At 43.1% G+C, this 57,671-nt stretch carries 44 protein-coding genes and 1 pseudogene (1 of these 45 running past the window's edge); 23 read left to right on the forward strand and 22 right to left on the reverse strand.

Annotation, left to right across the window (positions count from 1 at the left end; all coding sequences use genetic code 11):
- Positions 1-719 precede the first annotated feature (719 nt).
- Both NH462_RS09680 and yeiP read left to right on the forward strand, forming a co-directional pair.
- The gene (locus NH462_RS09680; RefSeq protein WP_045962665.1) at positions 720-2,051 is read left to right on the forward strand and encodes a tetratricopeptide repeat protein; all 1,332 of its coding nucleotides are present in this window, start codon (positions 720-722) and stop codon (positions 2,049-2,051) included.
- 83 nt (positions 2,052-2,134) lie between these two features.
- On the forward strand, positions 2,135-2,704 hold the full coding sequence (gene yeiP / locus NH462_RS09685) for an elongation factor P-like protein YeiP (protein WP_010606026.1): 570 nt from the start codon (positions 2,135-2,137) through the stop codon (positions 2,702-2,704).
- A gap of 80 nt (positions 2,705-2,784) precedes the next feature.
- Here the strand turns inward: yeiP and NH462_RS09690 are convergent, their stop codons facing one another.
- From NH462_RS09690 to sixA, 5 genes are all read right to left on the reverse strand, one after another.
- A complete protein-coding gene (locus tag NH462_RS09690) occupies positions 2,785-3,624 on the reverse strand; it encodes a DNA ligase (RefSeq protein ID WP_010374752.1) in 840 nt (279 codons plus the stop codon).
- A gap of 167 nt (positions 3,625-3,791) precedes the next feature.
- Positions 3,792-4,445, reverse strand: coding sequence for an HAD family phosphatase (locus tag NH462_RS09695; RefSeq protein ID WP_253105554.1), 654 nt, complete (start codon positions 4,443-4,445; stop codon positions 3,792-3,794).
- Between the two features lie 27 nt (positions 4,446-4,472).
- Positions 4,473-4,772 carry a hypothetical protein gene (locus NH462_RS09700; RefSeq protein WP_010374748.1) on the reverse strand — a complete coding sequence of 100 codons (300 nt, stop codon included), beginning with the start codon at positions 4,770-4,772 and terminating at the stop codon, positions 4,473-4,475.
- An 83-nt stretch (positions 4,773-4,855) separates the two neighbouring features.
- On the reverse strand, positions 4,856-7,159 hold the full coding sequence (locus NH462_RS09705) for a TonB-dependent receptor (RefSeq protein WP_010374746.1): 2,304 nt from the start codon (positions 7,157-7,159) through the stop codon (positions 4,856-4,858).
- 556 nt (positions 7,160-7,715) lie between these two features.
- Positions 7,716-8,177, reverse strand: a complete 462-nt coding sequence (gene sixA / locus NH462_RS09710) for a phosphohistidine phosphatase SixA (RefSeq protein ID WP_010374744.1) — start codon at positions 8,175-8,177, stop codon at positions 7,716-7,718.
- A 286-nt stretch (positions 8,178-8,463) separates the two neighbouring features.
- On the opposite strand from sixA, the gene NH462_RS09715 reads away from it, so the two are divergent.
- On the forward strand, positions 8,464-11,133 hold the full coding sequence (locus tag NH462_RS09715; protein ID WP_253105555.1) for an insulinase family protein: 2,670 nt from the start codon (positions 8,464-8,466) through the stop codon (positions 11,131-11,133).
- A gap of 264 nt (positions 11,134-11,397) precedes the next feature.
- Positions 11,398-13,635, forward strand: coding sequence for a bifunctional diguanylate cyclase/phosphodiesterase (locus NH462_RS09720; RefSeq protein ID WP_017216467.1), 2,238 nt, complete (start codon positions 11,398-11,400; stop codon positions 13,633-13,635).
- Between the two features lie 25 nt (positions 13,636-13,660).
- Here NH462_RS09720 and NH462_RS09725 read toward each other — a convergent pair whose 3' ends face one another.
- Positions 13,661-13,852 (reverse strand): hypothetical protein, encoded by a 192-nt coding sequence (locus NH462_RS09725; protein WP_081629149.1) that lies wholly within the window; start codon positions 13,850-13,852, stop codon positions 13,661-13,663.
- A 605-nt stretch (positions 13,853-14,457) separates the two neighbouring features.
- On the opposite strand from NH462_RS09725, the gene NH462_RS09730 reads away from it, so the two are divergent.
- Together NH462_RS09730 and NH462_RS09735 are read left to right on the forward strand one after the other, a co-directional pair.
- On the forward strand, positions 14,458-14,853 hold the full coding sequence (locus NH462_RS09730) for an MmcQ/YjbR family DNA-binding protein (RefSeq protein ID WP_010374742.1): 396 nt from the start codon (positions 14,458-14,460) through the stop codon (positions 14,851-14,853).
- A gap of 145 nt (positions 14,854-14,998) precedes the next feature.
- Positions 14,999-16,009 (forward strand): ATP-dependent 6-phosphofructokinase, encoded by a 1,011-nt coding sequence (locus NH462_RS09735; protein WP_010374740.1) that lies wholly within the window; start codon positions 14,999-15,001, stop codon positions 16,007-16,009.
- 58 nt (positions 16,010-16,067) lie between these two features.
- Here the strand turns inward: NH462_RS09735 and nhaD are convergent, their stop codons facing one another.
- Complete coding sequence (gene nhaD / locus NH462_RS09740) at positions 16,068-17,516, reverse strand: sodium:proton antiporter NhaD (RefSeq protein WP_253105557.1); 1,449 nt, start codon at positions 17,514-17,516, stop codon at positions 16,068-16,070.
- 144 nt (positions 17,517-17,660) lie between these two features.
- Here nhaD and NH462_RS09745 point away from each other — a divergent pair, with 144 nt between their 5' ends.
- The gene (locus NH462_RS09745; RefSeq protein ID WP_069023569.1) at positions 17,661-18,350 is read left to right on the forward strand and encodes a 2OG-Fe(II) oxygenase family protein; all 690 of its coding nucleotides are present in this window, start codon (positions 17,661-17,663) and stop codon (positions 18,348-18,350) included.
- A gap of 37 nt (positions 18,351-18,387) precedes the next feature.
- Here NH462_RS09745 and NH462_RS09750 read toward each other — a convergent pair whose 3' ends face one another.
- The gene (locus NH462_RS09750) at positions 18,388-19,323 is read right to left on the reverse strand and encodes a DUF368 domain-containing protein (protein ID WP_253105559.1); all 936 of its coding nucleotides are present in this window, start codon (positions 19,321-19,323) and stop codon (positions 18,388-18,390) included.
- A gap of 120 nt (positions 19,324-19,443) precedes the next feature.
- On the opposite strand from NH462_RS09750, the gene NH462_RS09755 reads away from it, so the two are divergent.
- On the forward strand, positions 19,444-20,289 hold the full coding sequence (locus NH462_RS09755) for a DUF3530 family protein (RefSeq protein WP_253105561.1): 846 nt from the start codon (positions 19,444-19,446) through the stop codon (positions 20,287-20,289).
- A gap of 9 nt (positions 20,290-20,298) precedes the next feature.
- Here the strand turns inward: NH462_RS09755 and djlA are convergent, their stop codons facing one another.
- Genes djlA through NH462_RS09770 form a run of 3 tightly spaced genes read right to left on the reverse strand, consistent with a single transcriptional unit; the run spans position 20,299 to position 22,830 of the window.
- Complete coding sequence (gene djlA / locus NH462_RS09760) at positions 20,299-21,144, reverse strand: co-chaperone DjlA (RefSeq protein ID WP_010374731.1); 846 nt, start codon at positions 21,142-21,144, stop codon at positions 20,299-20,301.
- Positions 21,134-21,826, reverse strand: a complete 693-nt coding sequence (gene murU / locus NH462_RS09765) for an N-acetylmuramate alpha-1-phosphate uridylyltransferase MurU (protein WP_253105563.1) — start codon at positions 21,824-21,826, stop codon at positions 21,134-21,136. The genes djlA and murU overlap by 11 nt, the downstream gene beginning before the upstream one ends.
- Positions 21,827-21,834: 8 nt before the next feature.
- Entirely contained in the window at positions 21,835-22,830 is a 996-nt protein-coding gene (locus NH462_RS09770) for a phosphotransferase (protein ID WP_010374729.1), read from the reverse strand.
- A 112-nt stretch (positions 22,831-22,942) separates the two neighbouring features.
- On the opposite strand from NH462_RS09770, the gene lptD reads away from it, so the two are divergent.
- The 7 genes from lptD to NH462_RS09805 all read left to right on the forward strand — a co-directional run bounded on the left by lptD (position 22,943) and on the right by NH462_RS09805 (position 31,818).
- Positions 22,943-25,189, forward strand: coding sequence for an LPS assembly protein LptD (lptD, locus tag NH462_RS09775; RefSeq protein ID WP_253105565.1), 2,247 nt, complete (start codon positions 22,943-22,945; stop codon positions 25,187-25,189).
- A gap of 15 nt (positions 25,190-25,204) precedes the next feature.
- Positions 25,205-26,497, forward strand: coding sequence for a peptidylprolyl isomerase SurA (surA, locus tag NH462_RS09780; RefSeq protein ID WP_017216475.1), 1,293 nt, complete (start codon positions 25,205-25,207; stop codon positions 26,495-26,497).
- A gap of 5 nt (positions 26,498-26,502) precedes the next feature.
- Positions 26,503-27,495 carry a 4-hydroxythreonine-4-phosphate dehydrogenase PdxA gene (pdxA, locus tag NH462_RS09785; protein ID WP_010374725.1) on the forward strand — a complete coding sequence of 331 codons (993 nt, stop codon included), beginning with the start codon at positions 26,503-26,505 and terminating at the stop codon, positions 27,493-27,495.
- On the forward strand, positions 27,492-28,298 hold the full coding sequence (gene rsmA / locus NH462_RS09790; RefSeq protein WP_010606006.1) for a 16S rRNA (adenine(1518)-N(6)/adenine(1519)-N(6))-dimethyltransferase RsmA: 807 nt from the start codon (positions 27,492-27,494) through the stop codon (positions 28,296-28,298). Before pdxA ends, rsmA begins: the two co-directional genes overlap by 4 nt.
- Positions 28,282-28,671, forward strand: coding sequence for a Co2+/Mg2+ efflux protein ApaG (apaG, locus tag NH462_RS09795; protein WP_010374721.1), 390 nt, complete (start codon positions 28,282-28,284; stop codon positions 28,669-28,671). The genes rsmA and apaG overlap by 17 nt, the downstream gene beginning before the upstream one ends.
- A 99-nt stretch (positions 28,672-28,770) precedes the next feature.
- Positions 28,771-29,568 (forward strand): symmetrical bis(5'-nucleosyl)-tetraphosphatase, encoded by a 798-nt coding sequence (locus tag NH462_RS09800; protein WP_253105567.1) that lies wholly within the window; start codon positions 28,771-28,773, stop codon positions 29,566-29,568.
- A gap of 234 nt (positions 29,569-29,802) precedes the next feature.
- Positions 29,803-31,818, forward strand: coding sequence for a methyl-accepting chemotaxis protein (locus NH462_RS09805; RefSeq protein ID WP_253105569.1), 2,016 nt, complete (start codon positions 29,803-29,805; stop codon positions 31,816-31,818).
- A gap of 115 nt (positions 31,819-31,933) precedes the next feature.
- Here the strand turns inward: NH462_RS09805 and tkt are convergent, their stop codons facing one another.
- On the reverse strand, positions 31,934-33,928 hold the full coding sequence (tkt, locus tag NH462_RS09810) for a transketolase (protein WP_102057429.1): 1,995 nt from the start codon (positions 33,926-33,928) through the stop codon (positions 31,934-31,936).
- A 260-nt stretch (positions 33,929-34,188) separates the two neighbouring features.
- On the opposite strand from tkt, the gene metK reads away from it, so the two are divergent.
- Positions 34,189-35,340, forward strand: a complete 1,152-nt coding sequence (metK, locus tag NH462_RS09815) for a methionine adenosyltransferase (protein WP_010374713.1) — start codon at positions 34,189-34,191, stop codon at positions 35,338-35,340.
- A 65-nt stretch (positions 35,341-35,405) separates the two neighbouring features.
- On the opposite strand, the gene NH462_RS09820 is transcribed toward metK, so the two are convergent.
- Together NH462_RS09820 and NH462_RS09825 are read right to left on the reverse strand one after the other, a co-directional pair.
- Entirely contained in the window at positions 35,406-36,251 is an 846-nt protein-coding gene (locus tag NH462_RS09820) for an HDOD domain-containing protein (protein WP_010374711.1), read from the reverse strand.
- A 110-nt stretch (positions 36,252-36,361) separates the two neighbouring features.
- Entirely contained in the window at positions 36,362-37,882 is a 1,521-nt protein-coding gene (locus tag NH462_RS09825; RefSeq protein ID WP_010374710.1) for a CYTH domain-containing protein, read from the reverse strand.
- Positions 37,883-38,180: 298 nt separating this feature from the next.
- Here NH462_RS09825 and NH462_RS09830 point away from each other — a divergent pair, with 298 nt between their 5' ends.
- Positions 38,181-38,792 (forward strand): TIGR04211 family SH3 domain-containing protein, encoded by a 612-nt coding sequence (locus NH462_RS09830; protein WP_253105570.1) that lies wholly within the window; start codon positions 38,181-38,183, stop codon positions 38,790-38,792.
- Between the two features lie 149 nt (positions 38,793-38,941).
- Here the strand turns inward: NH462_RS09830 and NH462_RS09835 are convergent, their stop codons facing one another.
- From NH462_RS09835 to ctlX, 3 genes are all read right to left on the reverse strand, one after another.
- The gene (locus NH462_RS09835; protein ID WP_253105572.1) at positions 38,942-39,604 is read right to left on the reverse strand and encodes an outer membrane beta-barrel protein; all 663 of its coding nucleotides are present in this window, start codon (positions 39,602-39,604) and stop codon (positions 38,942-38,944) included.
- A gap of 205 nt (positions 39,605-39,809) precedes the next feature.
- Entirely contained in the window at positions 39,810-41,240 is a 1,431-nt protein-coding gene (locus NH462_RS09840; protein WP_253105574.1) for an alanine/glycine:cation symporter family protein, read from the reverse strand.
- Positions 41,241-41,322: 82 nt separating this feature from the next.
- Positions 41,323-42,234, reverse strand: coding sequence for a citrulline utilization hydrolase CtlX (gene ctlX, locus NH462_RS09845; protein WP_253105576.1), 912 nt, complete (start codon positions 42,232-42,234; stop codon positions 41,323-41,325).
- 153 nt (positions 42,235-42,387) lie between these two features.
- Between ctlX and NH462_RS09850 the strand changes: the two genes are divergently transcribed.
- Positions 42,388-42,819: an Lrp/AsnC family transcriptional regulator gene (locus tag NH462_RS09850; protein WP_010374703.1), complete on the forward strand. Its 432-nt coding sequence runs from the start codon at positions 42,388-42,390 to the stop codon at positions 42,817-42,819.
- 78 nt (positions 42,820-42,897) lie between these two features.
- On the opposite strand, the gene NH462_RS09855 is transcribed toward NH462_RS09850, so the two are convergent.
- Positions 42,898-44,007: a mechanosensitive ion channel family protein gene (locus tag NH462_RS09855; RefSeq protein WP_253105578.1), complete on the reverse strand. Its 1,110-nt coding sequence runs from the start codon at positions 44,005-44,007 to the stop codon at positions 42,898-42,900.
- Positions 44,008-44,141: 134 nt separating this feature from the next.
- Between NH462_RS09855 and NH462_RS09860 the strand changes: the two genes are divergently transcribed.
- The gene (locus NH462_RS09860; RefSeq protein ID WP_253105580.1) at positions 44,142-45,113 is read left to right on the forward strand and encodes a YihY/virulence factor BrkB family protein; all 972 of its coding nucleotides are present in this window, start codon (positions 44,142-44,144) and stop codon (positions 45,111-45,113) included.
- Between the two features lie 131 nt (positions 45,114-45,244).
- Here the strand turns inward: NH462_RS09860 and NH462_RS09865 are convergent, their stop codons facing one another.
- On the reverse strand, positions 45,245-46,651 hold the full coding sequence (locus tag NH462_RS09865) for an alkaline phosphatase PhoX (protein WP_174169773.1): 1,407 nt from the start codon (positions 46,649-46,651) through the stop codon (positions 45,245-45,247).
- Positions 46,652-46,791: 140 nt separating this feature from the next.
- Positions 46,792-49,174: pseudogene (locus tag NH462_RS09870) on the reverse strand (TonB-dependent receptor).
- Positions 49,175-49,188: 14 nt separating this feature from the next.
- Here NH462_RS09870 and NH462_RS09875 point away from each other — a divergent pair.
- The 4 genes from NH462_RS09875 to NH462_RS09890 all read left to right on the forward strand — a co-directional run bounded on the left by NH462_RS09875 (position 49,189) and on the right by NH462_RS09890 (position 54,256).
- Positions 49,189-49,704 (forward strand): Fur family transcriptional regulator, encoded by a 516-nt coding sequence (locus NH462_RS09875; protein WP_253105581.1) that lies wholly within the window; start codon positions 49,189-49,191, stop codon positions 49,702-49,704.
- A gap of 11 nt (positions 49,705-49,715) precedes the next feature.
- Positions 49,716-51,050, forward strand: coding sequence for a dihydroorotase (locus tag NH462_RS09880; RefSeq protein ID WP_253105582.1), 1,335 nt, complete (start codon positions 49,716-49,718; stop codon positions 51,048-51,050).
- A 20-nt stretch (positions 51,051-51,070) separates the two neighbouring features.
- Positions 51,071-51,988 carry a GTP cyclohydrolase FolE2 gene (folE2, locus tag NH462_RS09885; protein ID WP_253105583.1) on the forward strand — a complete coding sequence of 306 codons (918 nt, stop codon included), beginning with the start codon at positions 51,071-51,073 and terminating at the stop codon, positions 51,986-51,988.
- A gap of 117 nt (positions 51,989-52,105) precedes the next feature.
- Positions 52,106-54,256: a M3 family metallopeptidase gene (locus NH462_RS09890; RefSeq protein WP_253105584.1), complete on the forward strand. Its 2,151-nt coding sequence runs from the start codon at positions 52,106-52,108 to the stop codon at positions 54,254-54,256.
- Positions 54,257-54,478: 222 nt separating this feature from the next.
- Here NH462_RS09890 and NH462_RS09895 read toward each other — a convergent pair whose 3' ends face one another.
- Positions 54,479-56,011, reverse strand: coding sequence for a leucyl aminopeptidase family protein (locus NH462_RS09895; RefSeq protein ID WP_253105585.1), 1,533 nt, complete (start codon positions 56,009-56,011; stop codon positions 54,479-54,481).
- A gap of 69 nt (positions 56,012-56,080) precedes the next feature.
- Positions 56,081-57,671, reverse strand: the 3' portion of a protein-coding gene (locus NH462_RS09900) for a carbon starvation protein A (RefSeq protein ID WP_010374688.1). The gene runs 95 nt beyond the window's last position; only the last 1,591 of its 1,686 coding nucleotides appear in the window; its start codon lies off the right edge, out of view; the stop codon is at positions 56,081-56,083.

Raw genomic sequence — 57,671 nt, forward strand, 5'->3', positions numbered from 1 at the left:
TAAAAATTTCTCATTTAGAACAACTAAATAGCAAAATTTTTGCCTAGCTACTAAAGCTATTTCTCCGCTTCAAATTGCTCATTTACCTAATACAATTGGTATCGCAACCGTCTTGTAAGGCACGTCCTTGTGCCTGACAAGACTTGGCCGACATCCTGTCGGCACATTGCATATCAACTTATGCTTTTCGGGTGTGATGGAGGGGGAAATAAGTTGTCTGTTAGCTGTCCACAAAGCCATCAGAAACATAGTTGCTTGCAAGCACCACAAGAATTTATCAGCGCCTTGTGTCTCCCTCATCACACCCGAAAGTAAATTGCCAATGAGTCATTTCAACGCATGGATGCGTGAAAAGCGGTGACAGGGCCAAGGATGGCCCTTACACCGCGGTGACGTTCATATTGGCTATTTACTTGAGGAGTCAGTGTGATGTTGGGAGTGCCCTTTCTTTTGCATACTTGTTCTTTGGGCATCAAAGAAAAGTATGTCGTAGCCCATGGATGGGCGTCGAAACCAGTCAGGAGGACAACAAACCAACACAGCGAGATTCAATACCTCCCAAAACAAAATCTTAACAATTCAGTGATGTAGATTTCGCCAGAACCCTGTATTATAAGCCTGTTAAAAGCTTAGGAACGGGTGTGCCTGTACGTTAAGCGAATGGATACTAAAATCAATAACTGTGCTTATGGAACTTTTTGCGCGAATGGAATGATATTATGATCAAGAAAACCGCCATCATCATTGCAATATTGGCTGCTATTAGCGGCTGTAAATCGCTGGTTTATAAAGGTAATAAACTTTACGAAGCGGGAATGTACCGCCAAGCTGCTGAATATTATTCACAAGCACTCGCGGAAGACCCTGAGGATCTTGAAGCGAAACAAGGTTTAACACTGGCGCGAGATAAGCTTATAGATAAAGGACTTATCGATGTGCGTATGCTGCGCTTAGCAAATAACTACACCGCTGCTGCAACTAGGCTAGAAGAAATCGTAGAGAACCAAGCACAATGGCAAATGAAGCCGACTGGCGCGATGGCAAATACCCAAAGAGAAGAACTAGATTACGCGAGGCAATGGCTACTCGACGAAGCCCGTTCACTCTCAAATACGCCCTACCCCGATAAGTTTAAGCTGTTTGAACATAACTATCGCCATCTGATCAGTAATGCGCAATTAGCAAGCGCCATGAGCACCCACTATGACACGCTAAGAACGCAAGCGCAGAAAAAGTGTGATGAACTTGCAGGACAGGTCAGTGGGCAGCGTTTCTATTTAAAAAGTTTCACGGAAAAATACTGTTTAGCGTGGCAAACTCCAAAACGTTTACGTGTAGATAACCAAGATAAAAGTCGTTATTTTGCGATGAACATACGAGATCGTGTCGATATTGGCTTGCGCTTTGGCAACTCAATCAGAGGACAATATGGCGCATTTATCTCAAGTCTAAATACGGCATTTAATAATAGCCTGTGGTTTGATAGTGATGGCAGTCAACAACTTTCATTAGAGCTATATGCAGATGCAGACTATTACCGCACTAGCAATCAATATATCCAGCGTAAGCATTATCAACAGGAAGTTGAACGACCAGACCCAAATAACTCAGATAAGACGCACACCGTAGAAGTCACAAGAGAGTTCACTTACCCGGTGACCATCTACGATGAGAAATTTGATATCAACGTTAATTATGAGGCGAGTTTAGCCCATCGTTATATCAAAGGCAGTGCAAGCGATAGTAAGCATAATAAAACCCGTGCGCATCAGGCTGATTTTGAACAACTTGATATCACCCCACTGTCTCCAGACTTTCTTAATCTTTCACAGATAACTGAAAAGACCTTTGACGAACTACTCAAAAAATTCTCTCAAGATCTTACGCTAACTTGGAAGCAAAATTACTGTGGACAGGCACTTGGCAGCAATAAAGGCGAAAATATTCTACGCTGTGCCAAGCTTGAGCCCGAGCATGACTATATCAACCGTTGGTTTGACCAGCACTTTGGGATCAAGTACTCAGAAATGACGACTTTATACGGTATTTGAGGCTCAGAATGAGTTTTGAAACTCGCCAAAAAGCCGAAAAATGATTATATTGTGCCAACTTTATTTGTATTAGGAATTAAGCTATGCCAAAGGCAAGTGAAATAAAAAAACATGCCGCGATCGAGTATAACGGCCGCGTAATGATTGTTCGTGACATTGAGCGTTCAGTACCACAAGGTCGCGCTGGTGGTAGCCTATACCGTATGCGTATGTACGATGTAGTAGATAACTCTAAAGTAGATGAGACTTTTAAAGCGGAAGAAATGCTGACACTTGCAGATCTTAACCGCCGCCCTGCAATGCTTTCATATGTAGATGGTGATGAGTATGTGTTTATGGATGATGAAGACTACACGCCATACCATCTAAATAAAGAGTCTATTGCTGAGCAATTATTGTTTATCGATGAATCAACTAAAGGTTTATCTATCGTCGTGGTTCAGGGCATGCCTGTTTCTATCGACTTACCTTCAAGCGTAGAGCTTGTGATTGAAGATACCTCTCCTTCAATCAAGGGCGCATCTGCTAGTGCTAGAACAAAGCCTGCGACATTAACGACTGGCCTTGTTGTTCAAGTTCCTGAGCATATTTCAAGCGGTGACAAAATTAAGATCAACACTGCTGAATCTAAGTTCATGGGCCGTGCAGAATAAGTCCATTGCACTTTTGATAGCGAGCCGTTGTGCTCGCTAGCGTCTAAAGATCCCCAAACTTTCTTTGCAATAGTGCCATTCTATAATTTTGGCCTTACTCTTAAAAATCGCGCAAAACGCGGTTTACCAAACTTAGTATACCCTTGATATCGATAGGTAATTTGACTACCAATCGGTGGTGGTGATGCGCGCTCTTCGTCGCTAAACCCCGACCCAACTTTAAACTCCATACCTTGTTCATCTCTCACCAATAGCGATCCCATCATCCCTTGGTACTTTCCCTTACCGGGTAAATGCTTAATCACGATAGCTTCGTCATCAAGGTACGGCTTGTATTTTAATACGTTGGTTGTTCTTCCATCTTCGTGTTTGGCATTTTTAGCATGCAAAATAACACCTTCACCGCCTCGCTTTAAGACACCATGATAATAGTCGTTTAACTCATCAACTGAGCCAAATGATAGCTGCTTGACGGGTCTAATGTGTGATAACTCAATATGGCTTAGTAGGCTTAAGTAACGCTCATGGCGCTGAGAGAATATTTCTGTAGAATTTGGTGCGTCAAATACATAATAAGTCACTTGACGCCAGTGTTCGTTATTAGGGGCGTGGCGCCTTGCAATCGCACTCACAAAAGCGAAGTTATTGTACCCAGCCCACAACTCGCCATCTAACCAAGTATCAGGTAATCCTTGCGTGAACCAGTCTGGTGCTTTAATTAAGTGACCGCCACGCGTACGCAGTTGAGAGCCATCCCAAATGGCCCTCACACCATCGAACTTTTCACTAACAAGATAATTAGAAATATCTTTGTTGCCTTGATATACCGAAGCAAGCTGGATTTTTGTGTCGGTTTCATTTCCATAAAGGAGATTGGAAAAACCTAATAATAGACAGAATAAGAATGGTAAATATCGCATAGCATAATCCTTTGCAGTGGATATTTAATACCAGCGACTAGGTGCATTGTTTACGTTCACTGATATTAAAAATTAATAAATTTCATGCTTAAAGATTACACAACAATCGAAGTTTGTAAAATCAAACAAGCTTTGACTAAAAGGCCCCCTCTTTATAGCAATCCGTATTAGCTTTCAGGGCAAAGCCAGTCAAAAACCGCTTCGAGATCGGTAAATGAATGATCAGCAAGACTTAAATCTTGTTTATTAGAGTGCGCATTTGGCACGACAACCGCGGTTAACCCAGCTTCCTTGGCTGAAGTTAATCCTGTGCAGGTGTCTTCTATAGCCACGGCTTCGTGTGGTGCAATGTTTAGCGCAGCAAGCGCCTTGCGATAAGGTTCTGGATGAGGCTTCGGCTGTTCGACATCGTCTTTACACACAATGACAGAGAATAACTCTAATAGCCGATAGTGTCGTAAAACAGGGAGCGCTTCTGCTTTGCTACTTCCTGTCACGAGTGCGATTGGACAACGCGTTGAGGTTAATTCAACCACTTGCTTTGCAAAATGCATCAATCTAGGGAGTACTTCCGCAGCAGTTGCCACAAAGACGACATTTTTTTCATCACATAAATCGCCGGCAGAAGGCGCAAGTTGGTGTCTTTCTTTAAGAATATGCGCGGCTTTAAGCGTTGGTACACCCGAAAACTCATCACAAAAATCATGCTCCGTATAAGTAACCTGATACGGGGCTAACACCTTCATCCAACTTTGGTAATGGAGTGCTTCTGAATCAACTAATGTACCGTCAAAATCAAATAAAACTGCCTGAAAACGCATTTACACTCCTTAATTTGGTTGTATTAATTAACCGTTGATCCCTGCTGGTGGCTCAGCAGTGGCTTCTTCACCGCTATCAACTTCAACTAATGTATAGCCTCGTGGCTGTCTTATTACTTTTAGAATTGGTTTATCGAAAGCTGACTTCAGTCTATCTGCATCCGCTTGCAACTCTTCCATCGAACGACCAAAAGGTGCAGCACCCGTTTCAGACCAATTCGTTACCTTCCCATTTAAGTTATATTCCACTTCATGGATTTGATATAAAGCCGCTTCGTCTTTTGTTGCTTCACAATATATCACTCGATAATTCCAAAAACCTGACATATCCACTCCTAACATAAAAATTTCATTAAAAAGCCCGCTTAATGCGGGCTTTAGTTACTCTATTATAATCACTGTAGCGTGAATTAGAAGAATTTCACTTTGAATTCAGCACCAATGAAGCGCGCTTCATTTAGCATACCGGTGTTGTTATTGAAATCTACACCACCGATAACCACTTGCTCGTCAAATAGGTTACGAACAAAGGCTGACACTTCATATTCGTTATCGCCTTCAGACCACATATAACCAGTACGAAGACCTGTTTCAAACAACGCTTCACCTTCAAATTCTACTGATTTGTATAGGAAGAAGTCTACTTCACTACGGTAAGACATATCACCATAGACGAAGAACTCGCCGCCTTCTAACTCTTTCGTGTAGCGAAGTGTTGCGTTTGCGATCCACTCAGGTGCGTGAGGTAAGCTGTTACCGTCCAAAATTGCTCGAGCTTCTGGACCGTTAGCACCCTCAACCATATAGGTTGGATCCGTCACGGTACACTGCGCACAAACCGCTACTGCTAAGTTTTTATCTTCAAGCTCAGTTTTGTTGTAACTTAGGTTAAAGGTTGCATTTAGCTCATCCGTTAACACCCATTCGGTATCAAGTTCGAAACCATAACCGGTTGTTTTATCAGCATTCACTAAGCGGTTGAAGTTTGAGCCGCCACCTACAGCCGTTAGCTGTTGGTCGTCCATCTGATAGTAGAATACCGTCGCGTTTACGCGACCTTGGCCATCAAGTACGTCTGACTTAATACCAGCTTCAATCGAGTTAGTAGTTTCTGACTTAGCAACAGTCACTTCATCACCGAACAAAATACGGCCTTGAACACTTGGAGCACGGAAGCCGTTAGCTACGCGACCAAACAAGTTTACGTCATCAGTTAGCTTGTAAGTGGCACTTAAATCCCAACTTACGTGGCTATCGCTTGGGTTAGCAGTACCATCAAGTACGTCTGGAGAGCCGTTCCAAGGTGTTGGATTTTTAGTACGCTTGGCGTAAAACTCTTTCTCATCGTCAGAATAACGCAGACCAGCAGTTACTTTTAAATCATCAGATACGGTGTAATCAAAAGAACCGAATACAGCCCATGCTGATGTATCTTGATCTTGGTAAGCATAACCATTTTGTGCACCGTACTGACCAAGGCCAGCATCAAATGCAAATGTATCGAAGCTGTAGCTTTCAATCATAAGATCTTCTTCAAATAAGAAGATACCTACCTGATAGTTGTAATCGCCTGAGAAGTTGCTAGATAAACGAAGCTCTTGCGTGTACTGATTATGTTCAGGAATAACATCTGCTGTTTCAGAAGCAAATGGAATGATACCTGGGCCTTGGAAACCAAGGAAGTCAGCACCGTAACCACCGTCAACGTCTGCACGAGAATAGATTTCAGCACTTTCCCAAGCAGTAATTGACGTTACAGTATGCTCAGGTAAATCCCACTCAAGTTTTAGACTCAAACCTTGAGTTTCAACCTGTTGCGTCGAACGAGAGGCCGCATCGTGGTATACCACATCGTTGTCATACAATGGGTTAATGTTATTTGTGCCAGCTTCAATTAAATTTGCGCGAAATGCAATTGGGCGACCATCTAAATCACGATAGTGGTAGTTAAGTAGGCCGTTAAAATCATCGCCTTCATATAGGAATTGAACACGAACGGCTTGCTCGCTGTAACCACCTAGAGAATCTTCTTTCTCGAAGCCTGGCGCTTTTACATCGATATAGTCTTCTTGTTCCTGCCACAATGCAGAAATACGCGTTGATACACGGTCAGTTACTGAGCCGCCTACTGCGCCTTCAAAGTCTACCGCGCCGCGGCTACCATAAGAAACAGCAGCATAGCCATCAAACTCTTGGCTTGGTCTAACCGTGTCAAATTTAACAAGACCTGCTGGCGTGTTACGACCGAATAGCGTGCCCTGAGGACCACGTAATACTTCAATACGTGCAATATCGAATACAGGGAAGCCTTTTAGAATAGGGTTTTCTTGAACCACTTCATCAACAACCAAAGATACAGGTTGAGAAGCATTTAGATCGAAGTCTGTATTACCTAATCCACGTACGTAAAAACGTGGGAAGGTACGACCAAACGAAGATTCTACCGATAAACTTGGGATCTTCGCATTCATAAAGCGAATGTCCATACCCGCTGAGCTGTAAGCATTCAAGTTATCACCTTGAAGCGCTGAAACAGACACAGGTACTTCCTGCGCGTTTTCAACACGTTTACGTGCGGTGATTTGAATAACTTCTAGTTGATTTTTTTTGGCTTGCTCTTCTTCAGCAAGTGCAGAAAATGAAGTACCTGCCACAGCAGAGAACAACGTAGCATTAATAAGGGTAGCTAACGTAGATCTTTTCATTGCTTTCATGTTGGTTTTCGACCTTTTAGTGCACTCTTTGTTCAACGGTTTAAAATTTGGGCGCCGTTTCACTTGGCGTGAACGTTCAATTTTTCGCGATTTGAATATAATAACGCGGACCTTACAGTCGAGAGTGCGATACAACTTTGTAAGGCTGAACGAGACGGCGGTAATTATAGCAGGTAATTTCTACTTTGCTTTATAAACCGAACTAAAAAATCAAATTTTTTGCAACTTTCAGCGACGTTAGCTGACAGTTTACAACATTTAGCAACAAAAAACACAAAAAAGCGGACAATTGTCCTTTAAACTTAATGGTATATAAGTTCCAAAAAACCATCTTTACCGATAACAGAACCATAACACAGTGGTCGAAACTGTGCCGGTTACCTAAACAATACAAATTTGCGCCCAAACAAACGTATTGGCCATATCGGAAACCATGATTGCAATGCCAATGATATGACACCGGTGTAATGATAAAGTTCAAACAAAATTAAAAAGAGGACATTAGACCGATTAAAGGGAAGTTTTAGCCTTTCTATGCCACTTATAAATAAAAGGCTTAAGGTAACTGCATCGATGTGAATTCAGCACGGCCAGTCTGTTCATTGTATTCAATTATAGCTACCGCGGCAGTTGAGAAGATAGGCATTGTATCCGGACACAAACGGTCTACCAAATAACTAACTATTGGCATATGTGCGACTAAAATCCAGGTTTGGTGTGCTGGATACATAGAGATAAGTGTTTCTAAATAATCGATAGCTGTGTGTGCTGATCCACTCGGTACTATGTCTGAACAGGTTTCAACAAATTTAGGCGTTTGAAGTGCAAGCACTTGCTCCGCGGTTTGTTGTGCTCTGACGAAGGGACTCACAAGTGCAGCGTCTATCTCAAAATATTGTTTCAACCATTCACCTACATCCTTGGCTTGTTGTAATCCTTGTTCGGTTAAATTTCTGCTTGCATCGTCGGCTTGCATGGGTTCAGCTTCACCATGACGCATAATCAAGATAGTCTTCATACTGTTCAGCACCTTCTGTTTATATCACCCTACATATATGCGGACTTATGCATGATGAGATCCACGTTTAACCTATTGTCGTTAATGGCCTTTCCCTTCTGCGCCACTCACACCCGGGATCTTATGCTTGCTGACTACTCATATATGCAGCTTGGCATTATTTTCTTCTAAACCGGTAGCTATCTCACTGGTTTGTTCGCTATATTAAAACAAATGAAGGATTAACATGAAATGAAATTCTAATTACCTTCAGTTATCTTTTAACTAATTTATCGGCAGCAGCATATTGAAACTGAGTAATAATGATAGTCGGCAGTACCAATTACTAACACTGGACAATGGTCTTAGAGTCTTGTTGATCAATGACGATTCAACTGCTAAGTGCGCCGTATCATTAACAGTTAATGTCGGCCACTTTGACGACCCCGAAGCGCGTCAAGGGATGGCGCACTTTTTGGAGCATATGCTATTCCTTGGTACTGCAGAGCACCCTGACTCAGGTGGCTTTTCGCAATTTATTAGTCAGTATGGTGGCCAGAGCAATGCGTGGACTGGTACCGAGCACTCGAGCTATTATTTTGACTGCGACGCCGAACAACTAGACGAAGCGTTAGAACGCTTTAGCCAATTTTTTGTGTCTCCACTGCTGAGCGAGAGCGATACTGAAAAAGAGCGTGAAGCCATCGATGCCGAGTTTAAGATGAAAATCAAAGATGATGGCCGTCGCATCTATCAAGTTCATAAAGAAACCATCAATCCTCAGCATCCTTTTGCCAAGTTTTCTGTTGGTACCCGAGACACTCTCGCAGATCGTAATGGTAATATTACCAGTGAATTACGGGCATTTTTCAATCAATACTATCAGGCCCAATGGATGACTTTGGTGATAGCTGCACCACAACCGCTGGCTACACTTGCGACCTTTTGCTCACCTTTTACAAAAATTGTTGGCAGCAAAGCGCAAAAACCAGCGATCCAAGCGCCTATGTACCGAGAGCAAGACCTGCAGCTAGAACTGCAAATAAAGCCTAGAAAACATATGCAAAAACTTATTGTCAGTTTTGCTATGCCCAACCCTACCGATTTATACCGCCATAAAAGCGTGAGCTTTTTAGCCCATTTGTTAGGGTATGAAGGTAAAGGCTCACTGTATTCTATCCTCAAGTCACAAGGTTGGATTAATGCACTATCGGCTGGTGGTGGGATCACGGGTAGTAATTTCAGAGATTTTAATATCAGCTTTGCACTTACCGATGAAGGGATTGAATACTATGAAGACATAGTGGAAATGCTGTTCGAGTACATAGCATTAATTAAGCAAAATACCGCTGCACTACCACGCCTTTATCAAGATAAAAGCACTTTACTAGATATCGCGTTCGATAACCAAGAAGTCGGCCGTATGTTAGACTGGGTAAATTCAATCAGCGTTAATATGCACCACTATGAAGAAGAAGATTTTCTCTATGGTGATTATCGCATGGATGGCTTTTCTCAAGAGCAGCACGAAAAACTACTGATGCATTTGTGCCCTACTAATATGCGCCTTGTGCTTATCCACCCTCATGTGGAGGTAAATAAAAAAGCTAAATGGTACAACACGCCATACAGTGTCTCGCCAATAGCCAAAGATTGGATTGAGTCGCTCTATAATGTGCATATGCCTTTGCCACAAATGTCGCTACCACTAATTAATCCATACCTCAGCGCGAAAAACCCACTTCATGATGTAGAGAGTGAACAGGATACGCCTATTCGTCTAGCTGATCAGCCTGGATTTGAATTTTGGTTTAAGCAGGATTTGACTTTTAGAGTCACCAAAGGACATTTTTATCTCGAAATAGATTCCGCCCCGTCCGTCACTTGTCACAAGCATATGGCACTCTCTCGCCTGTTTGCCGATCTCTTTATGGATGCGGTCGCTGAGCGTTTTTATAGCGCAGAATTAGCCGGCCTTAGTTATCATATTAATTCCCATCAAGGTGGCTTAACACTTCACACCGCAGGGCTTACTGGTAATCAAATCACCTTGGTTTTAGAGCTAGTCGAGGCGCTACTGAATCAACCAATCCATGCAGCTCGCTTTGCGGAATATAAAAAGCAACTTATCCGCCATTGGAAGAATCACAATAAGAATAAGCCTGTTAGCGAACTGTTTAGCCGACTTGGTGCCCATTTGATGCCCTGGAACCCAAGTCCTGAAGACTTAGCCTGCGCACTTAAAAGTGCCAGTTTTAACGAATTTCAACTATTTCGAAAGCAGTTTTTTTCAGCCATTCATGTCAAAGCTTTCATGCATGGCAACTGGCAACTAAAACATGCTGAAAAATTAAAAACATCAGTGCACGGGCTATTTTCAAGTAGCGAAATTTTAGAAGATTTGAAACGTCCCTTAAACGAGTTGACGAAATTAACGGAACAACATATCGAACGCGAAGGCAGTGATTATGCCTTCATTGAATATTTTCAATCACGTACCGATTCCGTTAAAGAAAAAGTCACCATGATGGCGATTAATAATCTCGTTAATCAAGATTATTTTGAGCAATTAAGAACGAAGGAACAACTTGGTTATTTAGTTGGCGCTGGGTATGCACCATTCAATACACGTGCAGGTATCGCTTTTTATATTCAATCTCCCAACTTTGATAGTGGACACCTACTTGCACGACACAACCAATTTCTTAAGCACTTTGCCAAACAATTGCATCAGCTCGATGAAGTGAGTTGGCAACGTTCGAAAGAAAGCTTGTTGCTACATATATCGGAGCAAGACAAAAATCTAAGGCTAAGGGCGCAGCGTTTGTGGATTTCAATTACCAATGACTTCCACCAGTTTGATATGCAGCAAAGATTAATCCAAGCTTTGGCCGACTTGGAATTAGAAGACATCCTTACTTATATAGATAAAATGTTAGAGCCAAATGCTCCGCGACTGATTTTAAAGTGTAATTAGCGTTTTAGTGTAAGCAAGGAGTGCTTATCAAACTTTTGAATGACTAATAAGACTTTTCTCACCTAGTCCATTCATTTGAAACCTAATCAAAGTTCAAAAAATACGCAATCACACTCTTTAGCATAATGAATTTCATCTGAAACTTTGTTTCGCTGTTGTGAAAAACCGCAATTAACCTGAATTTCCCCTTAATCAACGTTTTCCTTTTGACTACTACAATGGCTTGATTTAGATTAGAGATTGCAGTTATGAATTACGCATTATATGAGCCTAAAAATAAAAACAATAACAATCAATGCACTACTTTTATCACTGACTCCGCATGTAATTTACGCCAGTGACGCAAGTGTATTAACAGGTGCACAGTTAGCTTGGCTCGTACCATGCGTGATTGCTCTGCTCAGCATTCCTTACTTAGTTTGGTCAAATCACCAACTCAAAAAATCCACTCTTCAACTTAAGCACTCAGAACAACGATTTAAAAGTACCATTGAAGGCAGTGGCGATACGCTGTGGGACTGGAATATTCAGTCAGGTGAAATTGTTCGGATCAACGACAAATACGGCATGAACTCTGCGAAGCCTGGCAGCGTCATCCCCAACCAGCATAGGATCCATCCACAAGACCTATTAATCGTAGAAAAGCTGATGAAACAGCACTTCGCAGAAAAGACACCATTCTTCGAAGCAAGCTATCGTATTAAAGATGAACTAGGCCAGTATCACTGGGTGTTAGACCGAGGCAAAATTATCGAGAAAGATGCCAATCTTAACCCGCTAAGAATGACAGGTACGGTTCGCGATATCAGCCACTTTAAAAGCACCGAGGAAAGGCTAAACCTGTTTGCAAAATGCGTAGAGTCGCTGACTGACGCAATCGCAATTTACGACAAGCACTATAATCTAGTCGACCTAAATCCAAGCTACCTTAAATTATTTGGTGGTCAACGGGAACACTATCTGAATAAACATTTTAGCTTACCAGGCTATGACAATAAGTTTGTTGCTCAAGTAAAGGCTCAGCTTAAACAAACAGAGCATTGGCAAGAAGAGCTCAAACTGCGTAATGCGGCAGATGTACTCTTACCTATCGAAATTACGATTGATGAAATTAAAAATAACCACGGTCAGATCAGTAACTATGTGGTTGTGTACTCTGATTTAACCGAGCGTAAAAAAGCAGAGTCTCAACTCCACAATTTATCTAATCGCGATCGTACGACAGGTCTTCCCAATCGCAACTTGTTCTTTACCAATTTACAAAAGTTGTCATTACAAGGGACGCACCATGCCCTACTTGTCTTTGACTTAGATAACTTTAAAAAGATCAACGATTCGCTAGGTCACCAGTTAGGTGATACGCTACTTGCGAAACTGGCAATGCGGCTAAATAAACTTGCTCGCCAACAAGATACCTTCTACCGACTAGGTGGTGACGAATTTGCACTGGTGATTTCAGGCACCAATGATATTCACACGATTACACGTACAGCAAAACAATTTCTAGCAGCGATTGCGACACCTTTTAAAATTGCTAATCACGAGTTAGTGATCACCTCTTCTGTTGGAATTGTACTGTGCCCTGAAGATGGTAAGTCTCCTGAAAGTCTGCTGAAAAATGCAGATACCGCTATGTATCATGCCAAACAAAAGGGTAACCATTATTTATTCTTTAATGATTCCATGAACGAGCAAGCGGTTAAGCGTCTGCAAATTGAAAACCTGATGCGCTATGGCCTCAAAGAAGATCACTTCGTTGTCTACTATCAGCCGAAAATGAATATTAAAACTGGCGAGCTGGTTGGCATGGAAGCGCTTGTCCGTTTCATTACCCCAAAAAAGGGGGTGATAAGTCCTGGTGTATTCATCCCTATCGCAGAAGAAACCGGACAGATCATCGAAATTGGTGAAGTCGTTTTAGACAAAGCATGCCGTGATGTAAAGCGCTGGATTGATAAAGGACTGTTCAATGGTAGAGTTGCGGTTAATTTATCAGCAAAACAGTTTAGTTTGCCGGATCTCACCACTCGTATCGACATTATCTTGCAAAAAAATCAACTTCCTTCTTATTTTCTTGAGTTAGAAATCACAGAAGGAACGGTGATGGACGATCCAAAAGAAGCAATTTCGATAATGCGCTCACTTAGTGCTAGAGGGATACACTTAGCCATGGATGACTTTGGTACTGGTTATTCGTCACTGGCTTATCTCAAGCAATTTCCGCTAAATACACTCAAGGTCGATAAGGCATTTATCGATGATATGGGTAACGAGCGCGGTAGAAACATGGTTGACTCTATTGTCACGATCGCGCATAACTTGGATCTTCACGTTGTTGCGGAAGGGGTTGAAAATGAAGAACAACTCAATATTTTAGAACAGCTAAATTGCCAAACAGTTCAGGGCTATTACTATTCAAAGCCGCTTTCAAGCAGTGAATTTGAACAATTTTTAAAGCAACATATCCCAAGTGAAAAGCCAAACCTACAACTCGTGCAATAGCCTAGCTTAATTTGACCTAACCACTTTACGCTTTCCAACTAACTAAATTTGCGCAGCGACGCATCCACGCTCTGCGATAGTGCACTCGAAACAGAATTAACGCCGCGGGACCTGTTACTACAGCCAAACTTAACCAGCGTTTTCTTGGCATTCCAGTCCATAGAGTTTGAAGATACATTACCATCGCACATAAAGCTGAAATTATTCCAAAAGCCACTGATACTCCTCGGTTTTTTAATTCACTAAGAAAACTAAAACATTCTTTATTAGGAAAGAAACATCACATTTCGATACTATTTACTAATGCGGCCGATGAGTCTACACAACGTTTAATATTTAATCAATGAAGAAATTATTGTTGCATATTTTTGTATTATTTAATTTAATAGCGGACTGTTTAGAGGTATAGCATTGCACAAGGGATGTTATGCCGTAACTTTTCCTAATTTGGGAAACAGAGACAAGTGGGAAATTTTTTACGGTCAACTGGCAATGATTTCCTAGCTTAGTCCACTTAGGTTATGAGTGTATTTTTAGCATAATTTGTGAAGCCAACTTAGTCCTTAACTGGAAATTAAAAGTTAGCTTTTCTAATATTGTAGACGACTGAAATTTTAGTGCTTTTACACACTGTACTTATTTTAATCGTCAACTGTGAGTTAAACCGATATAAAACGGTCAGTTATTCAATAATTGTCTGCGTTATAACGCCATAGTATAGACTTTCTGATAGTTTTTACTGATAGACGATTACAGTATTATCACAAGAGCTGCTAAACTTACTCTCATGTAGTATTAACTGTTACTTCAAGGACACGGGCTATGGATCAGAAAAGCGTACATGAATATTTGCAGGCCAAGCCTGCAACCTTTATCACTAAGCCTTTTGCGCAAGACGTAGATGTGTACAAAGTTCAGCATAAAATGTTTGCAACTCTAACTGAGGGGAAAGAGGGGCAAGTAGATGAAAATGGTGAACCTGTTTGGTGGTTAAATGTAAAATGCGACCCTGACGAAGCATTATTGCTTAGAGACAAGTATTCGTCTGTTGTGCCTGGTTATCACATGAATAAGCGTCTTTGGAACACAGTCATCTTAGATGGCACTATTCCAGAAGACGAAATAAAGAAAATGATCGATGATTCTTATCAAATCGTCGTAGATAACCTACCGACCGCACAACGTGAAGAACTTGCTAGCAAAGTCACGCAACGTTAATTAAAACGGCATTTAGGTAGACCTAAATGCCGTTTTACCTTTCTATATCCTCGTATTAATCTCTATCTTTAATGTCGATCAACTTGTCTTCAAATCACTCTGGTAGTATACAAAAAGAATAACCTAGCAATAATAGAGTGACGACATGACGAAAAGGATAGCAGTACTGACAAGTGGCGGCGATGCGCCGGGTATGAACTCAGCGATTAGGGCTATCACGTTAAGTGCCTTGAGATCTGGATTTCAGTGCTTTGGCTTTTTTCATGGTTACAATGGTCTAATTAATCAAGAGTACACCGAGCTAAGTGCGATTTCCGTCACCGATATCACCCAACTTGGTGGCACAATTCTAAAAAGCGCCCGCTGCCCTGCGATGCTAGAACCTTCAGGCGTACTTCAAGCCGCAAACGCCCTGAGAAAGCTTCATATCGACGTACTTATTGTGATTGGTGGTGATGGTTCGTTTAGAGGAATGCAGGCGCTGGCAGCTCACTGGCAAGGTCAGCTAATTGGTATTCCCGGTACTATAGATAACGACCTTTCAGGGTGTGACAACACCATTGGTTTCTCCACAGCCATCAATACTGCCACCTCCGCAATAGATAAAATCCGCGATACCGCAAATGCCTTTGAGCGAGTTTTTATCACCGAGGTGATGGGTCGTCATAACGGGCATATTGCTTACCATGTGGGCATTGCGACAGGTGCTGAGGCTATCATTTCATTTGAAAACTGCACGGTAGAGAATACCTCTCAGGTCTTAGCTCATCTCAAAAATGCCATAGAGCAGCAACATCAACACGGTAGCTTTTTGATTATACTGGCCGAAAATTTATGGCCAGGCGGCGCTCAAGCGCTTAAAACAGAGTTAAATAGCAATGCCGATATCAATTGTGCACTTTGCGTGTTAGGCCATATTCAACGAGGTGGGGCACCATCTGTTGAAGATAGAATGCTCGCCACGGAATTAGGAGTAGCGGCAGTGGAAGTGATTAATGGTAGCATCAAACCAAACACTGATATTACGACGCCCATTATGGTAGGAAAAATACATGGTGTAATTGTAATTACTAAAGTCGAGAAGGTGCTGAATATGGATAAACCAGTATCACAGGAGTGGGTACAACGATATCAGCACTACCTCGCCGAGCAATAAACGTAGTGAGAGTGAAGCGCATATTAATTATTCACTCTCACTACGTCTTGCGTAAGCGCTAGCCAAACACGCTAAAAGCAGATTCGTTAAGCCACAGGTGACATAAAATACTCGCGATATAACCAAGCAAAATCACGGGTGCCCATTTTAAGTGCCCCATAAAAGTATAATAGCCTCTAGCTTGTCCCATGAGCGCAACACCTGCCGCAGAGCCAATAGAAAGTAAACTCCCCCCTACCCCAGCCGTGAGCGTGATCAACAACCAATGACCGTGTGACATTTCAGGTTGCATTGACAGCACAGCAAACATCACAGGAATGTTATCGATGACCGCGGAAATAATCCCTAAGAATACGTTGGCATAGGTTGCAGACCACTCACCATATAATATCTCTGACATTAAACTTAAATAACCGAGAAACCCAAGACCTCCTACACACATAACGATACCGTAGAAGAATAATAAGGTATCCCACTCAGCGCGTGAAACTTTGCTAAAGACATCGAATGGCACAACACTTCCTAACTTCTCGAGACGCTCTTGATCCCCTTCTCTTTCCGCCATCGCTCGCTTTCTTGCTAATGACCCCGGTAATGTCATTCTTAGGAAGTAACCAAAAAACTGTAGGTAACCGAGGCCCATCATCATGCCAAGGACCGGTGGTAAATGCAGCAAACTATGTGAGAGCACAGCGGTTGCGACAGTCAGAAGGAATAAAGTTAAAATTCTTAAAGCGCCGCGTTTAAGCTCTACTCTTTCGTAAACTGCACTCGGCTTTCTATCCGCCACAAAATAACTCATTACGAGTGCTGGTACGATGTAATTGACCAGTGAAGGAACAAATAGCGCTAAGAACTCACTGAAATGTACCATACCGGCTTGCCATACCATCAAAGTGGTAATGTCACCGAAGGGACTGAATGCACCGCCAGCATTGGCTGCTATCACGATATTGATACAGCTCAGATTGATAAACTCTTTGTCACCATCAGCTACCTTCATCACCACGGCACACATGAGTAAGGCTGTTGTTAGATTGTCTGCAATTGGAGAGATAAAAAAGGATAAGAATCCAGTGATCCAAAATAGATTCTTATAGCTAAAGCCTTTTTGGATCATCCACGCTCGTAGTGAATCAAAAAGGCGGCGCTCCTCTAGCGCGTTGATATAAGTCATCGCAACGAGCAAGAACAACATCAACTCCGCAAATTCTAACAAATTATGCCGAAATGCGTGCTCGGTAACATCGGGTTGTCCCTGATTAACGTAATACGCCCCAATCATGAGCCAAATGATGCCTGCCGCCACAAGCACTGGTTTTGATTTTCGCATATGAAGTTTTTCTTCGAGCATTACAAGTGCGTATGCTAAAACGAAGACAATAATACAAACCAAGCCGAGTGTCGAGCTGGTAAGATCTAAGGTGCCTTGAGCCGCCAAGGCTGGTGATGGGATCACGGATATGACCCATGCGCAACAGAATAGCAGTAGTCCATTGATTTTCATTTTTTTGCCTATCGATGAGTGCAGAGGGATGGCATTTCAGCCAAACTCACTTTAGCATAGATAAAAAGTAATCAGCATTGGACTGAAGTCTAAGGCATCCTGTTTACACTAGTACAAACAGGCCATAATCAGCAGTAGGTATTTATGCTTCAACTTTCGCAGCAACAACAAACAGAATTACAGCAAAAATTGAGCAACGATGGGTTTGCACGGATTGAAAATATTCTAGACGATACAAACGCTCAACAACTACATGAGTGCCTCTGTAACTTAGACTACCAGTTAGCACTGTTTCATAACGGGGCAGCAAAATCAGTCAAAGACAGTGATATTCTTGCCTTAACACCGCAAGAGCAGCAAGCCTTGCTTGAAGATATACATAGCTATGCATCACGTGGTGTTGGTTTTATGTATGGCCGCCACTCCATAGAATCGACGAGCCCTGAGGCTCTGAAAAAGCTCTACAATAACCTCAATAGTAGCGCTGTACAGTCCTGCTTTTCCGCTATCTCTGGACAGAACATTATCCGTACCTCTGCCCAAGCAACACGATTTATTGGTGGTCAGTATTTAACTCGACATAATGACATTGTTGAAGCTGAGGGCCGGGTTTATGCTTATGTACTCAGCCTAAGCAAAAGTTGGCACCCTGACTGGGGCGGGCTACTGCAATTTTTTGAACGCGATGGCACACCCACTAAAAGTTATGCACCTAAGTTCAATTCACTGGTGGTTTTTGATGTAAGTAAAATTCATTCTGTGACTTACGTCGCGCCATTTGCAAAAGCGCCGCGACTTTCTGTAACGGGGTGGTTTAGAACAATAGACACATAAGCTCAACCCATGCCTATTGTTCTAGGTGTCTATTTTATTAATATTTTTCGCTTATCTTTTCAATGGTTAAGATTAGCGTAAGGCCTGCGATGGCAAGCGCAATACATGCCAGCGTATTTGGGTCTTGACCGTACAGCGTACTGTATTGCGCTGGCAAAATATTGGCCTGGCTCAATGGCTTTTCGATGCCACTGGAATTCACGTAAGTCGTAAGCACTTGTTTCCAAGGCCACAATAAATTAAGCGAGCCAAGTAAAAAACCAGCGAGTAGCGAGAACGTTACTTGCTGATAGTGCGCCAATAACCAGCTGAGTAGACGCGAAAACGACATTAACCCCACAATACAACCTAGTAAGAATAGACTCACTAAGCCAAATTCAAGCTGGTTCACCGCACTAAGTACATGGCCATACATACCCAATAACAGTAGGATAAAGCTCCCTGAGATCCCAGGTAAGATCATCGCGCAAATGGCGATAGCACCTGAGATAAAAAACATCCAATGAGATGCTTGCGCTTCAGCTGGTGAAAGGGAAGTAATAGCAAAGGCTACGATAGCGCCAACTGCGCAGGCAATAATATTTTGGCCACTCCAATGAGAGACCTGTTTTGCAACATAAATAAAAGAAGCGACAATAAGACCAAAGAAAAATGACCATACCAGTGTTTGGTGTGCTTCCAATAAATAAGTGATCACCTTCGCCAAAGACGCTGCACTGATGAGCAAACCAGAAAATACCGCCAGTAAAAAGCTACCATCAATGTACTGCCAAGTTGCTTTTAGGCCATCACGGCGCAATGTACTCAAAGCCTGTAAGTTCACACTTTTGATGGCATTTAAAAAACGTGCATAGATGCCAGTAATAAAAGCAATGGTGCCGCCAGAAACACCCGGGACAACATCCGCAGCCCCCATTCCGGCCCCTTTTAAAAACATAAAGAGATAGTCTCGTTTGCTATCTTTATACTGCACAAATTTCTCCTTTCATTTCCACTGCCGAGCAGTTTAACTTAAAACGCTAAAAAATAGCGACAGCTAAAGCTTTCGCTTAACTGGTCGATAACCAATTATGATATTTTACGCGCTTGTACCATGATCATCAGAACGCTTTTATTACTTATTGCCGCTTTACCCGCGACGACTTTTGCAGCTGAACATATTGATGCAGCACCGCTTGGTTCTCTTTATCAGCAAGACGCTAATCGTTTCTACGAGCCATCGCAATTGATAAAACTGGAAAGCGAAAACGAAAGCTTTTATGTATTTCATCAAGAATATATGGCAGCTGCTCGTGAAGGCATCGTGATCTTATTACCAGACATGCAAACTCCGCCGCTCAATAACAGCGGCATAAGCTTTCTTGCAAAACGCTTAAGCGATGATGGCTACGACACGTATACCCTTACTCCGCCGGACCTGTCTTATGCACCGAGTCTACTGGAGCAAGACATCGCGCTCCCCGATACTGAAAAACCGGCTCAGCAAACGCTTGCACCTATTTCAGAATCTAATCTCGACGAATATAAAATGGCCTTGATCAGCCGCTTTGAGGTGCTTTACAACACGCTGTCCATGACTCAAACAGAAAAGTTGGTGGTTGTCGCATTTGGTAATAGCGCAGGCTTGTTTGGAGAGCACTTAGCAACCCTGCCCAATCTACGTATCGATGCCTTTGCCGTTGTTAGCCCACAACTGCCTAATGCAACGCGGCAAAAGCACTTGGCATCCAACCTTTCTCTGATAAGCCCTGCTCTACTGGATGTTTACTACAGTTTTGACAATCCGATTGTGGTCGACAATACGCCAGACAGAGCGCGCTGGGCGAGAAAAAACAGTAAATTTGATTATCGCCAACGAGAGCTTTTTGGAGAAAAAACCGATCCGCTCCAACATCAAAGACTCAGAAAAGAGTTACTCGGTTTTTTGCGCGTTTTATAGTTTTTCAGGTTAGCTCTTTTTTAAATATTCATAGGCAGACTGAATGTCTTGGCTTTTGCGCTTTGCCACTTCCATCATATGCTTAGGTAATCCCTGAGACACCAATTTGTCAGGGTGATGCTGCGACATCAGTTTGCGGTATGCTTTTTTGATTTCACGTTCATTCGCCCCTTCACTCAATCCCAGTACAGCCAACGCTTTAGCACGGTTTAAGCCGTTATCTTGTGATGTTGGTTGACGGCCGCCCTGTTGCTGGTGTTGATGTTGCGATCTCCCAGACGCCTGAGAGCGACGAAACTCAAATTCTGCTTGATAGCGCTTAAGCAAGAACAAAAAGTGGGTTTCTGCGAAGCCTAAATACTTACTCACCTGTTTAAGTAAGGCCTTCTCCGCATCAGACACATGCCCATCACAAAATGCCATTTGAATTTGAATCTCTAAAAACAGCTGCCTCAAGTCATAGCGTCTAGCAAAGGCTTCTTTAAAATCGGTAACTGCTTCTTTTATCGAAAAATCGCTGCTTTTGCCCGCTGTAAACGCATGTTGTGCTTCTTTTCGCTCTTCACCCTGCAAGCCCATTTCGCTCATAAACGCAGACGCGGCTTGAATGTGGATTTCGCTGACTCGACCATTAGACTTGGCAATATGTCCCATCACAGAAAAACAGCTGGAAAAGAACAAGGCTTGGCGCTCATGCAGATCTTCACCTTTCATGAAACCTTGAAAGCCACCGACTTTATCAAAATCCTGACGCAAACTTTTATCAAATAAGTGGCCGAGATAAAAACCTAAAATAGCGCCTAACCAACGACCAAATAAAAAGCCGAAAATTGTGCCTAATAATTTACCCCACATCGCTATACCCTAACTTGTCATTGATCATTTTTAGTCGCTCTGGCGTGCCGATGTCGTCCCATGCACCCAAATACAGTTCAGTAGAAACTTTATGCTGCTCAAGCCCACTACGCAGCAGTGGCCCTAGTTTTATAAAGCCAGCCCCAAGCTCGGCAAAAAAACTTTGGTGATATTTACCAATACCGGACAAGGTATACTTTTGCTGATAGAGCGGCTGATGGGCAAGGCAAAAATCGCCTTCAGGATTATGTTCGGGGTTTTCTACCAACACAATGTGCGCTTCGCAATGACCCTCAACTGTACTGCCGAGCTGTAACTGCATTAAGCTGCTGACATCATAGTCCGTAAAAATATCGCCATTGAGTACAATAAAGCTGTCATCCTGTTCACATAACATCGGCAGTGCTTGAATGATGCCACCTGCGGTTTCTAATCCACCTTCAGGTTCATCACTGTACTCAATATTGACACCGAAATGACTACCATTGCCGAAATAGTCTTTTATCACCTGACCTTGCCATGCAAGATTTATCACGATATCGCAGATCCCAGCCGCTTTTAAGCGCTCGATATGATGCTCAAGTAGTGGCTTTCCTGCGACGTTAAGCATAGGTTTTGGTTGGTTCGCGGTCAGTGGCATCATGCGTTTACCACGACCAGCAGATAAAATTATCGCTTTCATTGTTACTTCTATTTTGTGCCTAATTTAGCCTGCGCTTGAGGCATTATGTCATTCTCCAGCCAGCTTGCAAGCCACTGAAATTCTTTATACTTATTCGCTACTTCAACGAGGTAGCGTAACGTTGGCAAAATATTTTCTAAGTACCCGCCTTTGCCGTCTCGCTGCAATAGGCGAGTAAAAATCCCGGCAGCTTTAAGGTGCCTTTGCATCCCTGTTAAGTCAAAGTAATGTTGATAGGTGCTAAAATCCATACCGTCTAATAAATTAGCCGCTTTTAAACAATCAAAGCTATATTGCTTAAGCTCAGTAAACTCATGAGCATCAAGGCGAGTATAACAATCCCGCAATAGAGAAACCGCATCATAAGTGACAGGTCCTTGTACCGCATCCTGATAATCAATGAGATACCACTGAGACTGATGACATATCAGGTTGCGACTATGAAAATCTCGATGCATCGTAACCTGCGGCTGGCGAATCATCGCATCAACGAGTTTCAACTTCACATTATGCCATTGCACTTGTTGATATTCGGTGGGCGTTAAACCAAGCCATTTTGTTACAAGCCACTCGTAAAAAATATGAAGTTCCATATCAACGAACTCAGCATCATAGGGCTTCATCCATTCACTCTTTGGTGTTTTGGCGATTTCTGGAATAAGCGCTATCAGCGCACGATAATCCTCTAGCCGAGAAGGCAATGCCAACCTATCGGCCAAATGCTCAGAGCCTAAATCTTGTAACAGTAACAGCCCTAGCTCTTCATTACTCGCAAGGATTTGTGGAACATTAAGCCCCTGCTCTGCAAACACCGTATTTAAACCAATAAAAGGGGCATTATCGAGTTTATCGACTGGTGTTTCCATTAAGATCCACGACATCGTTTGTCGTTTAACGCGATAATAACGCCGGAAGCTGGCATCCGAGGTGATAGCCTCACACGTAAAATCGTCGCTATGTATTGCCTGCTGTATAAACTCGACGCGCTGGTTTTGACTATTCATGGATTTACTATTACACCTTCTACTTGTAAATATTTAAATGCTACTGTATTTCCGACAGTTTTCATTTATCATGATGAGCTTATTATTAAATGCTCAGCTAATAGGTTATTAAATGCGCAAAATTTGGGGCTTGGCTGTATTATCCGCGATTCATTCTACAGCTTTTGCTAATACGAACATTGTCGCCGCACAATGTAAAGACTATATGCAGCCAGAAAACTGGAAGCCGTTAGCCTCGCTGCCCAAACATGCCATTGATATCGTTGCCGATGACTTAGAACTACAAGGTACTGATAGTGCTGAGTTTTCGGGTAATGTGGTGATTAACACTGAAACCATGAGCTTAGAAGCTAGACGTGCGCTAATCGATAAAAAAGAAGGCCTGCTCAGCGCTTCTGGACCACTACTCTATCGTGACCAATTTACCAAAGTTCACAGTAATGGGCTATTCGCGGATTTAAATGCTAACACCGTGAGCTTGCTTGGTGCTGAATATGAATTAACGGACCAGCAGGGCCGCGGTGGTGCTGAGAAGTTGCATGCCTCTGGCAGCAAAATTTCACTCGACAACTCCAGCTTTACCACGTGTCCTGCTGATGACCCATTTTGGAGTATCGAGGCAAGCAGCATTGTACTTTCTCGAGAAGACGGTTGGGGTGAGACCTATAATACGGTGTTCAAAATTATGGACACGCCAATTATCTATTTACCCTATTTTACGTTTCCAATCGATGATAGACGAAAATCAGGCCTGCTGACGCCGACAATTTCCAGCTCAAATAAGTTTGGTTTGGAGCTAATCACTCCTTATTATCTCAACCTAGCCCCCAACTACGACGCGACCTTAACGCCAAGATACATGGCCAATAAAGGATTTCAGCTTATTACCGAGTTCAGATATTTAACTGAACAACATCAAGGTAAAATTGGCGTAGAATATCTCAGTAAGGATGATTCTGAGCCGCAGCTAGACGATCGCTATTTAGTACATTGGCAACAAAAAAGTTATTTAAGTGATAAATGGCGCGCATTTGTTGATGTCACAAATGTCAGTGACGATAACTACCTCACTGACTTAACATCCGAATACGCCAACGAAACCGACACTCAATTGTACCGTACTGGCAGCTTGAGTTATCTAGGCGACGACTGGCTGGTTGACTTAAAGTTGCAAGATTTTGAAGTGTTGGGCGATCACAGAGAATCCTACACTGCACTACCGCAAATTAGCTTCCGTACACGTGACAGTTATGAACTTGTTGGCCTTGATTGGGACTTTGAAGGTGAGTTTGCCTATTTTCAAAATGATGCTTTGCCAATCTCAGAGGCGTCGCGATTACATCTAGAACCTCGCGTGTCTTTTTCTCGCAGCGACTACGCTTGGTCATTTACCTCCGAGGCACGCCTACTTCACACGCGCTATGAACAAAATATAGATGTGCCGGATACAGGGTATGAGGAGTCTGTCACGCGTACATTGCCAAGTTTACGGGTACATGGACAACTGAATTTTGAGCGCAGTACCGAGTTCTTTTTTGAACAAGGTACACAAACGCTTGAGCCACAAATTCAGTACCTTTACACACCACACAGAGAGCAAAGCCAAATTGGCTGGTACGATACGGCTAAGTTACAAGATGACTTTATTGGTCTGTTTAGAGCACGCCGTTACTCAGGTTATGACCGTATTGCAGAAGCCAACCAATTCACCGTGGGTGCAACCACGCGTGTATTCGATAGCAGTAATGTCGAACGCTTTAACTTCAGTGCAGGTCAGATCATTTATCTTGAGTCATCTGTAAAGCCTTCTGAACAGCTATTTACTGATGATACCAACTATAATGCACTATTTGCCGCTGAATCCATGTTACATTGGCATAAGCGCTGGTACCTCTCAGGTGGGGTGCAATATGATGTGGATAGCAAAGAGTTAGTGCAGTCTCACTTTACTTTGGACTATAAAGGAGACGACAAGCAGTTAGTGCAATTGAACCATCGTTATGTTAATGATGTCTCAGACTATGAAATTGACCAAGTCGGTCTCTTTACAAGTTTACCAATTGACGATAACTGGCAATTTGTAGCAAGCTATCACCGAGATATGACGGCAAATAGAAGTGTTGAATCCTTTGTAGGTGTTCAATACCAGTCTTGTTGTTGGGCTATTCAGGTGACTGCGAATCGTCAAATTGAAACAAACTTAAACCAAACACTTACAAATGATGAAGCAGTGTTTGATTCTGGCTTCAGCCTGAAATTTGTCCTTACAGGGCTTGGAAGCCAAAGCAGTGGTGATGCGAGTAAACTCCTTCAACAGGGTATTTTTGGTTACCGTAGACCGTATTTTTTGAATAAATAGAATTTAGAAAGCCGTATGAATTTAAAAAAGTTGTTATTAGTGGCCTCATTAAGTGCAGGCCTGTTTACTCAAGCACATGCTGAGCGTGTAAAGCTAGATACTGTTGTTGCCACGGTTAATGATGGTGTAATTTTACAAAGCGAAGTCGATCAAATAATAAATCGTGTTAAAGAACAGGCTGAGCAGCAAGGCACAGAACTTCCTAGTGATAAAACACTACGCTTACAAGCCATCGATAAACTCATTGAGCAATCTTTAATGTTGCAACTGGGTGATCGCATGGGTATGCAAATTTCTGATGCTCAATTAGACCAGACCATTGCAAATATTGCCCAAGATCAAGGCGGTACTATCGCTGACTTACGTCGTTCAGTTGAAGCGAGTGGCGAAAGCTTTCAGGCATATCGAGAAGAGATCCGAAAAGAAATAACCACAAGCCAAGTGCGCCGTGCCAGTGTTGATCGCCGTATTTATATTAGCCCTCAAGAGGTGACTAACCTGCAAAAGATCTTGAGTGAGCAAACGGGTAACTCGGAAGAGTATGATATTGGCCATATCTTGATTAAGATCCCAAATAAAGCAACTCCAGAAGAAATTGAAGATGCTCGTGAGCGCGCTGATAACGTGATTAAGTTTTTGAACGAAGGTAAAGAGTTCAAGCGCATCGCAATTGCCTCTTCAAGCGGCTCAAAAGCGCTAGATGGTGGTCAATTAGGCTGGATGGGCATTAACGAAATGCCAACCTTGTTCGCTGAGGCCATTAAAGGTGCAAAAAAAGACGACATCGTTGGTCCACTGCGCTCAGGCGCGGGTTTCCACATTCTAAAAGTACAAGATATTCGTGGTCGTGAAGTTGTTGAAACTGTTGAGGTGCGTTCACGTCATATCTTAATCAAACCGTCTATTATCCTAAGTGAAGAAAAAGCACGCTCAATGCTAACAGGTTTTGTAAAAGACTTGCGCGCAGGTACCGCTGACTTTGCTGCGCTAGCTAAAGAATATTCTGAAGATCCGGGCTCTGCACTTAAAGGCGGTGAGTACGATTGGACAGATCCAACTACATACGTACCAGCATTTAGAGACACTCTGTTGTCGCTAGAAAAAGATCAGATCAGTGAACCATTTAGAAGTACATTTGGCTGGCACATCGTACAACTGCTAGATAAACGCGTGGCCGATAAAACAGAACAAGCCAAGTTAAATCGCGCACACCGTCTGCTGTTTAACCGTAAATTTAAAGAAGAAAGCTTTAAATGGATTAAAGAAATGCGTGACCAAGCGCATATTGAAATTATCGAAGCGGAATAACGGCTATGACACTCAGAATCGCAATTACACCGGGTGAGCCTGCAGGTATTGGCCCAGATCTTGTTATCAAACTGGCTCAGCATGCATGGCCTGCTCAGTTAGTTGCGGTGGCTGATAAAAGTATTCTAGAAAAACGCGCCAAAGAACTTGGTGAACAAATCAAGTTACTGCCATTTGACAGTGATGCTGCGCCTGAAGCGGCACCTGCTGGTGCCATTTACTACCTTCAAGTAGACAAAGGTGCTGAAGTGGTCGCTGGTCAATTAGATGAAGCCAATGGCCATTATGTGCTCGAAACCTTGCGTATTGCCTCTGAAAAGAATATGGACGGGACATTCGCAGCGGTTGTCACGGGCCCAGTTCATAAAGGCATTATTAATCAAGCAGGGATCTCGTTCAGCGGCCACACTGAGTACTTTGCACAGCAGTCTGATACCGCTGATGTTGTTATGCTACTCGCAACCGAAGGGCTGCGTGTAGCGCTAGTTACTACGCATATCCCACTGGCGTATGTATCAAAGGCGATTACACCTGAGCGTCTCAGCAAAGTCATTCATATTTTACATCACGACCTACAAACCAAGTTCGGTATTGAACAACCCAGAGTATTAGTTTGTGGATTAAATCCGCATGCTGGAGAAAGTGGTCACCTTGGTCGTGAAGAAATAGAAACCATTGAACCAACACTGGAAATGCTGAATAAACAAGGCATGAACTTGGTTGGACCGCTGCCAGCTGACACCCTTTTCCAAGCTAAATATTTAGATAATGCTGATGCTGTGCTCGCAATGTATCACGATCAGGGCTTACCTGTGTTAAAATATAAAGGTTTTGGAAACTCAGTAAACATCACCCTAGGATTACCCTTTGTTCGCACATCGGTTGATCACGGTACAGCGCTTGATTTAGCCGGCTCTGGTGATGTTGAAGTGGGTAGTTTTGAATTAGCGATCCGCGAAGCAATTAAGCTCGCAACCAAAAAAGCACAGAATGCATGACAGATAAAGTACATCTCGGACACAGAGCGCGTAAACGCTTTGGTCAAAACTTCTTAAATGACAACAATATTATCGACAAGATAGTAACCGCTATCGATCCTAAACCAGAAGATAATCTGGTTGAAATTGGTCCTGGTTTAGGTGCTATCACTGAGCCTGTTTGTGATTTAAGTGGTCACCTAACCGTTGTAGAACTCGATAAAGATCTTGCCGAGCGCTTGATCCATCATCCATTCTTGGGACCTAAATTAACGGTTCACCAAGGTGACGCGATGAAGTTTGACTTCTCTTCTTTAATCAAAGAAGGGGAAAAGCTGAAGATCTTTGGTAACTTACCTTACAACGTATCAACCCCTTTGCTATTTCACTTATTTGAATTTGCCGACCAGGTCGAGCATATGCACTTTATGCTGCAAAAAGAAGTGGTTAACCGTATGGTTGCAGGCCCTGGCAGTAAAGCCTTTGGTCGCTTAAGCGTAATGACGCAGTACTATTGTCACGCTATTCCCGTGATTGAAGTACCACCACATTGCTTTAAACCGGCACCAAAAGTTGACTCGGCAGTGGTTCGATTGATCCCAAAAGATCCGTCACAACGTACAGCCAAAAGCACTAAACTTTTGAATACTGTTTGCTTAGAAGCGTTCAACCAACGTCGTAAGACACTAAGAAATAGCTTATCGAACCTGTTAACCGAAGAGCAGTTGCGAAACTTGGGTATCGACCCTACGCTTCGCGCTGAAAACCTGTCGCTTAACCAGTTTATTGAAATTGCAAATTGGATATATGACAACTCAAACTAATATTGGCTCACCGATCAAAGTATCGGTAGAGACCTTTTACGTTGAAGCGCAATCACAGCCTGAAAAGGACAAATATGTGTTTGCCTACACCATTACCATCAAAAACCATAGCTTATGTAACGCTAAGCTACATAGTCGTTATTGGCTCATTACCGATGCTAATGGCAAAGAGACCGAAGTAGAAGGTGATGGTGTTGTCGGTGAGCAGCCCACTATTCGTCCTGGCGAGAGCTATCAGTACACCAGCGGCGCGGTGCTCGATACCCCAGTTGGTACAATGGAAGGGTATTATTTAATGCGTAATGAGTTTGGCACCGAGTTTAAAGCGCCAATCAATGTATTTAGACTCTCCTGTCCAAATATTTTGCATTGATACCGTTTTTATTTTGCGGAAGCGGGTTTACCCCGCGTTCCTCATACGTGCTAGACATCAGAATAAAAACATTGAGTTATAAAAAACCACAGGTAATAAATGGCAAAATACGCAATTGGAGACCTGCAAGGCTGCTTCACTCCACTCATCGGGCTGCTCGATCAAGTCAACTTTAACCCAAGCCAAGACCATTTATACTTTGTCGGTGACATCATCGCCAGAGGCCCAGATTCGCTTGCTTGCTTAGAGTTCCTCTATCAACACGCAGGCTCTATTAGCATTACACTCGGCAATCACGATCTCCACTTTTTAGCCTGTCTTGCTTTGGGAGTCGCTCCAAACCCAAAAGATAAATTAGACGCGGTTTTTGCCAGCCCTAAACGCCAGAAATATGCAGATTTATTACGTGCACAGCCACTGGCTATTTGGCTTGAAACACAGCAGACTTTTATTTCTCATGCTGGTATTCATCCAAGCTGGAATATTACGCAAGCGCTAGAATATGCACGCTTTGCCGAAACCATCTATCAATCGACAAAAGCCCCTGAGTTTTACGCCAATATGTACGGTGCTCACCCAGGACTTGAGCTCAACACGCTCAGTGATCAAGATAAGTTTAAAGCCATTGTTAACGTCTTCACTCGAATGCGCTTTCTAAAACAAAGTGGCGAACTGGATCTTAAGAACAAATCTGGCCTAAACGATGCAGCAGGTCTCACTCCGTGGTTTGAGCTCAGCCAAACACCAGTCGACACTACCCTGATCTTCGGCCACTGGGCTGCTTTGGAAGGCGAAACTAACAAGAAAAATGTTATTGCCTTAGACACCGGTTGCGTGTGGGGAGGCCCTATGACGATGATAAATATCGACAGTGGCGAAAGGTACCAGCATAGCTAACCTCTATAACAGCCCTAAATCAACGTTAGGGTAAGCACTTACTTTAACTTTTATTAAACTAAGCTACACTCGAAGAAAACTTGAAGCTTATATTTTTTATCCGTTGAGCTGCTATTTTTTGTAATCCGACCTTTTTTGCTGAATTTTTTCGTCACATCTGCTATAAAATACTTAACTTATCCGCAATAAATCCGATAAGTATCCGTATTGCATTGTAAATTTTGTAGGACAGCTATGAATTTGACTGTTAGCCAACGTATTTGGGGTGGGTTTATTACCATCACCTTGTTGCTTCTTCTTATCGGGGGTAATTCTTTAATTAGGATTGCAAACATTGACAACTCAACTCAGCAGGTGAACAGCCTCTCCTTACCTGCACTATCAAAAAGCTCTGAACTCAAAGTTGAGTTCACATTAATGAGTAAGATGGCGCAAGGTAGTTTTTATTCGCGCTCAGAAACAGAGCTTGCGACGCTAAAACAGCAATTTGCAGAGCGTCAGAAGATCTTTGACAAAACCTATTCAGAGCTGCAGCAGGTCGTTGCCGCTAATAATAAATTGTCCTCAAGCAGTCGTGATGTTGGCAAAAGTTATGATGCGTTCGTAAAAGCCATGAACAGCTTGGTAAACGAGAAAACAACTGAGCTTTCGTTACGAGACAAATTAAAAGAGCAGTTATCAACTATCGATGTTGCCGCAGAAGATGCGACTATGGTGACGGTTGATATCATTGATTTGGATGGCTTAGAAGATGCTGACAAACGTGCTTTTCAAGCTGCAAATAACTTAGAAAATAATTTTTCTTCTGTTGTGACTAGCGCCAACGATATTGTTACAGTCGAAGACATCAATACATTGGAAATTGTAAGTAGAGATCAAAGCTACCTCGTTGAAGAGCTAGGTCGTAACATCGACTTAATGCGTGGCCCCGTTAGCGCGCTTGATAGCAGTTTGTTTGCTGATCTCGAAGGCTATTACACTAATTTGAAAGATGCAGTTACCGGCAACAACAGCATCGCGGAAAATCAAAAACGCTTGATCAACGCATTAGCCGAAACACGTAAAGAGCTAGCCGATGCAGAAAAAACCACAAAAGCCGCTCTATCTCAGCTAGATGACTTACTCTCTGAAGCAAGCCAAGTCGCCTTTAACTTACAACAAGGCGTACGTGCCGATGTAGGCACAGCAAACCTATGGACTTGGATTGGGATGATAGTAGCAACGCTAATGGCCGTCGGCGTGGCTTACATTACCGTTAGCCGAATCACAAAACCATTATCGGAAGTAAACCGAGTTTTAAACATTGTCGCCAGTGGTGATATGACACAGCGCTTAGATGACACGGCAAAAGATGAGTTTGGTGAATTATCTAGAAGCTGTAACACCCTAATATCTAGCTTACGTGAACTTATCACTGGTATTATTTCTCGTTCGACGCAGCTTGCTGCAGCGTCCGAAGAAACATCGACTATCACTACAGAATCAAGCCAAGCAATTAAGAATCAGCAAGCACAAGTAGAGCAAGCAGCTACCGCTACAACTGAGATGAGTAGCACGTCTCACGGTGTTAGTAACAGCGCGCATCAAGCATTACAAGAAATTAAAAATGCAGATAAAGAAGCGGAGCGTGTTAAAGGTATCTCACATGAGAACAAACACACTATTGAGCAACTCGCAAGAGAAGTGGATGAAGCCTCTCGCGTGATTAACAAACTACACCAAGACAGCGCTTCGATAGGCAGTATTTTGGATGTTATCCGTGGCATTGCCGAGCAAACTAACCTCCTTGCGCTAAACGCTGCAATCGAAGCCGCGCGTGCTGGTGAACAGGGTCGTGGCTTCGCGGTAGTGGCAGACGAAGTGCGCTCACTTGCAAGTAAGACTCAAGAGTCAACTCAAGAAATTCAAGCAATGATTGAATCCTTACAAGCTGGTGCCGAAGAAGCGGTAGGCGCAATGTCGAAAGGCAAACAGCAGGCGGAGTCGTGCGTAACTCAGAGCGACCTTGCTAACGAAGCGCTAAACTCTATCACTGCAGCTGTTTCTCAGGCTCATGATGTGAGTGAAGAGATTGCAAACGCGGCGAATGAGCAACAGCAGGTGGCACAGGAAATTAGTGAACGTTTGGAATCGATTGTAACAATCGCAGAGCAGACGGCTGAAGGCGCGAGCCAAACCTCAATCTCTAGTTCTGAGGTTGCTAAACTCGCCGAAGAATTACGCTTATCGGTAGAACAGTTTAAGGTTTAGCTATCGAACCTGAGCTTTGAGCAGGAAACAGTCTCAAAGCTCTAGGTGGTTTAGCAAAACCGCTAAGCATAAAAAAACCCATGCATGGCATGGGTTTTTTGTTTCTTTTCTTTGATTATGCAAACAATGCGTTTGCCTTCTCAACGATGTTTTCTACCGTAAAGCCAAATAGCTTGAATAGCTCATCAGCAGGCGCTGACTCACCAAACGTTGTCATACCAACGATAGCACCATTTAGGCCTACATATTTGTACCAGAAGTCCTCAATACCCGCTTCGATAGCGACGCGACGCGTTACTGAGCTTGGTAGTACGCTTTCTTTGTATGCTGGAGATTGCGCATCAAAAATGTCCGTTGAAGGCATAGACACAACACGTACCTTTTTACCTTCTGCACGAAGCTTATCCGCAGACTCAACCGCAAGTTGCACTTCAGAACCGGTTGCAATAAGGATGATTTCAGGCTCACCATCACAAGATAGTACATAACCACCTTGCTTAATCGCTGCTACTTGCTCAGCGGTACGTGGCTGCTGTGCAAGACCTTGACGGGTAAATACAAGTGCAGATGGACCATCAGCGCGTTCAACAGCTTGCTGCCAAGCAACTGCTGACTCAACTTGGTCACATGGGCGCCAGCTCGCAAGGTTTGGCGTAGTACGTAAGTTCGCCATTTGTTCTACTGGTTGGTGTGTTGGACCATCTTCACCAAGACCGATTGAATCATGAGTATACACAAAGATGCTTCTTTGCTTCATCAATGCAGCCATACGTACGGCATTACGCGCGTATTCCATAAACATCAGGAATGTCGCACCGTAAGGGATAAAGCCTCTGTGCAGTGCAATACCGTTCATGATGGCAGACATACCAAATTCACGCACACCGTAGAAAATATAGTTACCCGCAGCATCTTCTGCCGTTAAGCCTTTAGATTGATCCCAAAGTGTTAAGTTAGAACCCGCAAGGTCAGCAGAGCCACCCATAAACTCAGGTAGAATTGGACCAAAAGCATTCAATGCATTTTGTGATGCTTTACGAGTTGCTGGGTTTGCAGGATTCGCTTGAAGCTCTGCGATATAGGCTTCTGTTTTCTCAGACCAGTTTGCTGGAAGCTCGCCTTTCATGCGACGCTCAAATTCAGCAGCAAGCTCAGGATAATGCATTTGGTATTCAGTGAACTTAATCAACCAGTCACTTTGTTGATTTTGACCACGTGCTGTTGCATCCCATTTCGCGTACACATCTTCCGGTACTTCAAATGCGCCGTGCTCCCAACCAAGGAATTCACGTGCTGCTTTGATTTCATCATCACCTAGCGGTGCACCGTGACAATCATGGCTACCTGACTTGTTTGGTGAACCATAACCGATAACCGTTTTACAACAAATGAGGGTTGGCTTGTCAGACTCTGCTTGCGCCGCTTCGATTGCCGCTTTAATCGCATCGCTATCGTGGCCATCAACACCGGCGATAACATGCCAACCATAAGACTCAAAGCGTTTAGGTGTATCGTCGCTAAACCAACCTTCAACTTCACCGTCGATTGAAATACCGTTGTCATCCCAGAACGCAATCAGTTTGCCAAGACCAAGAGTACCCGCTAGTGAACAAGCTTCGTGTGAGATACCTTCCATCAAACAACCATCACCTAAGAATGCATAGGTATAGTGATTAACGATGTCGTAATCTTCACGGTTAAACTGTGCAGCCAATGCTTTTTCAGCAATCGCCATACCTACCGCATTAGTAATACCCTGACCTAATGGGCCAGTGGTAGTTTCAATACCTGGTGCGTAACCATATTCTGGGTGGCCTGGTGTTTTTGAGTGTAGCTGACGGAAGTTTTTGATGTCATCAATTGATAAGTCATAACCCGACAAATGCAACAATGAATAAATTAACATCGAGCCGTGACCGTTTGATAATACGAAGCGATCTCTGTCGAACCACTCAGGATTACTTGGGTTGTGCTTTAAAAAATCGCGCCAAAGTACTTCTGCGATGTCCGCCATGCCCATAGGGGCTCCTGGGTGGCCAGACTTGGCCTTTTGTACAGCGTCCATGGAAAGAACGCGAATTGCATTAGCAAGTTCTTTGCGAGATGGCATGAATTCTCCTACCTTTAAATGTGTTTCGCGGGGGTTTGAGCCCATTCTTACTTATTTATATGGCTAACTGCAACGGCAAAGGCCATAAAAAAACGGGTACAGACGGACTTTTTCCGACCATTAAAAAAGTTTGCACAATTTTGGACGTCTAGGCGTAAAATAACTAGTCAATGCCTAGGTTTTTTGGTTAGAATACGCCCCTTAATTTTTCGCGCTGTCCCTGATGTTTGTGAAGCGCAATATTTGTGAGCATAAATACAATGGCTAAACATTTATTTACTTCTGAATCTGTTTCTGAGGGCCATCCAGATAAAATCGCCGATCAGATCTCTGATGCGGTTCTAGATGCCATCCTTGAGCAAGATCCAAAAGCACGTGTTGCGTGTGAAACTTACGTTAAAACCGGTATGGTTATGGTTGGTGGTGAAATCACAACTAGCGCTTGGGTTGATATCGAGGAATTAACTCGTAAGACCGTGCGTGAAATTGGTTACACACATTCAGACATGGGCTTTGACGCTGATTCATGTGCAATCCTTAACACCATTGGTAAGCAATCACCTGATATCAACCAAGGTGTTGATCGTTCTCGTCCAGAAGAACAAGGTGCTGGTGACCAAGGTCTAATGTTTGGTTACGCGTGTAACGAAACTGACGTACTTATGCCTGCGCCTATCACTTACTCACACCGTCTAGTTCAGCGTCAAGCGCAAGTTCGTAAAGACGGCACGCTACCTTGGTTACGTCCAGACGCTAAGTCTCAGGTAACATTCGCGTACGAAAACGGTAAAGCAGTAGGTATCGACGCAGTCGTATTATCTACCCAGCACTGTGATTCTGTATCACAAGCTGACCTTGTAGAAGCTGTGATGGAAACTATCATTAAGCCTACATTACCTGCAGAGCTTATCACTGAAGCAACTAAGTTCTTCATCAACCCAACTGGCCGTTTCGTTATCGGTGGTCCTATGGGTGACTGTGGTCTAACTGGTCGTAAAATCATCGTAGATACATACGGCGGTATGGCTCGTCACGGTGGTGGTGCGTTCTCTGGTAAAGATCCATCAAAAGTTGACCGTTCTGCGGCTTACGCAGCACGTTACGTTGCAAAGAACATTGTTGCAGCTGGCCTTGCTGACAAGTGTGAGATCCAAGTGTCTTACGCAATCGGTGTTGCTGAGCCAACTTCTATCAGCGTAGAAACTTTCGGTACAGCTAAGCTTGATGAGTCGCGTTTAATCGAACTTATCCGCGCGCACTTCGACTTACGTCCTTACGGTCTAATCACTATGCTAGACCTTGAGCGTCCAATTTATCAGCCTACTGCTGCTTACGGCCACTTTGGTCGTGAAGAGTTCCCTTGGGAAGCAACTGATAAAGCTGACGCACTACGTGCAGCTGCAGGCCTATAATCCCCTGCTGCAAAAAGCAAAAAAAGGCGCCAAATGCGCCTTTTTTAATGCCCGTAAATAATCCCCTACCCAATAAATACTTCGTCGACATCATCTTTTAAGTTTTGATACTCATCTTCATGTAGATTTAGCTCAATCATCACCTTATCTTTAAATAGGTACCAATCTGCTGCGCTTCTAAAGTGTTTTGCTTCAAAACAGAGGTTTTCAGCCAGTTTAAGTGCCGCAAAGGTTTGCACATGTTGTGCATTTTTTTGCTCTTCAAGATAGCTAACGTCATGGTGGCGTAAAATCATCTGGCATATTTCTTTGGGTAAGTGCCAAGACGTCGCAAGGAAGTAGCCTATCACAGTGTGAGGCACTGGATACTTTTGCTGCTCATAGTAAATCAGTGTTTGCTCAGGCCGCTCTATAGACTGCTTTATTACCTCTGCGTAGTCAGGATATTTTACAGCCATTGCAGGGATCCCGGCATCGTGAAACAGACCCAGCAGCTGCAAATTCTCCATCGGTAATGATGCCTTTAAATGATGTCCAACCACCATTGCTGCTTTTGAAATATCCGCAGCGTTATCCCAAAACTGCTGCAGTGAAATACAGCACTTTGACTGCTCAAACGCATTTTTAAGTAAATACCCTGTCACTAGCTGCGTAATACAGGTAACGCCCAAAAACATCACTGCTTGTTTTATATCTGTGATTGTACGGGCAAGACCATAAGCAGGTGAATTAATTACCTTTAATACCGCAGCTGATGCACCAACATCTGCCGCAATAATATCCGCCACGGTAAATAACTCAGGCTCAGGTTGTGATAATTCATTTTGTAAGGCTTGTAATATTTCAGGCTTAGCAGGTAAGTTAAATCCGCCGCGCAAATCATTCAGCACTTTATCGTCTATATCGATCATTGGGCTACCTCAGAATTGATACACCCAAGTTTAGTTCATCGCCTGATATTTGCAGTATTGATTGTTATGAAGTGGTACAAAAAAGCGGGATAAAACCCCGCTTAATTTGGTTAAAACCAATATGGCTCGCTATGCATGGAAGATTGTCGACTTTGCTCCATAGCACTTATCAAAAAGTCAGATTTTTGCTTGAGCCATGCCTGCACTTCTTGCAGTTCATCTGCGTTTTGGCTTTGGCAAAGCTGATATAGATACGCCAGTGTTTCTAGCTCATAAATACCATAAACGATATCAATCCAAGGCGTTCTAAACGCTTTGCGTGCTTCTTTATCGTAAAGCTTGCCCAGACAGTTACCGCTTAGTAGTGTGTTTTCTAGCTTTATTCTCACATGTAGATAATCTCTTTCAGAAAGCGATTTATCCTGTGGAAGCAAGTTTTTCAGCTCTTGCCAGTCTTTATCAAATAATTGGCTTGCGATTTCTGTGACCGGTAGCTCTGCTGCACTCAACGCTTTTTGATCCCAGTTTTTACGCCACGCTCTATCAACAAGCCAGCGAGTAAGTGAAAGGATCAAACGGTTATAACGAGTGCAATGAAATAAATCTTCAATGTCTGTCGGTGTCGGCTGAACATCTTGCAAATCGGTAATGACCTGCGCCAATTCAGGAAACTGATTAAGTTTCTTATAATAAGCATGACGCTTTGAGGTATAGGTTTTTAAATGAATTGCATTTTCGACCCAAGCAAGTTCTGACAACAACCATTTTAACTCATTGCGAATACTCTCAGTCGAGCTTTTATCAACGATGTCATCGAACAACCAAAACGCGTGGCGGATAAGCGAAACTCCATCAATAACTCGTTTTAATGTCTTGAGACTTGGTTTATTAAAATAGCACTGCTCATGTTTTTGGACGAACTGAATACCATAACTGACTGTCGCAATTAGCGCTTGTTCTTGCGTTACCTGAGACTTGAGCGGTACAAACCCTATAAACTTATTTGGTTTTAGAGGTTTATCATCGGCAATTCGATATCCTCTGGCGGCCTTTGAGTATAGTCCCAAGCGCATACCAGCTTGTTTAATTAGGTGATCGGCTAATAAGAAAAGATCTTCTTTGTTTCCCTCAATCAACTCTATTTCAAGCTCATTGATTGGCTCCATCTTCCCTTGTGCTGATATTTCCCCTTTATCCAACACGACTTCGATTTTGGTTCCTGAATCCGTTTCGATTAACCAAGTACGACGAATAAAATTCGTACTGAAGATCGGGAATATGTTTTCTGCAATAGACTCAAGTTGCATACCGTGAGGCCAAATATTCGCGTCAAACGCTAACAAGTCAGGACGTCCTGACTGAATAGGTAAATTGTACTCAGGTCGTTGATGTAACCCTCCTACAACTTCTCCCGCAAGCTTAATCGTTTGCTCGCATTCATCATTGCAACAACGCGTTCTTAGACCGATATCTAGCGCACGCAATTCACGATTTGGCGTGTCAAAGTAGGCGTTAGTTAAGTTTTTAGCAGGCTTGTTAGTGACCGTTTTTGCAAACTGTGTGATGAGTGCAGGGATCAGCGGAACTTCATTATCTGAAACCAAAAATTTCAGTTCTATTTCAGTGTCCATTAGGGCAGTGTTTTACCTATTTGTCTAAGGGAGGATCAAAATATACAAAGGAGGCTAAGTTTGCAATCTTTTTATCCGATGAGAAGTGCACCAAATATGCGCTAAATCAATAGATAGTCAGGCTAATTTCGCTGAACATCAACGGATCAATAACACTGAATCATTGCGTTAAATGCTGCAATTTTCATTATGTAATCAATTATTTCGCGCCATTCAAAATAAACAAAGCCTTGCTATTAGGCCGCGAAATCCCTACTATTTTGTAAACTTTACGACCCAAAGAATAAAAGGCCCACGCATGTTCAACTTTAAGCAATTTATCATTGCGAGCCTGCTCTTCACCAGCTTTGTAAGCTTTGCCGAAGAGCCAGACGAAAATAGCACAGTAAACGCCGCAGCACCAAACGGCTATATTAGTGACAATCTTTTTATTTTCATGCACACAGGTCCAAGTAAAAATTATCGAATTTTAGGTTCTGTTGATGCTGGTACGCCAATCACTATTTTGAGTGGCGCTAATGACGAGTTTGTCCAAATTAAAGACGACAAAGCAAGAGAAGGTTGGGTAGAAAGTAAATTTGTCACCACGGAGCCAGGTTTAAAGCAACAATTAGAGGCGGTTAACCAAACTTTAGTGGAGACCCAAGAGGCGCTGAACGATGCCCAGCAGCAGCTTCCCATGCTGCAGCAAAACAATACCAATTTACTAGCGGAGAATGCTTCACTTCAAGACACTATTTCAGGGCTTGAAAAGCAGCTACAAGATGAGCGTTTAGCACAGCAGCAAAAAGTCCAAAAAGAACAACACCAGTTGCTCACTTACGGTGGCATCATCGGGATCAGTGGCATTATTATCGGTGTGATCCTGACGCTATTTTTATCTCGTAGAAAGCGTTACGACGGCTGGTAACTAGTTATATACCTATTGAGGTTAGATAACTTCGTCACTGATGGGGCATCTAAACTTTCTTGTCAAAATTAATGGGGTGAATTTTTCAATTCGTCCCATTCTAAATGCAGTTCTGAAAATAACCTTTCTCAACTACGAATATCAGCGTATTAAAAAGCCCAACCAAGTAACACGGATATATCGTGCAAATTATGCTCATATTGAACTACGCCTGTGTAGTCATATTCTTTTGATTCTTTAATATTCACAAGAGAGTATTCCAAACCAACATAGAGATTATCTGTTAGTCGATACTCAACACCTATCGAGGTATAAATATCATTACCGCTATCACCTGAACTAGTGCTGCCTGTAGGAACCAACTGTGCAGGGGTCACATCTTTGTATTGCCAATGTGCCATTCCAACTCTTATATTTGCATTAATATTGGTAGACAACTCAATCTCTCCTTTAATCCCCAATCTCAGAGATTCAGTATCAATAGGAAACCTGGCTTTATATGAGTAGTCATGAGGGTTTTGATAGCTTTCTGGGAATGTATTAGAAACGTGAACGGAATATTCAGCTAGTGACTCTCCATGAAAATGCTGCGCGATTTCAAGTGCTAAATGATCTGTAAGCCCAACACCGAGCCTCAGCCCCCATGAATCTGAATTAGCGGATGACGCACGCTTATATCCTAAATCAGATTCTTGCTCGGCGTAAAACTCATTATTGGCTTTACCAAAAAGTACTTCTGAAAATATGGCAATATCAGCCTTCGCGTACATAGGCAACGATAGTACTGCCAGTCCAAATAACTGTTTTTTCATTATCACATCGGTGTTTAAAGATTAAAAAGGAAGCAATATTTAGCTTGAAATATTGAAGTAAAAAGCGGGCGGAAGTATACACTGAATATAAAAAATTTAAACAAGGTGTATGATTGAAAGCTTGGCGATACTTTTTAATTTAAAAAGTTAAAGAATAAATAAAGGCCGGAAAAATTCGGCCTTTATTTATTCCATCTAAAACGTATTAGGCTGAATTCTTCGCATTAATATTACCCCAAATGCCAGACTCAGTAACTCCTTGCACTTTGACCTTATCGACTTCGAATACAGGTTCTTTCCCTTTTGCTCTTTGCTGATGATAGTCGGCCGTAACCGCCAAGATAGTGGGTGTAAGACGCACTATGGCAATAACATTCACCACCGTCATTAAACCTAATGCTATGTCGGCAAGATCCCATACCTGTTTTAGCGTTGCCGAAGCGCCCCACAACATCATAGATAAGTAGCATGCGGTATAAATTGAACGGCCAACTTTATTATCCAGATGGAATAAGTGTAAGTTACTTTCAGCATAGGCGTAATTAGCCACTACAGAGGTGAAAGCAAACAAAGTAATCGCCGCCGCGACAAAGTAAACGCCCCCAGTTGCTAAATGCGCGGTCATCGCAGATTGTGTTAGCCGTATGCCTTCCATCTCTCTGCCAATATCTATATCTGCCAATAGAATTATGACAGCAGTACAACTACACAAAACGATGGTATCAAAGAATACGCCCAACATTTGGATATAACCTTGGGTCACGGGGTGATTGGGAATTGGCGACGCACTTGCCGATGCGTGCGGCACACTACCCGCTCCCGCCTCGTTAGAATAGAGCCCGCGCTGAATACCATTTTTGATAGCTGCGCCAAGTGCGCCAGCGCCCGCTTCTTGCAAGCCAAAAGCCGAAAGCAAAATATCTTTGATCATGGCAGGGACTTGCGAGTAATTCATCACGGTAATAATAATGGCCGCAAGGACAAAGACTAATCCCATTACTGGCACTACCTTTTCAGCAAATCGCGCAATCGCTTTGAAGCCACCAAGAATAATAGAGCCGGCAAGGACAGTGATCACAATACCTGAATATAAGGTTGGAATATCAAACGCATTATTGAGCGCATCGGTTATGGTATTGGTTTGCATCGCGCTAAAGGTAAATCCATATCCCAAAAACAAGCAAAAGGCGAAGCATACTGCAAACGCCCGACTTCCCAATCCCATGTGAATATAATAAGCAGGACCACCTCTAAACTCACCTTGGCTATCTCGCACTTTATAGACTTGCCCAAGTACACTTTCGGCAAAGCCTGTTGCCATCCCCAAAATGGCTATCATCCACATCCAAAATATCGCACCACTGCCACCAAGAGAGATAGCAACCGCAACACCTGCAAGGTTACCCGTTCCAACTCGAGCTGATAGCCCCGTGCATAACGCTTGAAAAGAGCTAATCGTATTGTCATCACCCTGACTACTACCCCGTAACAGGCTAAACATGTGACGAAACTTTACAACTTGTATTCCTCGCAAAAGAATAGTGAACCAAAACCCTGCAAATAGCAGGATATAAATAAGTATCTGGCCTTCTCCCCATAAGAGCCCATTAATACTCTTAACTGCGCTTTCAAACATAGGCGATTCCTGTTTTATTATTATTTGCCGTTTATCTAGGGCCTGTTGAACTTCTTGAAGGATAAACAGGCCCTAGTATTATTTAACGGTTATTTAAATGGACTCCAGCAATCATACAACGCACCGAGCCACCTGCTGCTTCAATTGTTGGTATATCAATAGCAACTAGCTTAGCTGACTTTTCAATGACAGCAATTTGCTCAGGCAACAACGCCTGATAAGCTGTTGTGGAAAGCGCGAGTATGCGTCCCATACTGCCTTGCAGCTCAATCGCGTTGCCGCAAAAATGTTGGATCTGCTGATAAGATAGCGCAATCAGGGTGTGGCCGCTTTGCGTAAAACGATTAATAAGCTGTGCCCGCTGATATTCTGGCACCATATCTAGGCATATCATGGCGAAATCGGTGGCGACACACATTAAGACATTGGTGTGATAAACAGGCACTTTATTTTTATCATAGGCATTAAATATCTCTGCCTCTAGTCCCAACTGCTCGCAAACTTGATTAACTAACACGGCGTTGGTGCGCTTGGATTCTACCGCATAGACCACTTTTGCTTGATGATCGATAACCATAGAGCCGGTGCCTTCAAGGAATATTTCTTCAGCGGTTAGATGACTATAATCATTGATGTTTGTTACCTGATAGTGAGCACTCAGAAAATCGATAATATCGCGACGGATCTCCAATCGTCGATTCGAGGCGTACATGGGATAAATAATTAATTGACCATCGCTATGCGTCGAAAACCAGTTATTTGGAAAGACCGAATCTGGCGTATCTGTGGAAGTATCTTCAAATAAGTGCACTTTCACGCCAGCCAATTCTAACGCTTGCACGGCGTTACTGACCTCAACATAGGCTCTGTTGTTAGGATTGTTTTCACTGCAAGCTTGCTGAAACGCGTTATCTTGCATGGTTTGCGGATTCGAAGTGAAATGGTGTGGACGGATCATCACCACCGCTCGAGGTGCTTGGAATATCGTTGTCATACTGCACTCATCATTTGGGCGTTGTCATACTCAATATCAGTGTAACCACACCATAAGACAATTTAAATGCCAAAATCTTATACAATTCGTGCAATTTTCTATCACTTTGCTAAGTTAAATTATACAAATAGACAAAGACCACAAAGATGTACTATGACTCCTTACCTATATGATGCGCTTGATAAAGCCTTGATTGCTGAATTGCGCAAAGATGGCCGAGCAGCCATTTCAACCTTAGCCACGACGCTAGATGTGTCTCGCGGCACCGTACAAAACCGTTTAGATAGACTCGTTTCCAGTGGTGCAATTCAAGGCTTTACTGTGCGGGTTCATGAACATATCGAGTCCGAGCTAGTGCGCGCTATTATGATGATAGAAGTAATTGGTAAATCCACCACGCAAGTGATTAATGCACTGCGAGGGCTCCCCGAACTCAATAAAATTCATACCACGAACGGGGCATGGGATTTAATCGCTGAAGTACAAGCCGCTAACCTCAGTGAATTCGATGGTGTACTGAGACAAGTTAGAGAGATTGATGGCATTTTAAATAGTGAAACCAGTATTTTGCTATCAAGTACGTAAGGCCCGATAGCGCTTAGATTAGGGGAAGTGAATCGATTGTCCAAAATAAACTAAAGCTCAACAGGCCCTAATTTACTGCTAAATAATATTGTCCCCTTCTTCTGGGCTTCGAGCGCGCTCTGCTTGTTCTCTTATCTCATCCGCATCGCTACTCACATCGTCAATATCCGCATCTACTGCACTTGTCGTGGTTTTATTCTTTTGTTTCACAGGCGTTCTGCTACTCGAATTACTAGTCACTTCTTTAGTTGCTCCTTGCGTTTCACTATTTGCAGCTATGATTATCCGCTCTCTAGCATCGTCAGGCATACTTATACCGTGTTCAGTAAAGCAGTTAACGGTTTCTCGCATGAGTTGAGACGCCACTTTTATCGGGCTATGTTGTTCGCTATTGACCCAAAAATAAATGGTAAGATTGATAGTCGCAGAGCCTAATGCTTCAAGTAGAACCTGAGGTGGCGGGTCGTTTAAAACCGCGCTTTGTTCTTTAAGTAAGTCAATTGCAATTTGCTGCGTCAGACGAATATCGTTGTCATAACCAATACCAATCTTAAAGTGTCCACGTGTTTTTGGATTGGCAGTAAAGTTTTTAATTACATTCTTGTAGACGGTAGCATTGGGTATTTGAATGTGATTGCCATCATAATCAACTAAGGTCGTTGCGCGGGCTGTGACCTTTTTAACGATCCCCAAACGGTTATCCACTTCAATAACGTCATCAATTCTAAACGGGCGCTGGACACTAAGTAACATACTCGAAATAAAGTTCTCAGCGATATCACGAAACGCAAACCCGAGAATAAGACCGACAAGTCCGGTACCACTCATGACTGCAACGGCAAACTCACTTAACCCTGCCAAACGCAAAAAGATATAAATACCAAAAAATATGACTAACACACTGATAAAACGGCGAGTGACGAGATGCAATAATCGACTTTTACTGACATAACCTATGGGTTTAATCAAAAGATAAGAGATTGGCCGTGCTAAATAATAACAAAGCACAATAACCACAACTCCTAACGCCAGAGCAGGTAATAATTGCCATGCGGTTTGTAAAAAGTGCACAACCTGTGCGCTTAAACTTAGCGTATCTGATGTGCTCACGGCCTCAGTCACTTCGCGAGAAGCTGCCGCCTGAATCATATTAGTCATTTGATTTTTAATAAGATTATTGATTTCCATATTGCACTCTTTGGGTTTTTATTCATAAGGTCACGAGTTGACTAGTAGCAAATATAACGCCAAACGAGATTGGCAGACCTTTTGCTGTATATCACTTTAGATCAACAGGCCCAGAATTGATTTAGGAAAGACCAATGGCAGCTCATAAACATGGCTTTAATGCAGACAGGCCAAGCGATATTCCAGCACTCGGTTGGTGGGATGTCAGTAAACGGCTATACCACAGCTTATTCCAAGATAATTTATCTCTGGTTGCCGCTGGAGTGGCATTTTATGCCCTGCTGGCAATATTTCCTGCGTTAGCGGCCGTTGTTTCTATCTATGCCTATTTTTCTTCTCCTGCAGAAATGGTTGATCAGCTACTGCCGCTTATTGAACTCTTACCACCATCCAGTCAAGAAATTATGTTGCAACAACTCAAAGCGCTCACTCAAAAATCGCAGGCAAGCCTAAGTTTAGGTGCTATTTTTACCCTCTTTTTAACAATATGGAGTAGCAGTAAAGGCTGCCAAGCGTTGATCACAGCCTGCAACATTACGTATCATGAGCATAATAAAAGGCGGTTTTTACAAGCCCTAGTGGTACGCTTTTTGTTTTCTGTGGGGGCGATTTTCGTCGCAATTGTGGCGTTGTCTATTATCGGAATTTTACCGATTGTGCTTAACCTCGTAGGATTTACCACAGCACTCGATTCGATTATCCAACTAATCACTTGGTCTATTTTAGCAGCACTATTTCACTTTTCTTTGGCGTTTGTTTATCGTTATGCGCCTCATCGCAGAGCCGCAAAATGGCGCTGGATAACACTCGGCTCGTTTACTGCAACCGGTTTATGGATCTTGGCGTCATTGGGATTTTCATATTATGTCGCACAGTTCGCTTCTTACAATGAAACTTATGGTTCATTGGGAGGCGTCGTCATTATGATGATGTGGTTATATTTGAGCGCATATATCATTATTTTTGGTGCCGCACTAAATGCCAGTACTGAGCTACAAACTTTAAAAGATAGTACCGTTGGACCAGCAAAAACCAGAGGGCAACGAGGTGCATTTGTGGCTGATAATTTAACGACAAGACAACGTAAAGAAAAGGAGCCTCATTGATAATAGCATCAATATTAATAGCTCACTTTCACGATTTAAATTTTGCTTAGATTACTCAGCAGCAAGTTGAGCGTCGCGACCAAAATACACTTATGAGAACATAAACCAAATAGCGAAAAGGTCAACAAGCCCTAATTCAACAAATTAAAATTAGAGAGGCTATTTATTTTTGCTTGATTAAAGTGCTCCCATGGTCCCACAATCGCCAATGTTGTCGTTGGTGAGTACACATTAACAAATAAAGTCTTGCCGTCTGGTGAAAAACAAGCGCCGGCGAGCTCAGTTTGCTTAGCTAGCCGCGCAAAGTTATAGAGTTCTCCCTCTGGTGTTACACCTCTTAGGTAGTTATTTACAACATCGGAATACTGATCCTCACAAACAATTAAATGTCCTTGTGGCGACACGGTAAGATTGTCACCAAAGTTATAGAGAGACTGGCTAGTGCTTTCGACAAATAAAGACAACTTTCCTGGATTGAGGCGTTCTTTTTCTGTTCCCTCAAACTCAGATGGCTGATACTTCATGATTTGCCCTAGCTGCTTTTTTCCGCCATTGGTACAGCAAAAGTACAGCTCTTTTTCACCCCAATGGATCCCTTCACCTCGAGCAAATAGCGCAGCTCCACTTCGATAAGCACGGATCCGTAAATCGTCTTTAGCACTTTGTGGGTCGTCCAAATCTATCCACTCAACAGTAAACTCCTGATGAAGTGGCATCGCTTTTTTATTCCAATTTCGACTATCAAATTGCGGGCTTTCTTTCACTACCATCGCTTGTAATTTCCCTCCTTTGTGGAGCTTTGCCTTTTCGTTTGGAATAAAGCGGTAAAAAACGCTGTCTCCCCTGTCTTCCGTGAGATAAACAATACCTGTTTTGGGATCAACAGCAGCGGCTTCATGATTAAACCGCCCCATTGCTTTTAGAGGTTGTGGCTTAATTAAACCCTTTGCAGTCGCTGGTACTTCAAAAATATATCCGTGATCTTGTGTAAAACCATCATTTTTAGTTGCAGTTGTTTCTTCACAAGTAAGCCAACTCCCCCAAGGCGTTATTCCACCAGAACAGTTACGAATAGTGCCAACCAAGGATAAATATTCTTGTTCTTTTTGGCGTGTTTTTAGGTTATACACAATATGACTTGTGCCACCAGGAAGCGCGATGCCTGAGCCATTTGTATCAAAAGCAAGCTCACTTTTATGGTGACGAATACTGTCCTCGGCTTTTGCTAAATCTGTTGGTTTCAATTCATGATTGCGGATCAATGCAACCCGTTCTTCATCTAAAGCAATACAACCCATACCATCGGCTTTGTCAGGTACAGTAAAACCATCGGACATTTTATCTCCAAGGCTTGATACTATTTGATAACTGAAACCTTGGGGCAAATCGAGTAAACCATTGGGGTCGGTGATCAACGGTCCATACCCAGCTATCATTGTGTTAAAGTCTAATAGTGACACTCTGCCAAATGCGCTTTTAGAAAGGCCGATAAATGCGAGGGTGCCAGCCCCCCTTAAAAACCCTCGACGTGAAACCATAATTTCTCCTGCTGATCGTAGTCGTGTCAGTAATAATCTCGTGCTACATATAGATAAGATTTATGTTGTTGTAAAACTCAGTTACTTGTGTACCTGTGTGGCTTTAACTAACAGGTACACGATGGTTTAACCTGCTAAAACTAAAAATAGCCGCGAATACCAAGCGCGAAACTGCGTCCCGGACGAGGGCCTATATCTTTTAAGAATGAACTATGTACTCGTGCTTCTGTATCCGTCAGATTGCTCCCTCTAAGATAAATAGAGAGATCTTGATTTAACACAGAAAGATCATAAGAGATGCTAGCATCAACTAAGGTATATCCGTCGGTCGCGGTTTCTTCTGGTGCAATCCGGTCCTGCTCTTGATATCGAGTAATGTGGATATGTGCACTGAGATTATCCGTCTGATAGCTTAACTGCGACCCAAAGCGCAGAGGTGGTGTACGAGGTAAATCGCCGCCTTCTTCTAATCTGGCGCGCACAAAGTCAGAGAAAACATCAACTTTCAACTCGTCGGTCAATTGCCAAGCAACTTGCGCTTCAAAACCGTGCAAAACCACATCATCTGTCTTGAATAAATAAATAGGTAATTCGGAAGCATGATCGTGCTCATGTTCATGATTGTGGTCGTGACTATCGCCGCTCTCGGCGTACAACCCAGTTTCTATTTGATAGTAGTAGTTATCTACTTGGTTGTAAAAAGCATTAAAAATAAAGCCTATATCGCCTTGGGTTTTTCGCAGTGTAATATCAATATTGTGCGACTTTTCTAGCGCTATGCCTTGCTCATCGAGTTCAAAATGACCGTGCTCATCCATTTTGAACAACGCTCCTACCTCGTAAGTGCCAGTTCCTATGTGAGGACCAAAGGAAAATAACTCCGATGAAGAAGGAGCTCGTTCAGAGTGTGAAACAGATAACCCAAGGTTATAATTTTGCGCAAAGACCCGAAGATAAACTGACAGGGGTAAACTGATGCTCAACCGCATATACCTTTGTTGCTTCTGAATCGTGACCGATGTGGTCATGCATTTCAGTATCGTGCGAGTGGGCATCAATACTCGGTAAAGGCACATTACTTGCGGTGATCTCCACTTGCTCAATACGACCACCTAACTGCACTAAAAAATCACCAAACCGCCTTTCCTCCATTACCCCTATCGCAAGTGTTTGGGTATCAGATGGCGGCGTAAACGCCTCACTACCTTGAGCCTCAACATCACTATGTTTGTAATGTAAGCTTACGCCACCAGTCCAAGCGGACAGAGGCTGATGTAGTAAATCAACTTTTAACTCATTGGTATCATTCTTAAATGTTGTTCCAACCATGCCGTGCTCAACTTCAACATGTTCATACTCTGTAAAACCAGCACGCACATTCACTTTATCAAGCCAACCTTTGTTAAACTTGTACTCGCTTAATAGTTGCACTTTTGTTTGTGCTAAGTCGGCAAAAACCTGCTCTTCAGCCTCATTATGTGCTTCTTCATCACCATGCGTATGCCCCGGAATGCCGTATTTGCGGTTAAATTTCTCAACAGCCACACCGACATAACCTTGATCAAATAAGTAACTTGAGCCAACAGTAAAACCATCAGACTCTTCAGCACTATTTGCTACTTTATAGTGATGTTCATCATTGTCATTCCCTTCACTATGCTCATGAATTTCAGCAGGAACAGGTACTTCGTAATCATTAGATTCTCGCCAGAATGCATCAACATATAAAGCCACAGAGCCAATACCCGATGTCGCATTAAACGAGGCTGTATTTTGGTCATCAACAGAGTTACTTTCCAGATTCCATTCTCCGCGAGTTGTATTATCGGTTGGCACTCTTGTATCGACAACGTTAACCACTCCCCCAATCGCACCACTACCATAAAAAAGAGTTGCAGGTCCCCGCAACACCTCGATTTGTTGAGCCGTTGAGGCTTCGGAGGCGACAGAGTGATCAGGACCAACTCTAGATACATCACTGACATCTAATCCATTTTGCGTCACCAACACTCGCGGGCCACTCAAACCTCGAATAATTGGTGTACTCGCTACTTTGGCGTGGAAGTTTGTGTTGACGCCAGGCAATTTTTCTAAACTATCCCCTAGCGTAGCGGTTTGCTGTCGACGCAATGTTTCACCTGACAAAACACTAACTGGAACCGCAGATTCCATCGCCGACATATGTACAGGAGTAGCAACAATATCTATAACTTCTATTGGAGAACGATTTAACATTAGCATTGCGTTTTTAACGCCACCTTGCTCCAGAGTGAGCGCCTTATGCAGGTGAGCAAAACCAGATGCTCTTACATGGATTTGTTTATTTCCAAGCCCAACGCCCGAAATTTGAAAATGACCATTGTTATCTGTGAGTACGCGAATATCAGTTCCTTCGACCTCAATTGATGCATTTGCAATCCCTTTACCAGCTTTATTGACGACTGTACCTTCTATAGACTTTGCTACAAGGCTTGGTGGTAACAGTGCAGCAACAAGCAAGGATATTGTTGATAGTTTAGACATAACGACTCCAATAAATGTTATATTGTATCAATAGCTGGATGAATTATGTCGTCATTGCCGTGAACAAAACTCAACGAAATTTTATTCTCAAACAGGCTCAAGCAAAATGCCAATCGTTAGGGCTGCGTTTAACTGAAAAACGACAGGGCGTGCTAGAAATATTATTGCAAACAGTCGAGCCGCTATCAGCGTATGAACTTACTGACAAATACAATAAAAGCACCAACTCTCCTATTCTAGCAATGTCCGTGTACCGCATTCTTGAATTCTTAGAATCAGTCAATCTGGCACACCGGATCCATTCTGCAAATAAATATATAGCCTGTAAGAGTCTAGATGGTGCGTGCCATCACCATCTATCCGTGATCTTAGTCTGCAAATCCTGCCATCAAATAGAAGAAATAGATTCTGTTCAAGAGGCTGCCAAGCATCTATTTGAAGCGGTAGAAAGCACTGGATTTTCAGCTGCAAATGCACGCTTAGAGTTGCCTGGCTTATGTAACCTTTGCAAAGCCAAACTTGACAAATAGGCCCCTACAATATGAAAAACACACTGATAAAAAATGCAATTGTGGTCAACGAGAATCAATCACAAGAATGTGATGTACTTATCGTTGATAACAGAATAAACAAAATTGCAAGCTCAATAACTGCGCAGCCAAATGACAATATTGTGGATGCGACAGGTTATTTTCTACTCCCTGGAATGATAGACGACCAAGTACATTTCCGTGAGCCCGGCTTAACACAGAAGGGGAATATAGCCTCAGAATCCAGAGCTGCTGTGGCAGGTGGTATCACCAGCTATATGGAAATGCCAAACGTAAGCCCTGCGACTACAACCATTGAAGCTCTTGAACAGAAATACGCGATTGCGTCTAGAAGCTCGCTGGCAAACTATAGTTTTTACTTAGGGGCAACCGAAGATAATTTAGAACAAATAAAACGTTTAGATGCGAAGAAGTACTGCGGTGTTAAAGTTTTTATGGGGGCATCAACAGGCGATCTACTCGTTGAGCATCCACAAGCACTCGACGCAATTTTCAGAGAAAGTCCAACCCTAATTGTCACCCACTGTGAAGATGGAAGAGTGATTGAAAAGAATTTATCCATGTGCATCGGACGCAGTGGCAGTTTAACAATTCAAGATCACCCCATAATTCGTGACGTCGAAGCGTGTTATTCATCCTCTTCGTACGCTGTATCTTTAGCGAAACAATATCGTAGCGATTTACATGTACTGCATATCACAACAGAAAAAGAATTGAGCTTATTCCCTTCAGGCGATATTCGCGACAAACATATTACGGCAGAAGCATGTATTCATCATTTGTGGTTCAATCAAGAAGATTATGCACTGCAGGGTAACCTAATAAAATGCAACCCAGCGATTAAAGCGAAAAGCGATCGTGATGCTTTGTTAGCAGCGGTACGAAATAATCAAATAGATATTATCGCTACTGATCACGCACCCCATACTTGGCAAGAAAAGCAACTCCCCTACCAGCAAGCACCTGCGGGTTTACCTTTAGTTGAACATGCATTGTTAAGCTTGCTCGACCATGTGCATCATCAGCGTTTATCTATAGAGCAGCTCGTTGAGAAGGTGGCACATAATCCAGCGTTAAGATATCACATTGTAGATAGAGGCTTTATTCGTGAAGGATACTATGCTGACTTGGTACTCGTGAACCCTCATCACGAAACGCTCACTTGCCATCAGAAAACACACTATCACTGTGGCTGGACCCCGTTCGACGGTCACCGTTTTTCAGCAAAAGTTTTAAAAACTTGGGTGAATGGCAGTCTCGTTTATGACGGCCAACAACCGCTTAATACACCCACAGCCGCTATGCCACTAATTTTTAATCGCTAGAAACCTCGTCGGAAATAAATATGACAGTATCTTTACCTGATGTTGCCTCTGGGCAGCTTGCAACAACAGCCTTACCGCTAAAGTGGGTGGGTATGGAAAAAATTGCCATACCTTTAGAGGTGGAAATATCAAGCTCCTCCTGCCAAAGAGTTAACGCTCTTGCAAATATTTTTGTTAGCCTTGATAAACCTGAGGCGAAAGGGATCCATATGTCCCGGTTATACATTCGCTTGAGAGAGATACTAAGTACGACTCCTTTGAATATTAAAACGATTGAAGCGTTATTAAAAGAGTCGGTTCAATCTCAACAAGGATTGAGCAAAGCAGCCAAGCTTGAGTTACAGTTTGAAGTAACCATAGATAAACCAGCATTGTTGAGCGATCAATTCGGCTATCAAAGTTACCCTATCACGCTTAATTGTGAGTATATAAACTCAGAGCTTAGCTACGAGTTATCACTTACTATTGCCTATTCAAGTACCTGCCCTTGTTCAGCGGCACTTTCTAGACAAGCATTAAGTGAAGAGATCGAAGAACAGTTTTCCCAACAGATGATTTCAAAACACGAACTAATGACGTGGATAACCTCTCTACAAGGAAGCATTGCCACACCTCATAGCCAGCGCTCTTTCGCTTACGTAACGGTAAAACTAACTGAACGGACGTTGCCACTCATTCCAAGCCTTATAAAAGCGCTAGAACAAGCCATTGGCACGCCAGTTCAAACTGCGGTAAAACGTGAAGATGAACAAGCATTTGCGAAGCTAAATGCAGAAAATCTAATGTTTTGTGAAGATGCCGCACGACGAGTCAAACAATTTTTAGAGCAAAACACACAGTTTGTTGATTATTGGTTCAAAATTGAACACCAAGAAAGTTTGCATGCTCACAATGCTGTCGCCATTGATAATAAGTTTCCGGCCCAAAAACTGACTTAAGAAACACTTATCTGCCTAAGATGCAAGAATCATGATACCGCCATTATTATGCGATAAAACACAACTAAAATCACACAATAGATACACTATAACGTTACATCAAATACTGAGAAGTTTATGAAAAAAACCATCATCGCCGTTACGATTTACTCCACGCTTTTTGTCTCTGGTTGTTCAAATTATACAACGGAGGTGGCATCTACCGTGCCTAAGAAAAGTGAATCAGTCCGTCACAATCCACTGTTCAAAGCCAGTACTTTAATCTACCAAACCCCAATGTTTGACCAGATCAAAGATGAACATTTTATGCCTGCATTTAAGCTGGGTATGGCAGAGCACCTCAAAGAAATCGAGCGTATTGCAACTAACCCTGCAACGCCTACGTTTGAAAACACCTTAATTGCAATGGAAAAAAGTGGTGCACTGCTAAAGCGAACCAGTAGCGTGTTTTTTAACTTAATAGGCACAGATAGCTCAGTAAAGCGTCGTCAATTACAAAAAGAGCTAGCCCCAATGCTCGCAGAACACCGCGATAACATCAATTTGAACGCCGCATTATTTGACCGTATAAAGTCGCTTTATGATAATCGCAACACACTCGAACTGGACTCTGAATCAAAGCGTTTATTGGATGTTTACTACACCAACTTTGTGCGAGCTGGCGCAAAACTAAGTGCTGAAGATAAGGAGAAAATTCGCAAAATCAATGAAGAGCATTCCTCTCTGACTACCCAGTTTTCACAAAACCTATTAGCAGAAACGTCTGCCATATCAGTGATTGTTGATGATAAAGCCGCATTAGACGGTTTAACAGAAAGACAAATTCTTGCCACTAAACGTGCGGCTGAAGCTGCAGGACATAAAGACAAGTACTTAATCGGTATTACCAACACCACTCGTCAACCTATTTTAGCGTCTTTAACCAACCGAGCACTTAGGCAACAGATTTGGCAAGCTTCTGCTTATCGTGCTCAGTCAGGTGATAATGACAACACTCAAATTATCATCCGGCTGGCACAGCTAAGGGCCGAAAAAGCAGCGCTGTTAGGGTATAAAAGCTGGGCAGACTACGGCCTAGAAAAGCAAATGGCTGGAAACCCTAAAGCAGTTTACAACATGCTTGGCAGCATGGTGCCGGCCGTTGTTTCCAACGTGGAAAAGGAAGCTGCAGATATTAAAACGCTTATTCAAAGCGAAGGGCACTCGTTCGACATCAAACCTTGGGACTGGGCATACTACGCTGAAAAAGTTCGTCAATCTCGTTATGATCTGGACGAAACAGAAGTGAAAAAGTACTTCGAATTTAATAACGTCTTAGAAAATGGTGTTTTTTATACCATGAATAAGCTGTACGGCGTAAGTTTCAAAGCTCGCCCTGACTTACCTGTGTATCATCCAGATGTTAAGGCTTATGAACTGATCGATAACAATGGTGAAAGCCTCGCGATATTCTTTGCCGACTATTTTGCAAGAGAAGGTAAACGTGGTGGAGCTTGGATGAATTCATTTGTAGGGCAATCTAAGTTATTAAACCAAAAGCCTGTGGTTATCAATGTCATGAATATTGCAAAGGCACCTGATGGTGAACCAACCTTTGTGAGCTACAGTGAAGTGACAACTATGTTTCACGAAATGGGACATGGCTTACATGGGATGTTTTCTGACGTAAAATATCCGAGTCTTGCTGGAACCGCTGTTTCTCGTGATTTTGTTGAGTTTCCCTCAACCTTTGAGGAAGACTGGGCTGCACACCCAGAAGTTATCAGTAACTATGCAAAGCATTACCAAACCGGGGAGCCTATCCCAAAAACACTGCTTGATAAAGTGATCCGCTCACGAACTTTTAATATGGGCTACGATACATTGGAGTACATGGCATCTGCGCTCTTAGATATGGAGTGGCATACAATTTCACCTGAGCATGCACCCACCGATATCAATGAATTTGAACAAGCGGCACTGAAGAAGCATGGAGTCGCCCTCGATTACGTTCCACCGCGTTATAAATCAGCATTTTTTGCGCACTCTATGGGAGGCGGCTATTCTGCTGGTTACTATGCTTATATGTGGAGTGAAATATTAGCAGCCGACGCCTATGCATACGTGCAAAAGCTCGGTGGACTTAAACTTGAAAATGGCGAAAAATATCGTAAACATATTTTATCGGTTGGTAACTCAAGACCTGTAATGGACTCTTACAAAGCATTCCGCGGAAAAGAGCCAACGACTGAAGCACTATTAAAACGCAGAGGACTAACCCCTAAATAACACACTATTTAGTTTACCCAGCCAAAAAGGGAAGCTGCAATGCTTCCCTTTTATCAATCTTATACCAGTTGTATTAAGTAAATGATCTATCTTGAAGCGGGAAAATAGCTTTAGTAGCAAGGCAAAAATTTTGCTATTTAGTTGTTCTAAATGAGAAATTTTTAACGAAGCTAATATGCTATTTCACCCTTCAAATTGATTAGAGAATTAATTCAATTGGTATTAAATACAATACCGAGCAAACAAGCTTGCAACGGTTGCAGCGGTTGGTTTGCCATGCTGCCAGTCGCCACCTTCAACGCCGCTACCCGCAATATCCATATGTACATACGGAATTGGCAATTCTGCATTACAACCATGCTTGTCTAAGCCACCAACAATTGCCAAAAATGCCATAGGGAATTGGTGACCACGAGCGGTAACCGCCGATGGTGCGTTGTTGCTCGAAAGCACATCATCCGCAAGGGTGCGTGGTTTTACAAAGTCATAGTCTTCGCGTCGGCTACGCGATACTTCCGCGCAGTCAGCCCATAGGTCGCCCATATCTGCAATCTTGCGAGATACTTGTGCTGCTCGTGCTGGACCATTCTCAACATAAGCACTGTAAGGACCCATGGCGCGCGCCGCATGACCTGTCAGTGTTGCAACTGTAAAGATCTCAGGGTTTTTCTCACCCAGAGCTAAGTCTTTCGCTTCGCTGAGTAAATCCCCCATCGCCAAGCGACCTTCCGCATCAGTGTTACCAATACGAACGCGAACGCCTTCTCTGCTCTCAATGATTTCATCCGGCACGAAACAGTCAGAACCAATCGAGTTACGAACCACGGCAAGGTAAGCAATTACCTTAATACCTTTTGGTTGGTACTTAGCAACTGCTTCCATAAAGCCAACCACTGACGCCGCACCGCCTTTATCACGGCTCATGCCTGCCATAAAACCGCCCACTTTCAAGTCTGCACCGCCGGTATCGTACACAAGACCTTTACCAACAAAAATAAGGGTACGTTCAACGTCACCTTCTGGCTCGTATGCCATTTTTACAACACGAGGATGGTGACGCTCAACGGCGTAAGAGGCACGCGCTACCGTACTTAAGAGAGGATATTGCTCATCCATAACTTTACGATCCGCGATAACCTCAACGTTTACCGCTGAACCTTGAAATAGCTCAACACAGTAGTCAGCAAAACGAGGTGGTGCCATGCGCTCAGGTTCTGTACCACACAGATCGCGCGCAGCATATTGGCCTGCAGCGATTGCACTCAGTTGATTGCAGCATTGTGCTGACGCCTCAAAAACATAAATCGCTTCGATTGGTTCAATCACTTCGCCACGGTACTCACGTGCTTCTAATGGCTGCCATAAGCCTTGGCAAGCACCTAAAAAGCTGACTGCATGCGCATTTTCGTAACGAGCATCGGCTGGCACATTAACGACAGCGAGTACCGGCTTTACTGCACCAGCCGCTTTCGCTTCTAAAATACCAGCCTTTGCCGCTTCAAAGTAACGGCGAACGTCATCGTAATCTCTGTCGAGTGGTCCGGTTGGCGCAATCACCAAACGCTTGCCTGGTACTTTGTCTGAAACAAGCAGACTTGCCTTTTGCGCAATGCGCGCATCCACAGCTAAAAATGGCGCAGCAACGTCGTCGAGCTCTGCACTGCCAAGGTTTTGAATATCATGAGTAACAACAACGATAGCATCTGCATCGCTTTCAAATAGGGTGTTACAAGGTAATGCGATTGGAAAAGACATAAAAACGGCCCTTTTCTATATTAGAATTAGGGCCGACTATAGGTGATTTGTAGTCAAGTTCCAAGGGAACTACGACATATCACGGGCTTCATCTGGTTTCGCTTTGGTTTTGCTGATCACAGACCAAGCTTCTAACATCACCAAAATACTGACCACCAGCACGATAACGTCAAGCACAACCAACAGCCAATTGCCTTTTTGATAGTATTCACCTAGCTTGATCACTCCGGCAAAAAACGCCATCACCAGCACAAATACCATAGGGATCAAGGTGTACTTTGCCGGACGCCCGAGTTTGATAAGATACACTGAGATAACTAACAAGGTTAAGCTTGCCAAGATTTGGTTGGTTGAACCAAACAGCGGCCAAATCACCATACCACCACTACCCGATGCGCCGCCCGCGCCAAAGGCGAGTAGCAAGCAACATGCAACGGCCAATAAAGTCGCGATGATACCGTTGTTCAGGAACTTGATGTTATAGATCTCGCCCCACTCTTGAATAATATAACGCTGAAGTCTAACGCCAGAATCCATAGTGGTACCTGCAAAAAGTACAACCATAACGGCAAGTAGAGTTGATGCGATTTCGACTGGTAGTCCCCAACCTGTACTGATAAGATTTGAACCACCGTTAATAAAGGCTGATACACTGCCGGCACCAAGATGACTATAAATTTCGTGCCACTCTTCAGGTGATACTGCGAGCATCACACCACTCACGGCGACCAACGTAATAAGTGCAAGTGAGCCTTCACCAACTGCTCCTAAGTAGCCGACAAAACGACCGTCTTTTTCTTTGTCTAGTTGTTTTGAACTCGTTCCCGACGAGACAATACCGTGGAAACCAGATACCGCACCACAAGCAATAGTCACGAATAGCAGGGGTATGATACTTGGGGTATTTTCTACCGTTTGGGTGTTAAACGCAGGCGCGGTGATATCTGGCATCACCACAAATACTGCACCATAAAGCAGGATCAATCCCACTAACAGCTGCATGCCATTAATAAAGTCACGAGGTTGTAATAGCATCCAAACCGGTAACAATGACGCCACGGCAGCATAGATAAACAGAATGATTATCCAATTGGCTTTGTCGCTTAGACCAAACATTTCAGTTGGTAAGGTAATCGGCATACTACTGCCCATATAAATGGTCGCGTAGAGCACAATAACCCCGATAATACAGAGTGGTACTAGCGGCACTTTGCGTTTCAGTAATTGGCCGATGATAAGCGCCACGACGATAGCAGACCAAGCGGGGAATACCGCATTTGGGTTACCCACGAAGGAGTTTGCTATCACCACGCCGAACACGGCATTTACCATGAGCAGTACAAGGAAGACCACAATCATAAACAATGAACGCGTGCGCTTGCCAATCACGCTTTCAGACAACGCGCCCATCGACTTGCCTTTATGGCGAGCACTTGCCCACAGCGCGCCCATATCATGGACACCCGCAAAGAATATGGTACCGAATACAACCCAAAGCACTGCTGGCACCCAACCCCAATAAACAGCGATAGCTGGACCTACGATTGGCGCTGCGCCTGCGACTGAAGTAAAGTGATGTCCCCACAATACCACTTTGTTAGTGGGAACATAGTCCACGCCGTCCTCAAGCTCATGAGCCGGCGTGACAAAGTTGTCATCC

This window comes from Pseudoalteromonas sp. OANN1, from assembly GCF_024124685.1.
GTDB classification, from domain to species: domain Bacteria; phylum Pseudomonadota; class Gammaproteobacteria; order Enterobacterales; family Alteromonadaceae; genus Pseudoalteromonas; species Pseudoalteromonas piscicida.

Bases quoted from the DNA above. Each gene is read 5' to 3' on its own strand.
- NH462_RS09680 (WP_045962665.1), top strand. From the start codon at position 720: ATGATCAAGAAAACCGCCATCATCATTGCAATATTGGCTGCTATTAGC.
- yeiP (WP_010606026.1), top strand. From the start codon at position 2,135: ATGCCAAAGGCAAGTGAAATAAAAAAACATGCCGCGATCGAGTATAAC.
- NH462_RS09690 (WP_010374752.1), bottom strand. From the start codon at position 3,624: ATGCGATATTTACCATTCTTATTCTGTCTATTATTAGGTTTTTCCAAT.
- NH462_RS09695 (WP_253105554.1), bottom strand. From the start codon at position 4,445: ATGCGTTTTCAGGCAGTTTTATTTGATTTTGACGGTACATTAGTTGAT.
- NH462_RS09700 (WP_010374748.1), bottom strand. From the start codon at position 4,772: ATGTCAGGTTTTTGGAATTATCGAGTGATATATTGTGAAGCAACAAAA.
- NH462_RS09705 (WP_010374746.1), bottom strand. From the start codon at position 7,159: ATGAAAGCAATGAAAAGATCTACGTTAGCTACCCTTATTAATGCTACG.
- sixA (WP_010374744.1), bottom strand. From the start codon at position 8,177: ATGAAGACTATCTTGATTATGCGTCATGGTGAAGCTGAACCCATGCAA.
- NH462_RS09720 (WP_017216467.1), top strand. From the start codon at position 11,398: ATGAGCCTAAAAATAAAAACAATAACAATCAATGCACTACTTTTATCA.
- NH462_RS09730 (WP_010374742.1), top strand. From the start codon at position 14,458: ATGGATCAGAAAAGCGTACATGAATATTTGCAGGCCAAGCCTGCAACC.
- NH462_RS09735 (WP_010374740.1), top strand. From the start codon at position 14,999: ATGACGAAAAGGATAGCAGTACTGACAAGTGGCGGCGATGCGCCGGGT.
- nhaD (WP_253105557.1), bottom strand. From the start codon at position 17,516: ATGAAAATCAATGGACTACTGCTATTCTGTTGCGCATGGGTCATATCC.
- NH462_RS09745 (WP_069023569.1), top strand. From the start codon at position 17,661: ATGCTTCAACTTTCGCAGCAACAACAAACAGAATTACAGCAAAAATTG.
- NH462_RS09755 (WP_253105561.1), top strand. From the start codon at position 19,444: ATGATCATCAGAACGCTTTTATTACTTATTGCCGCTTTACCCGCGACG.
- djlA (WP_010374731.1), bottom strand. From the start codon at position 21,144: ATGTGGGGTAAATTATTAGGCACAATTTTCGGCTTTTTATTTGGTCGT.
- murU (WP_253105563.1), bottom strand. From the start codon at position 21,826: ATGAAAGCGATAATTTTATCTGCTGGTCGTGGTAAACGCATGATGCCA.
- NH462_RS09770 (WP_010374729.1), bottom strand. From the start codon at position 22,830: ATGAATAGTCAAAACCAGCGCGTCGAGTTTATACAGCAGGCAATACAT.
- lptD (WP_253105565.1), top strand. From the start codon at position 22,943: ATGCGCAAAATTTGGGGCTTGGCTGTATTATCCGCGATTCATTCTACA.
- surA (WP_017216475.1), top strand. From the start codon at position 25,205: ATGAATTTAAAAAAGTTGTTATTAGTGGCCTCATTAAGTGCAGGCCTG.
- pdxA (WP_010374725.1), top strand. From the start codon at position 26,503: ATGACACTCAGAATCGCAATTACACCGGGTGAGCCTGCAGGTATTGGC.
- rsmA (WP_010606006.1), top strand. From the start codon at position 27,492: ATGACAGATAAAGTACATCTCGGACACAGAGCGCGTAAACGCTTTGGT.
- apaG (WP_010374721.1), top strand. From the start codon at position 28,282: ATGACAACTCAAACTAATATTGGCTCACCGATCAAAGTATCGGTAGAG.
- NH462_RS09800 (WP_253105567.1), top strand. From the start codon at position 28,771: ATGGCAAAATACGCAATTGGAGACCTGCAAGGCTGCTTCACTCCACTC.
- NH462_RS09805 (WP_253105569.1), top strand. From the start codon at position 29,803: ATGAATTTGACTGTTAGCCAACGTATTTGGGGTGGGTTTATTACCATC.
- tkt (WP_102057429.1), bottom strand. From the start codon at position 33,928: ATGCCATCTCGCAAAGAACTTGCTAATGCAATTCGCGTTCTTTCCATG.
- metK (WP_010374713.1), top strand. From the start codon at position 34,189: ATGGCTAAACATTTATTTACTTCTGAATCTGTTTCTGAGGGCCATCCA.
- NH462_RS09820 (WP_010374711.1), bottom strand. From the start codon at position 36,251: ATGATCGATATAGACGATAAAGTGCTGAATGATTTGCGCGGCGGATTT.
- NH462_RS09825 (WP_010374710.1), bottom strand. From the start codon at position 37,882: ATGGACACTGAAATAGAACTGAAATTTTTGGTTTCAGATAATGAAGTT.
- NH462_RS09830 (WP_253105570.1), top strand. From the start codon at position 38,181: ATGTTCAACTTTAAGCAATTTATCATTGCGAGCCTGCTCTTCACCAGC.
- NH462_RS09835 (WP_253105572.1), bottom strand. From the start codon at position 39,604: ATGAAAAAACAGTTATTTGGACTGGCAGTACTATCGTTGCCTATGTAC.
- NH462_RS09840 (WP_253105574.1), bottom strand. From the start codon at position 41,240: ATGTTTGAAAGCGCAGTTAAGAGTATTAATGGGCTCTTATGGGGAGAA.
- ctlX (WP_253105576.1), bottom strand. From the start codon at position 42,234: ATGACAACGATATTCCAAGCACCTCGAGCGGTGGTGATGATCCGTCCA.
- NH462_RS09850 (WP_010374703.1), top strand. From the start codon at position 42,388: ATGACTCCTTACCTATATGATGCGCTTGATAAAGCCTTGATTGCTGAA.
- NH462_RS09855 (WP_253105578.1), bottom strand. From the start codon at position 44,007: ATGGAAATCAATAATCTTATTAAAAATCAAATGACTAATATGATTCAG.
- NH462_RS09860 (WP_253105580.1), top strand. From the start codon at position 44,142: ATGGCAGCTCATAAACATGGCTTTAATGCAGACAGGCCAAGCGATATT.
- NH462_RS09865 (WP_174169773.1), bottom strand. From the start codon at position 46,651: ATGGTTTCACGTCGAGGGTTTTTAAGGGGGGCTGGCACCCTCGCATTT.
- NH462_RS09875 (WP_253105581.1), top strand. From the start codon at position 49,189: ATGTTATATTGTATCAATAGCTGGATGAATTATGTCGTCATTGCCGTG.
- NH462_RS09880 (WP_253105582.1), top strand. From the start codon at position 49,716: ATGAAAAACACACTGATAAAAAATGCAATTGTGGTCAACGAGAATCAA.
- folE2 (WP_253105583.1), top strand. From the start codon at position 51,071: ATGACAGTATCTTTACCTGATGTTGCCTCTGGGCAGCTTGCAACAACA.
- NH462_RS09890 (WP_253105584.1), top strand. From the start codon at position 52,106: ATGAAAAAAACCATCATCGCCGTTACGATTTACTCCACGCTTTTTGTC.
- NH462_RS09895 (WP_253105585.1), bottom strand. From the start codon at position 56,011: ATGTCTTTTCCAATCGCATTACCTTGTAACACCCTATTTGAAAGCGAT.